This window comes from Corynebacterium sp. 239_CJEI (genome assembly GCF_001055995.1).
Classification (GTDB): Bacteria; Actinomycetota; Actinomycetes; order Mycobacteriales; family Mycobacteriaceae; genus Corynebacterium; species Corynebacterium jeikeium_D.
Genome location: NZ_JVOW01000006.1, coordinates 115,343 through 173,013 on the forward strand (window position 1 = coordinate 115,343; position 57,671 = coordinate 173,013).

The window sequence follows — 57,671 nt, forward strand, 5'->3', positions numbered from 1 at the left end:
TAGCTTTCCATGGCGCGGTGACGAGATCTCCTCAAAGGTTTCGTTCCACTTTTCGCCAAACGAAATCAGGTGATGCCGCTTCGGCCACGTCGCAGTCTCCGAAACCGGAATCAGCCCGTGCGCCACCACCGCCGATGGAGAAAATCGAACTGGGAACAACCGTCGCGCTCCCGTCCGCTTTACGACGCTCCGAAGGCCTCGCCGCTTCGATGAGCTACCGGCGGCAGAGGTAGCCGCGTCGTGAAGCCAGCTCTGCACCACAGGTAAATCGGTCGTAGCGATGACGGCATCGGTGGGACGCTCGCCAGTTGCCGTGGTGATGGCGGAGACAAAGCCTGCTTCGTCAACTTTCAGCCCAGTGACATCAACGCCGAAGTCGATGGTTCCGCCAGCTCGACGGACGGCCTCGGCGAGCAACTCGCTGACGGCGCCTATACCCGAACCAAATGCGGGGGAGTGCGGATAGTAAACCCCCATCGAGGTATCCATGTGGGAAATGCAGCCGTAGACCGCACGGGCCTTAGCGGGAGGCACACCTGCGTAAAGCGCCTGGAAGCTGAAAACGCGAGCGAGATCATTATCTCCGAGGAAGGCACGAATCTTAGGTTCGAGGGCGCCGAAGGCACCGAGTCGGAGGAGCGTAGTGAGGTCGCGAAGCGCGCCGGGCCCGGTGAATAGGTCCGTAACGCGGTCAAAGCTGCGGGACATGAAGTTGTCGAAGCAGGCATTGAAGAGAGTTTGCAGCCACGTGCGAAGTTTGCGGTAACCGGCGACGGTGGAGTCAGAGGCACCGAAGCGCGCGAGTTCATCGGCCATCATGTCTTCGTTGGAAAACACGTCGAGTCCGCCGCGGGTGGCAAATTCCGCACGGTAGGTGGGCGTGATTGGGGAGGCCGAAAAACCCGGGTCGATATCGCGCGCGTAGAGGCCGACGGCGGCGAGGGCATCGTCGACAAGCGAGGGCATGGTCCATACAGTTGCGCCAGTGTCGAAGACTGCGGTGAGCGATTGCTCGTCGATATCGACTGTGATGGGTTCACTGGCGCAGCGTCCGCCGACGAAACTTCCCCGCTCGACAACGGTGACATCGTAGCCATCGGCGATGGCGTAGAGCGCGGCGGTAAGTCCGGACAGGCCTGCGCCGATGATGGTCAGTCGTGGTTTGGAGCCCTTATGAGGACGAGTGACCGCACGTCGCAGACGCGGGGAATTAATGGGGGCACGAGTGGGGGAAGCAGCGGGCATGACTACGCAACACCTGGTCTAATGCTGACGAGCGGTGGCGCGAACGCCCATAGCAATGAGGTTCTCGCGCGACGTTGCAGGCAGGTCGGCATTCTCGATAGTGGAGAAAGCGCGGCTGGTCAGGCGGTCAATTTCACGTTCGACGGCATCGGCAGCGCCGGAATCAGCGATGAGATTTCGTAGCTCATCAATATCTGCAGCAGACGAGACCGCTCCCAGGCGTTCATCGATAAAGCGGGCCTTTTCAGGTGCGGAATCGAGGTAGAGGCTTAAAGCCTGGCCGACCAGTACGGTTCGCTTGCCCTCGCGGAGGTCATCGCCGGCAGGCTTGCCCGTGACTTCGGGATCGCCGAAAACACCCAGCTGATCGTCGCGGAGCTGGAATGCCACACCGATATCGCGGCCGAAGCTGCGGTAGGCCTCAACCAATTCCGCTGGGGCGCCGGCAATCGCAGCACCAATGTGGAGCGGCCGCTCGATGGTGTAGGCGGCGGTCTTGAACAGATTGATTTTCTCAGCGGTCTCGACGCGACTGTCCCGGCTGGCTTCGGCCGTGATATCGAGCAGTTGGCCGCCAAGTACTTCAGTGCGCATCGCCCGCCAGGGGACAAGTGCGCGGGTTAGCGCCTCCGAGCTGAGGCCTGAAGAGTGCATCATGTCATCAGCCCAGGTCAGGGCGACATCGCCAATGAGAATCGCGGCGGAAATACCGAAGCGGTCGGCGGCTCCATTCCAGCTATTGGCCTCGTGCTTGGCCTCGAATACCTTGTGGATAGTCGGTGCGCCACGGCGCGTATCAGCGTCATCGATGATGTCGTCATGAATGAGTGCGCAGGCTTGAATGAGTTCCAAGGCACTCACCGCGTTCATCACAGCCAGGGAATCCTCGGCTGGGGAGAAACGGCCTTCGAGGCCGCCTGCCCCCAACCACCCCTGCCAGGCGAAGGCTGGACGCACGCGCTTGCCCCCATTGAGGACGAAGGAGTGGAGCGAATCTATGGCCTCGGTGTACACCGCATCGACCGACGCGACATCGTCGCCACGGCTTTTGAGGTAATTCTCCAGCGTTTTGGTAACAGTAGCTGGTACTTCGCGGGGCTGTAGCGCGGCCAAATCCAGTTCTTCGCTCATGTGAGCCTCTCGTCGATGACGGGTAATGCTGACTCAAGAATAGGACACCGCTTAGTATGAGTGACTATGTCCTCAACAATGCCACTGTCGCCAGGCCGCCAAGTGACAATCCGCCAGGCGCTTTCAATGCCGAGCGCGGGCAGTATTCCCTTCTCGGTCGAGTTCATGCCCCCGCGTGACGACGCGGCCGAGGAACGTCTTCTCCGAGCAGCTGAGGCTTTCCATGATCTTGGTGCCTCCTTTGCATCCGTGACCTACGGCGCCGGTGGTTCTAGCCGCGACCGCACCCTGCGAATCGCCCAGCGCGTTTCGAGGCAGCCGCTTACAACGCTTGTGCACCTGACATTGGTAGAGCACACTGTCGACGAGCTGCGGGAAATCCTGCGCTCTTATCTCAGCGCGGGGCTGACGAATCTGCTCGTTCTGCGTGGTGACCCGCCGGGAGACCCGCTTGGCCCTTGGGTGGAGACCGAGGGCGGTCTGCACTACGCCAGCGAACTGATTGAGCTAATTAAGGCCGAGCCGGAGTTCGAGAAATTTGAAATCGGCATTGCGTCGTTCCCGGAGGGACATTACCGCTCGCCGGATTTGGACCATGACACGCAGTACACGCTGGCCAAGCTGCGCGCGGGAGCCGAATACTCGATTACGCAGATGTTCTTCGATATTGAGCACTACTTGCGCCTTCGAGACCGCCTGGTGGAAGCCGACCCAGTGCACGGTGCCAAGCCCATCATTCCGGGGCTGATGCCGATTACATCGCTGCGCTCAGTGCGCAGGCAGGTTGAGCTCTCCGGGGCACAGTTGCCATCCGATTTGGAGGAACGCCTGATTAAGGCAGCAGATGGTGACGAGCAGGCCAATAAAGATGAGATTCGCAAGATTGGTATCGAGTTTTCGACCAACATGGCAGAGCGGCTCATCGCCGAAGGCGTGCCGGGGCTGCACTTTATGACTATGAACTTCGCTCGCGCCTCCCAGGAAGTTTTGCACAACCTCGGCATGGCGCCCGAATGGGGCACCGGCCAGGATATGCTGCGCGGCGGTTTTTAATTGCTAAAAGTCCTGCATGTCGCGAACTCTTCGCGCCCACAGGACACCTAGCACTGAGGCTAGGACACCGGCGGCTGTGGTCACACCGGCAAATAATAGGAATTGATTCCGCTTGGTGGATCCAGCCGGCGACGAAGCCCATACATTATGGTTCTCGCCACTGGCGAGCTGCCATTCCACCTTGTTCGGTTCGGTCTGGCGGCCATTGGAGTCAGTAACCTGCTCCGGGAACGCGACGACGAAATCAACCTTCGCGCCGGGCAGGTGAGTCAAATCCATGTGGCCGTTCATCGAAATCTTGCCGCCACCGGTACGGTCTAGGTCGATGTCTACGCGATCGTCGGAAAGCTGTCGGAGCGTATCGGTGAGTTCAATGAAGTGCAGCTCGTTGAACGAGACTTCCATCTTTCCTGTGGAGGAGTCGATTACTCCCTGCGAGACGCGGTCGGAGAGATCTTCCGGTACTTGCCACTGCTCAAATTGGGAACGGACTTCCTCCGTGGGTGTTACGTGAATTGTGCCCGAGACTCTGTCGTCGCCGGAAATGGTAATGCCAGCCTGTGCGTCAAAGCAGCCGCTGAGCGGCAAGATGGCGGCAATTCCGGCCATTGCTGTGGCAATGCGCAGAGGCGAAAGTCGTTGACGTGGTGTGGAAGGTTCACTCGGTGATGATGTCACGGGGAAGATCTACTCCTAGAACTGCGAAGGGACGAGAGTCCCCTGTGAAATAAAAGTTCCTTAAAACATCTTTGAAACCAAATTGGCGGTAGAGCTGCCATGCCCTATTGGCCTCATTCGGGTATTCCGGGGTTGACAACAGAACTCGCGTCTCCGGGCGGGAATCGACCAACTCGTGGAGCAACCGTTTACCGAGTCCCCGCCCCTGAAAGCTGGGGTGAATGTGAATCTCAGACAGTTCGGCGTAGTTGCCCAAGAGCTTGACGACGTCCGGTAGCGAGCGCCCGTCCATGAGCAGTCCATCTCTTACCTGGCGATACCACCAGTGCGTGTCCAATCCTGTACGGCAGTAGCCGATGCCGACCAACCTGCAGCGCGGGTCGCGGAGAGCGTGGGCAGGGGAGAGCTCTTCGGGGTGAGCTATGGCTGCAGCAGCCATGAAGCCGGGTTGAGTGGTTTGCTTCTGCCATTCGTGGAGACGACCGGGCAAGATCGCGGGGTTGTACTGCATCGCGGTGATGTAGAGAGCCACTGCTTCTTGCAGGCGGAGATTGAAGTCTCCTGCTGTCATCGGAACCACGCTGTATTTCACAGTGACCAGATTAGCGACTTAGACGAACTTAGTTGTGAGATTACTGCAATAACATCGAGTCGAACAGTTGTGCGAAAGTATGCCTGGCGTAGTCCGGGGTTGGGGATAGATTGCAGTCAATCCCGCTAAGGGGAAGCGGAAAATCCGTGCTCATGTGAATGCTGTGTGAAAGGAGAAGCAGGGTGGTGGCAAGGTCGAACGTGGTGGAGTTTAGGGCGATTTCGCAGTCGGGTTTGGTCGCCCCGGTCGGTGTCTCAAGGCAATCGCTGGAGCTGCTGGGGCGGGCAGAGGCTCTGCTAGCGAATGCTTGGAATGCCAGCTCTGATGAGATGTTGGAGCTTTCCTACTGTGCGGCGCTGCGTTGCGCAGGCGCGCTGTTGAATCGCGACGATGTGTCGGTGGCTGGGGGTTCTGGCTCGGGCGCTCGTTCGGGCTCGGTAGTTAAGCGTCGTCGTTCGGCAACACAGAGTGCCTGGTTGCGTTTAAAGAAAGAGCAGCCCGAATTTGATAGCTGGGTCACCAAGTTTGAGCAGTTCACCGCGCTGCGTGAGGAAGTCCGGTTGGGTATTTCGCGTCGCATTGACTCTCGGCGGGCGCAGGAGTTGTGGGATTTAAGTTGTGCATTCTTGGGGGCTGTCCGGGCTGAGCTGGGTGTTCTGTCCGCGGCTGCGTAAGCCGGTGGGGGCGTGTTAGAGCGTTGCTTTCCTAAATAAATGGGGGATTGTTCGGATTCATGGAACAATAGAGGTGAGTCGCCCGTTGAAGGGGTAAGAATGAAGCTAACGGACGCCGCGTTAGCAGCACGTGGCCTGTAATTAACTTTGTTGTATCGGCATTGTTAGTTGAGGGGTCAAGGCTCGCCAGTATCGCGGTGGGCAATGCTCAAGTAGGCGATGGAGGAATTGTGGGACTATCTGAGCACGAACAGCGGATGCTCGACGAAATCGAGTCTGCACTCTACGCTGAGGATCCTAAATTTAGTTCGACGATGGCCGGAAATGCGTTCAGCTTTCCGGAGGAAAACAGCGCACCTCGTGGGTTTTCCATCCAGGTTTTTGCGCTCATGCTCCTCGGTCTGCTGATGTTGATTGGCGGCGTCGCTCTTTTCTCTGTGAGCAATTGGTTCATTGTGTTATCGGTTGCCGGCTTTGGCCTTATGTTCGGTTCCGGCGTTTGGGCTCTGACCGGCGCCGGTAAGCAGGAGAAGGCTAGTTCTGCTTCGGGGCTGAGCTTTGGAAAGTCTAAGTCCGGGGCGGCAAAGAGTCGTCGAGGGACCTCGGGTAGCCGTGGCTCCTCTGGTGATTCCACGTTGGAATCGCGTTTCCGTGGCCGCTTCGAGGGGCGTTAGGGGATAAGCCTCAAGAATTAACAAGTGAGGGCAAGCCAGCGATGGCTTGCCCTCACTTTTTTGTTTTTCTAGACGTGAATCGTCTCCACAAGATCTCACCCACTTTGCCCCACCCCGAGTCCCCACTTTCCTCCACTTAGCTATTGGGGTGAGGGAATTCTTATCTTCGGTCGTTGCTGGTATTTCCGAATGTTTGGCTCTGGCGACACAAAATTGCAGGTCAACGCGCTAATTCTGGCGATCAGGTTCAATCTGGATAGTTTCTAGCAGGTAGGTGGTGGGTAGTGGGGCGTAAACTGCTTTCTGTTAACAATGTGGTTGGTGTGGCGTCGTTGTCGGCGTGGTCGCGGGTGGGTGCCCCACTTTTTATTCGCACTTTAATTGTCGAGAGGATTCTTTAAAATCCCAGGTCAATTGGGTTAAAATGGATGTCCTGGCGGTGGGGTTGCGCTGATGCTGTGACTATTTTTCTCCTTCTTGTGTTGATAGTGGCAGATAGTGGGGTAAAGTGGGGCGTGATGTTGATTGAGGTTGGTCAACATTGCAGAAGTGAATATCCGATTTGCGCTTAAGGTTTGGCGAGATTTTGGCACTGCGGTAAAGCGCAGCCCTCTGGCTCTGCTTGAAGGCAACGCCTAAATCCCTGAATTCGGTAAGCGTTTGTGCGTTGACATTGAGGTTGACACGGGGATAGGAGGCCAGTGACGCATGTTTCTGGGCACCTATACGCCGAAGCTTGATGACAAAGGGCGCCTGACGTTGCCGGCGAAGTTCCGCGAGGATCTCGCAGGTGGCCTGATGGTCACTAAGGGACAGGATCATTCTCTGGCGGTGTATCCGAAAGAGGAGTTCGTCAAATTAGCTCAGCGGGCTACTAAGGCCTCTCGTACGAATGCCAAGGCGCGAGCTTTCATCCGAAATCTTGCGGCGAGCACCGATGAGCAGCGGCCCGATGGTTCGGGGCGAATCACGTTATCGATGGATCACCGTCGGTACGCGAATCTCTCCAAGGAGTGCGTGGTTATCGGCTCTATTGACTTTCTGGAGATCTGGGACAAAGAGTCCTGGGAGGCCTACCAGGCGGAGCATGAAGCTGATTTCTCCGAAGGTGAGGATGACTCGCTGTTCGGCGTTTTATAAACCGCATGGAATAACCGAAAAGAGGGAATGTCCGCATGGACTCTGCCTGATAGCCCCTGGTGTACTTCCCCGATACCAGGTTCTGTCAGGCGGGGCCCTGTGAACATCCCCGCTTTTTGTTTTAAGCACCGATAGCAGCATTCCCAGTAGTGCTCATGAGGTGCGGTCTGGTTGCTGGCGCGGCACTCGTCGTTAAGCAAACCGGGAATACACTCGATAGATTCTCTGACCAGTGCAAACATACCCGGTGAGGAGGGGGAAATGAACGGATCGGCACCTGCGGATGATCGCAAGTCCGGCGAGTTTGGTCATGTCCCCGTTTTGCTTCATCGAGTAACTGATTTGTTGCGCCCGGGCATCGAGGCACTGGGTGACGACGCAGTAGTTGTCGACGGCACTCTTGGTGCCGGTGGGCACACGGAATATCTGCTGGAGCAGTTCCCGAATCTCTGCGTCATTGGACTCGATCGCGATGACAATGCACTGCGAGGGGCAGAAGAGCGTCTCGCGCGCTTCGGTGATCGCTTTGTAGCCTTCCGTGTGCGTTTCGATTCGCTCGCCGAGGTGCTCAGTGGTGAGATTCCTGCAGCCGCTGGTGGAAGTGGCGCGGAGGATATTCTCGCCCGCGCCGCTGAGAAGGGCATTGCAGGTGCGCTTTTCGATCTCGGTGTTTCCTCGATGCAGCTTGACCAGGTCAATCGTGGATTCGCCTACCGAGTCGACGCCCCGCTGGACATGCGCATGGATGCAAGCCAGGGGATTACCGCAGCGGATGTGCTCAATACCTATTCGCACGGTGATATCGCGCGCATCCTATCGACCTACGGCGACGAGCGCTTCGCCGGCAAGATCGCCTCGGCAATCCTGCGTGAGCGGGAGAAGGAACCGTTTACGACCTCCGGCCGTCTGGTTGAGCTGCTCTACGAAACCATTCCGGCGGCATCTCGCCGCAAGGGCGGACACCCGGCCAAGCGTACGTTTCAGGCTCTTCGTATCGAGGTAAATCGTGAGCTTGAAGCTCTGGAAAATGTACTGCCACAGGTCTGCGATGCACTCGCAGTCGATGGGCGTGCAGTGTTCATGAGCTACCAGAGCCTGGAAGACCGCATCGTCAAGAAGGACTTTGCGGAGCGCGTGAAGTCGACAACCCCACCGGGGCTCCCGATGGAGCTTCCGGGGCATGAACCGCACTTTGCTCTCATCACGAGAGGTGCGGAAAAGGCGTCGGCAAGCGAGATCGAAGACAACCCCCGAGCCGCACCGGTGAGAGTTCGCTGTATCGAGCGAATTCGAGCCGATTGACCCAAACCTTTCAACCGCACCAAACGCACCCTTCACAATCTAAGTACTGGGAGAACTTTCGAGCATGGCAACGACAATCACGGAGCACGCCCCCACCCGGCGCACCTCCCGCGGCGCATCTGCAACCGTCGCCGGTGCCAAGACGAAGACTCGTCAGCGCGGCCGCAGCGCCCGCACGAAACAGGATCTTTATCAGCGCAGGCGGTTTGGGCGCACAGGTTCTCAGCAGGTCATCTCGGTGCGTGGGCGTCGCGTTACGACGTCCTCGAGGGATAACCACAAGTTTGCCGGTGCGGCCGTGATGATTATTCTCGTCGTTGCCGGAATCGTGGCGGCGATGTGGCTGTCGGGTATTTCGACCTCGACATCCTTGCAGCTGGATGCTGCGCAGACCAAGGAAAAGGAGCTGCGTAACCAGCTGGAGGTGCTCGAGCGGGATGTTGCTTACATGAAGTCAACCGGTGCTATCGCGCAGCGTGCTGTGGAAGAGGGCATGGTCAATCCGGAGCAGCCTGCCGTTTTGACGACTGATCCGGAAGGCAAGGTCGTGGAAGTGCGACCGGGCGATGAGAAGCAGCAGAAGATTATCGACCTCAACAGTGAGTCGCCGAATGTTCCGCATGCGCCGTCGTCGAACCCGAAGGACACCGAGAATGTTCCGGGGATGCAGGCACCGGCCATTGAGGAAGCGCACCCACGTCCGAACGGGTTGCCGGCAACCGCTCCGTATGCGCCGCAGAACCATGAGCCCGCACCAGCACCTGCGCCGGCTCCGGCACCCGCGCCTGAGGCTGAAGCGCCAGCGCCAGCCCCAGAAGCGCCCGAAGCGCCAGCCGCGGCGCCGGAAGCACCGGAAGCTCCGGCACCCGAGCCAGCTCCAGCACCGTAGGAACTTAGAAAACAAACTGGGCCAAACTGGCCAACTGTCCGATATTCTGGCGGTTCCACTGTTTCTGGTCAGTCGACTGTAGACTAATTAATTCAGTACTCGCGATGGCAGGGAATACCGCCTAACGTTATCGCGCGCGGGAGAATCGACTTAGTAGAAAGCACTAGCGCATGATTCGATCTGAAGACGACTACCCCAACCGTGGAGGGGGGTATGACTTCGGCGAACGTGCTTACCGAATTACATCCCGTGAGCGCAGAGGCCAAAGTCGCGTTCGGGATGGTCAGCGCAGCCGGGGGCTCGATGCTAAAACCAACCGAAGCGTGCCCCCGCGCGAAAAAATGCGCATTAGTAATAAGGACTTCATCCGACGTCGCAACTGGCTGCAGTTTATAGGCGCTATCGCAGTTGTAGTGCTGGTCTCCCGTTTGGCTTGGGTGCAGCTCGTCGCAGGTCCTGACCTGTCGGCGGCGGCGCAGAATCAGCGCACGGTGGAAGTTGTTGATGCAGCTCGGCGCGGTGCGATTCTCGATCGTAACGGAGCTCAGCTTGCCTTCACTATGGAGGCACGCAGTATTACCGTTCACCCGAACACTTTGCGCAAGTGGATTGGGGACGCCCATAAGCAGCGCCCGGATGATGTCGCTACCTACGATGAACGCCTCGAGCAGATCGCCAAGGATTTGCCGAAGCTACTCGACGTGGCCGACATCGACGCGGAGAAGTCGGGAAGCAGTCGCCGTCGTCAAGCGGAACCCGAAACCGAGGAGAACTCGGTGATGAGCGCGCCGTCCCGGGTGAGCTCGAAGGACATTCTGGAGAAGCTGCGCAATGAGGACAGCACCTATGAGGTGCTCGTGCGTAATGTCGACCCGGACAAGGCCGCTGCCATCGTGGAAAAGTATCCGGAACTGGTGGCGGAGCGTCAGGATATTCGCCAGTACCCGAATGGGGCGACGGCGGCTAACGTCATCGGCAAGATTGGCATGGATGGCGTCGGCCAGTTCGGCTTTGAAGCCTCTCGTGATGCCACTTTGCAGGGTATTAACGGTGGCAAGACCATTGATATCGCCTCTAACGGTGTGGCAATCCCGGGATCCACGCGCGATGTCCACGCAGCTGTGGACGGTACGACTTACGAGCTGACCCTGGACCTCGACATGCAGTACTTTGTCCAGCAGCAGGTCAACCAGGCGAAGGCCAACTCGGGAGCGAAGGATGCGTCGGCAGTCGTGCTCGACGCGAAGACCGGCGAAGTGCTTGCAATGGCGCAGGCGGACACGGCTAACCCGAATAAGGATATGGGGGCCGAGCTCGAAGAGGGGCGCACTATCGGAAACTCCGCTGTATCGAACCCATTTGAGCCGGGCTCTGTAGCAAAGATCATTACCGCCGCGGCCGCTATCGAAGATGGCAAGACCACACCGGATGAGGTTCTGCAGGTCCCGGGCACGATTGATATGGCGGGTGTCACCGTGCGCGATGCATGGGAGCACGGCACGGAAGCTTTCACGACGACCGGTGTATTCGGCAAGTCCTCCAATGTCGGCACCCTAATGCTGGCAGAGCGTTTGGGTCAGGACCGCTTCGCTGAGATGCTGCATCTCTTCGGGCTGGGGCAGTCCACGGGTATCGAGTTGCCCAGTGAATCGTCCGGCTTTGTGCCACAGCGTCCGCAGTGGTCCGGCGGTACATTTGCGAACCTGCCCATTGGTCAGGGTATGGCCATGACACTGCTGCAGATGACAGGAGTTTTCCAGGCAATCGCCAACGATGGCGAGCGCATCCCGCCGCGTATGATTCGTTCGACAATTTCCCCGGACGGCACGAAGACGGCAACAGAGCGCCCGGAAACAGTGCGTGTGGTTAGCCCGGAGACCGCCCAAACTGTGCGCGCTATGTTTGAAGGCGTTATGCAGTCTGATCCCACGGGGCAGCAGTCGGGTACCGCGGCCGGCAATAGTATTGAGGGATACTCGCTCACAGGCAAGACAGGTACGGCGCAGAAGTTTGACCCCGACACCGGCGCGTACTCGAATTCCAAGTACCACATCACGTTTGCAGGCATCGCGCCTGCCGACGATCCCCGTTTTGTCATTGGCATTATGCTTGACGAACCCCAGCGTGGTGTCCATGGTGACGGCGGTCAGTCAGCAGCCCCACTGTTTAAGGACATCGCCGCTTGGGCGCTTAACCGCTACAACGTACCGCCGTCGCCACCCCGCGAGGGCAAGTTGTTGCTGCAGCCGTAACGAGGTCACCACCACAATGAAGTTACCGCGACAGCACTAATACACAGACTTTTATTACTTTGGTTTCTGCAAAGTGAATCTCTTGAATTTTTCCAACCTGTTGTACACCAACGACTGACTTGAAAGAGGGAACAGCCAATGACCGCCACCCTTGCGAAATTGTGTAACCTCGCGCATGGCCGACTTGACGGCATTACCGAATCCGCGGCGGCAGGAGCGGATATCGCCGCAATCGAACTCAACGCTGCCGAAGTGCCTGAAGGCGGAATGTTTGCTGCCGTCCCAGGTACTCGCACGCATGGTGCGCGCTACGCGCAGCAGTCGGCTGCTACAGCGATCCTGACTGATGAGGAAGGTCTGAAAATCCTGCGGGAAGCAGGGGAGACTCGCCCAGTCCTGGTTGTCGACGATGTCCGGGCCGTCATGGGGCACGTTGCTGCAGAAATCTACGATCATCCCTCGGATTCACTGACCATCATTGGGGTTACCGGCACCTCTGGCAAGACCACCACGACCTACATGCTGGAGGGCGCGCTGCTGGCAGCTGGATGCTCGACAGGCATCATTGGTACTACCGGCACGCGCATCAATGGCCGTGCCGTTCCGTCGAGCCTGACTACCCCAGAGGCTCCAGCCCTCCAGCGCCTGTTCCACCAGATGCTCTCCGAGGGTGTGACGCACGTTGTCATGGAGGTTTCTTCCCACGCACTGTCGTTGGGACGTGTAGACGGAGTCAGTTTCGACGTCGGCTGTTTCCTCAACCTCTCGCAGGATCACCTGGACTTCCACAAGACCTTGGAAGAGTATTTCCAAGCCAAGGCCAAGCTCTTTGATCCTGAAGGTCCGACACATGCACCGAAGGCTGTCGTGTGCATCGACGACGACTGGGGTGTCCGCATGGCAGATATCGCTGCCGGCGACCCGGATGTCCAAGTCACCACTGTCCATACTCAGCATCGCGTAACCGACAAGACGCCAGCTGCCGAGGTCTTTGCAGAATGGCACGCCGCTGCAGCCACTGTCGCCACTAACGGTGTCCAGCATGTGGAGCTAACGCGAAACAACACTGACACAGTTGAGGTGGAAGTTCCTCTGCCGGGTGCTTTCAACGTTGCCAATGCCGCAGTCGCATGGGCTGTGCTCGATGCGATTGGGCATGCCAATGACGCGGCCAAGAGCGGTCTGGCACAGGTGCGTGTGCCAGGCCGCATGGAGCGCATCGATCGCGGACAGGACTTCCTGGCTGTGGTGGACTATGCCCACAAGCCAGCCGCAGTAGCTGAAGTGTTGGCCACCTTGCGTGCACAGACCGAAGGTCGCGTGCTGGTTGTCGTCGGCGCCGGTGGCGACCGCGATAGTGCCAAGCGTCCAATTATGGGAGCTGAGGCTGCATGCGGTGCCGATGTCGTCATCATCACCGATGACAATCCACGCTCCGAGGTGCCCTCTGAAATCCGTGCGGCCGTGGTCGCCGGTGCGAAGGAAGCGGTTGCCAGCAGCAAGGCCAGTTCTGACACGGTTGTTGAGGAAATCGGCGATCGCGGCCAGGCAATTCGCCGTGTCGTCGAACTTGCCCACAGCGGCGACAGCATCGTGGTGGCAGGCAAGGGACACGAAACCGGCCAGGATATCGGTGGCGTGATTCACCCGTTCGATGACCGTGAGCAGCTGGCCGAAGCACTCACACAGCGACTGGAGGGATCCGCTGATTGAGATTGCTGAAATCGCTGAGGAAGCGCACCACCTGACATGCCTACCGCGAACCATTCGCGGTAAGCGAATAGAATCAAGAAATCATCCTTTACTAGGCGCCTGGAACTCTAACCAACAAGGACTATAGACATCATGATTGCCCTGACCGCCGCGGAAATCGCTCACATCGTGGGAGGTGAACTCGCCCACGTCAATGATGACGCCACAGTGACTCAGCCCGCAGAATTCGATTCCCGAAAGATTCGCGAAGGCTCGCTCTTCCTCGCCCTACCGGGCGCGCGTGTCGACGGCCACGACTTCATCGATCAGGCTGTGGCAGCTGGAGCGACGATGGCACTGGCGGCACGAGATGTTGGGCAACCTGCGGTCGTCGTCAAGCCCCTTGGTAAGCAGGACTCCAATGCCGACGCATTTGCACACGATCCGGATGGTTCCGGGGCGGCGGTGCTGGAAGCGCTTGGTAAGTTGGCGCGTTACGTCGTCGACGAGCTGAAGAAGGATCAGCTGCATGTCGTCGGTGTGACGGGTTCGGCGGGAAAGACGTCGACGAAGGACATGATGGCGACGCTGCTGCGTACCGACGGTCCGACGGTGGCGCCGAAGGGGTCGTTTAACAACGAAATTGGACATCCGTACACGGTGCTGCAGTGCACTTCGGAGACGAAGTACCTGGTTGCGGAGATGAGCGCACGCGGAATTGGGCATGTGGCCCACCTGGCGCGCATTGCGCCACCGACTATTGGTGCGGTGCTCAATGTTGGCACGGCGCACCTTGGTGAGTTTGGCTCGCGCGAGGCAATCGCGCAGGCTAAGGGCGAGCTCGTGGAAGCGCTGCCGGCTGCGGAGCAGGGCGGTGTGGCCGTACTTAATGCCGACGATGACTACGTCACTGGCATGGCTCCGCGTACCCAGGCGAAGGTGGTGTTCTTCTCTGCAGATGAGAACTCCGAACGCCACGCAACCGCGGATTACCGCGCCACGAATGTGCAGCTCGACGATTTTGCTCGTGCATCTTTTGACCTGCATGTACCGGACGGGCGTACATTCCCGATCCAACTGCAGGTCTATGGTGCGCACCAAGTGGCCAATGCCCTGGCGGCGATTGCGGTGGCAGTGGAATCCGGTATTGATGCTGAGCAGGTCGCAAAGGCGATGGCCGCGCATGTGGCAGCGTCAGAGCGGCGCATGGATGTCCAGCAGCTCACTGGCAACATCGTCGTTATTAACGATTCCTACAATGCCAACCCTGATTCGATGCGTGCGGGGATTGATGCTCTGGCACGTACAGCAGCTGGCCCAACGCACCAGGACGCCTCATCGTGGGCCGTGCTGGGACAGATGGGTGAGCTTGGTGATTCCGCTGAAGATGAGCACTCGTCGCTTGGCGAGTACCTTGTGGGCCGCGGCATCGATCGACTAATTGCAGTCGGAGAGAGTTCTAATGTGCATGCCCTGGCCGACAAAGCGGAAGAGTTGGGGTTAAATACTTCTAGGGTGCCGGATACATCCACTGCCGCGGATTTGGTGGCGGCCGAGGTGCGTCCGGACGATGTGGTGTTAGTCAAGGCCTCCTATGCGGACGGTATGTGGCGGGTCGCGGACTCGCTGGCTGCCAAGGTTGGGACTACGCCCGAAGGTGAAAGCGGAGAGGAAAAGTAAGTGATTCAACTTATTCTCAGTGGTGCGATTGCATTTCTGGTGAGTGTCTTTTTAACACCAGTGCTTATTCGCAAATTCTCTGCTGAAGGTCTTGGCCAGGAGATCCGTGAAGAAGGGCCGAAGAGCCACCTGCGCAAGCGGGGAACTCCGACTATGGGCGGCATCGCCATCATCGCCGCAATCGTCGCTGGTTATTTCCTCTCACACCTCGTTACGTATATCCAGACTGGCGTGGGGCCGTCCGCCTCCGGTCTGTTGGTGATGTTCCTGGTTCTGGCGATGGGCGCATTGGGTTTTGCCGATGACTTCATCAAACTCTACAAAGGACGCAACCTGGGGCTGAACAAGACCGCGAAGCTGGTTGGGCAGCTGGCGGCAGCGCTGATTTTCGGCGTGCTGCTGCTGCAGTTCCCGGATGCGTCTGGCTTGACTCCCGGTTCGACGAGCTTGTCGCTGATTCGAGATATTCCGTTCCTGAATCTGGCACCGGGGCCTGTGTGGTTCGGCATGATTGTCTTCCTGGTATTTGTCTTCATCGTCATTGCCGCATGGACGAATGCCGTCAATCTCACTGATGGCCTTGACGGCCTGGCCGCTGGCGCCACCGCGCTGCTACTGGCCACCTACACGCTGATTTCCTTCTGGCAGTTCCGTAACTCTTGCGAGGCTTCGCTGGGCAGCGGTTGCTACAACGTCCGCGATCCGCTGGATATCGCCGTTATTTCCGTCGCGGGTCTGGGCGCCTGTTTGGGCTTCCTGTGGTGGAATGCAGCGCCGGCAAAGATCTTCATGGGAGATACCGGTTCGCTGGCTCTTGGCGGTTTGGTAGCGGGTCTGTCATTTGTCACCAAGACTGAGCTGCTGATGGTTATCATTGGCTTCATCTTCGTGATGGAAGTTGCTTCCGTGGCAATCCAGATCGCGGTTTTCCAGACGACTGGCAAGCGCGTATTCCGCATGGCTCCTCTCCATCACCACTTCGAAAACGGAGGTTGGGCGGAGACAACTGTTGTCGTTCGCTTCTGGCTACTCGCAGGCATTTTCAACATGATTGGCGCAGCCATCTTCTACAGTGACTGGCTCTCTCAGGTAGGCGTATTTCAATGATTAACTCACCAGACCCGACCAACCTCACCGATATCCGAAATCTCGACTTAGTCGCTACGGTGCGCTCTGGTCGAGTTCTGGTGGCAGGAGCCGGAGTTTCCGGTCGCGGTGCCATTGCGATGCTCAAGGACATCGGCTGTCCGGAAGTTGTCGTCGTGGACGATTCCGCTCTCGGCGCACTGGTTGCCGCTGACTTTTCGGTTCGGCATGTCACGACCGCAGACGCTCGCGACGAGCTTGCCGACGCGGTTGCGATCGTGACCTCCCCGGGGTGGCGTCCGACCAGTCCGCTGTTCGACGCCGCCGCTGAGGCCGGTGTCCCGGTATTCGGTGATGTGGCGCTGGCTTTCGCCGGCGACTGTGCCCAGCTGTGGGGTCCGAAACGGACCTGGCTGGTAGTCACCGGCACTAACGGCAAGACCACAACCACCTCCATGCTGGCCGCCATGCTCGGGGAGCAGGGCGCAGCTGTGGGCAACATTGGTGTGGCCCTGTACGACGCACTGACTGCTGAGCCTCGTATCGAGGTGTTGGCCGCAGAGCTGTCCAGCTTCCAGCTGCACTGGGCTCCAAACATTCGCCCAGATGCGGGAGTACTGCTGAACCTGGCGGAAGACCACATCGACTGGCACGGTTCTTACGAAAACTACGGTCTGGACAAGACCCGTGCGCTGCGCGGTACTGTCGCAATCTACGGTGCGGATGACGCAGATGTCGTCGAGCACGTGGAAAAGATGCTGAAAAACGACGAGCTCGGCAACTCCGTCGTGGGCTTTACCGATGGTCCCCCGGAGGCACACCAGGTCGGAGTTCGCGACGGCATGATTGTCGACCGTGCTTTTGGCGGCGGCGATGCCGCAGCTGACGACTCTGGTCCGGGCATTGTCATCGCACCGGTAGCGGGAATTTCTCCTCCCGGCCGGGCAGGTGTTCTCGACGCGGTGGCCGCCACTGCGATGGCGCGCAGTATCGGTACCTCACCGGAGCAAATTGCAGCGGCATTGGAGACTTTCGAAGTTCGGGCACACCGCGGTCAGATTGTCCATAAGGCAAATGATGTCGTGTGGATTGATGACTCCAAGGCCACCAACCCCCACGCTGCCGACGCTGCACTGTCCGGTCATGAGCGTGTCGTTTGGATCGTCGGTGGTCAGCTCAAGGGCGCGGAAATCTCGCCGCTAGTGGCGAAGCATGCTCACCGCCTGCAGGCCGCCGTGGTTCTGGGCGTCGATAGGCAACTAGTCAGCGATGCGCTCTCCCGCATCGCACCTGCTGTGCCGGTCGTTGTCATTGATGACACCGACAAGGTCGATGCCATGGCGAAGGTCTGTATGGCAGCTAGTGAATATGCCAACCCTGGGGATGTGGTGCTGTTGGCACCAGCTGCCGCCAGCTTGGACATGTACTCCGGTATGGCTGAACGTGGCGACTTGTTCGCGCAATGGGCGCAGAAGGTGACGTCAACTGATGGATAACTCCCGCAAGGCTCGTAATTTAAGCGCTAGCGCCGCGACGGCACAAAAGGGGACGAAGGCTACCAGTTCACAGCGGCCTTCGTCGTCAAGCTCTAGTGCTCGAGAACGGCCGGCGTGGGTGGAGCGTTTTAACGACTGGAAGTCGCGTCCGCTGTTCGACTACCACCTGCTGATGATTATCGTCGCGCTGCTGACGTCAATCGGACTGGTGATGGTGCTGTCGGCATCCATGGCCAGCGCGGGTAATGACTCGGGCAGCGTGTGGTCGGTGTTCATCCGTCAGCTGGTCATGGTGGTGGCGGGTCTTATCTCCATGTGGATTGTGCTGCGAATGCGGGTGGAATTGATTCGCTCGCTATCGACAGCAGCGCTGATTTTGTCCTTTGTGCTGCTGGTTTTGGTGATTATCCCTGGTATCGGCATCGGCCTGGAGGAAACCGGTGCGCGTTCGTGGCTGAGTATTGGTGGTATCACCATGCAGCCGTCAGAAATCGCGAAGATCGCGCTGGCACTGTGGGGTTCGAAGCTGCTGGCTGAAAAGGTCCGCACTGCTGTGTCCTATACCGATTTGTTCGGGCTGTTCGGTGCGGTCAGCTTCGTGGTATTGGCACTGGTGATGCTGCAGCGTGACCTCGGCATGGTTGCTTCCATGGCGTTCGTCGTGGTGGCGTTGGCGTGGTTCGCTGGCCTGCCGCGCGTATTCATCACCGGGCTGCTTGCCGCTGCGGCTTTCGCCCTGGTGATTTTTACCGTCACCGCGGGTTTCCGTTCGGCGCGAATCAGGGTCTACTTGGACTCGCTGGTTGGTAACTTCAACGACGTGCAGGGCGATGCCTACCAGTCCTACCAAGGCTTTCTTTCGCTTGCCGACGGCTCTCTCACCGGTGTCGGTCTCGGTCAGTCGAGCGCGAAGTGGGGATACCTACCGGAGGCGAAGAATGACTTCATTTTCGCCATTATCGGTGAGGAGACTGGTTTCCTCGGCGCGCTGATGGTTATTTTGCTCTACGCAGCGCTCGGCTGGGTGGGACTTCGTATCGCCGGTCGTCAGAACGATCCGTTTCTCCGTCTGCTCGCGGGCACGATTACTGCTGCAACCGTGGTGCAGGCTTTCATCAACATCGGCTACGTCGTTGGTGCGTTGCCAGTGACTGGTCTGCAGCTGCCGCTGATTTCCGCCGGTGGTACATCGGCGATGGTGACGTTGTTCTCGATGGGTCTGCTGGCCACATGTGCCCGCCACGAATCGGAGGCAGTCTCTGCAATGCAGACTTCGGGACGTCCGGGGCTGGACAGGTTCCTGGGTATTCCGGAACCAATCCCGTATGACGAATCGCGTCGCCACGCGCCGAAGGTGCGTGCCCATCGCGATCCGCAACGCTTCGGTCCTCCCGTGGTGACCAGTGGAGCGCGTACTCCACGCGGCGAGGGGGCGCAGGTGCGGGAAACCTACAGTGGCCGAGCTGACCGACCCAATCGGCCCGGCCGTAGTGGAGGCAGCCGCAGTGGTCGAGGTGCCGCCCCGCAGCGTGGCTCCCGAACCTCCGGCAGCTCCGGAAACTCGGGCAGCGTTCGTGGCCGCGAAGTGGATTATTCCCCTCGCAGTGACAACGGACGGACGCGGGGATTTACAGCGAGGTCGCCGCGGGCTGGACGGTCACAGGGCTCCTGGTCGTCGTCAAGCTCAGGCCGGGGCAGTAGGATTCGGGGCGAAGGCCGTGGCGGACAGTCGCGTTCGCGCCAGCGCCCGGGCCGAAACAATAGGAACGGCGGTTCAGCACCGCGGAGGAGGAATCGATAACACCATGGCAGACAAGAATCTGGGCGCAGCCGCTGGGGCGAAAGGCGCTTCGGAGTCTGAGCAGTTTCTCAAGGAAGATGGCTCTGCTCCGACCATTGTGGTGGCCGGCGGTGGTACGGCTGGCCATATCGAACCTGCACTGGCAGTAGCGGATGCGATTTTGAAACTGCAGCCGGATGCCCGCGTCATTGCACTCGGTACGAATCGGGGGTTGGAGTCGACCCTCGTACCGGCGCGAGGCTATGACCTGGAGCTGATTCCGCCAGTGCCGGTGCCGCGCAAGCCGACTGCGGATTTGTTCAAGCTGCCTCTCAACGTCGCTCGTGCGGTGCGTGAGACCCGCAAGGTTTTCAAGCGTATTGACGCTGATGCGGTCATCGGCTTTGGTGGCTACGTATCGGCACCGGCCTACATGGCGTGCCGTGCGGGGAAGAAGATTCCGTTCCTGGTTCACGAGGCCAACGCCCGTGCGGGCCTGGCCAATAAGCTCGGTGTCGCACTCGGGGGCGTCGGCTTGGCCGCCGTGACTGGCTCTGGCCTGAAGGCCGAGGTTGTTGGCAATCCCGTGCGTGCCAGTCTCGCGGCGTTGGACCGCGACGCCAAGCGTGCCGAAGCCCGCGAGTTCTTCGGTTTACCGCAGGAGGGTCCGGTGCTCTTTGTCACCGGTGGTTCGCAGGGGGCACGTTCCATCAACGAAGCTGTTACCGGTGCAGCCGCAGAGCTCGCCAACGCCGGTGTATCTGTACTGCATGCCTACGGCAAGAAGAATCACGTCGAGGTCGAGGCTATCCGCGAGGACGCCCCCTATGTCGCTGTGCCGTACATCGACCGGATGGATCTGGCGTACTCCGCCGCCGACCTGATTTTGTGCCGTTCCGGTGCGATGACGGTGGCTGAAGTCTCAGCTGTCGGCTTGCCTGCGGTGTATGTACCGCTGCCACACGGAAATGGGGAACAGGCGCTCAACGCCACCGATGTCATCGATGCTGGTGGCGGTATTCTCATCGCCGACGAGTCGCTGACTGCGGCATCAGTTTCGGATATCGTGATTCCGCTGGTCACGTCCCCAGAAAAGCTTGCCGACGGGCGCCGCGCCCTGGCCAACATTGGACATGGTAACGCTGCGGAGAACATCGCCCGTCGGGTGCTGTCTGCGGCTGTGAACTCTAAGAAGTAAAGCGAGCATAAACATGAACGTTAATTTCGATGACTTTCAGCCGGTAACGGGAGAGCTGCCCGCAAGTGTCCACATGATTGGCATTGGCGGTGCCGGTATGTCCGGTATCGCTCGCATCCTGTTGGCGCGTGGCATTCGTGTTACCGGTTCCGATGTCAAGGAGTCCCGCGCGGTGGTGGGACTGCGTGCGATGGGAGCCACCATCGCCATTGGGCATGACCGTGCGAATCTTGAGCTTGCTGGCGAGGGAGAGCTGCCGGACGCAGTGGTCATTTCCTTCGCAGCTATTCCGAAGACGAATCCGGAGCTGGCCGGTGCACATGAGCTGGACATTCCGGTGCTCAAGCGCTCCGATGTGTTAGCGCTGTTGATGCAGGACTCCAAGGCTCTCCTGATCGCCGGTACTCACGGCAAGACCTCGACTACGTCGATGACCGTCGCCGCTTTGCAGGCAGCTGGTTTGGATCCGTCTTTTGCCGTTGGCGGTCTGATGAGCAAGGCCGGTGTCAATGCTCACCAGGGCAGTGGCGATGTCTTTGTTGCTGAGGCCGATGAGTCGGATGCCTCGTTGTTGACCTACCAGCCGGAAGTGGCCGTAATTACCAACATCGAGCCCGATCACCTTGACTTTTTCGGTGACGACGAGACCTACTACGCCGTCTTTGACGCTTTTGCAGAGCGCATTAAGGATGGCGGTCATCTGGTCATCTGTGCTGAGGATCCGCATGCGGCCGCATTGGGCGAGCGCGCGGTGGAGCGCGGCATTAACGTGCTGGCTTATGGTGGGGAAGAAGCCTTGGCTCAACACCCGACGCTGCCGGTCGGTGCCGTTTTGCACGGCTGGACTCCGGTCGGTGGTGGTGCCCGCGTGGAGGCCACTGTTGGCTCGACATCGGTGAGGTTTGAACTTCATCAGCCCGGCCGTCACATGGCGCTCAACGCGCTGGCTGCAATGGTCGGTGGCGACTGCGTCGGGGCAGATTTGGGGCGTATGGCGCGCGGTCTCGGTGAATTCACCGGTGTTCGTCGCCGCTTTGACTACCACGGCAGTATCGGCGAGGGCCCATTTGTTGGCGCTCGTATCTACGACGACTACGCGCATCACCCGACCGAGGTCTCCGCAGTTCTCGGCGCAGCTCGGGAGTTGGTCACCGAGGCCGGTCGTGGCAAGGTCATCGCTGTGTTCCAGCCTCACTTGTACTCGCGTACTCGCAACTTTGCCGAAGAGTTCGCTGCCGCCCTGTCTCTGGCGGACAAGGCCGTATTGCTCGATGTCTTCGGCGCCCGCGAGGAGCCACTGCCGGGCGTCGACGGCGCGCTCATTGCCAACAAAATGACCATCCCTGTGACGTATGAGCCGCATTTCACCAGCGTCCCGGCTCGCGTTCGCGAAATCGCCGAACCGCACGATGTCATTCTGACCATCGGCGCTGGCTCTGTGACGATGCTTGCCGACGAAATCGTGCGCGAGCTCAGCGGCGACAACGACGAACAGGTGGAGTCGTAGCACTGTGAAAACCAGCCGAAAGCAATCTCAGCAGACCGACGGTGCAGGCCGGGGCACAACAGCGTCGCGGCGTCGGCGTTCAGCGCGCGCCCCGCGACGCGGCTGGCTCATCGGCGGTGGCCTGGTCGCGATTATCGCCATCGTTGCAGCGGTGGTGTGGTTTTCGCCGTGGCTGGTTGTGAAAAACATCGATGTTGAGGGCGTCGTCCACGGGGATAAAGACGCGATTGTCGAGGCCAGTGGTATCTCCGAGAATCAAAAGCTCATTCGCTTGGACACGGATGCCTCAGCGCGCTCCGTGGCGGGGCAGCCGTGGGTCGATAGCGTGACGGTCAGTCGTTCGTGGCCGCAGGGCGTGACTATTTCGGTACGGGAATTCACCCCGGTGGTGTTTGTCCGTGCCACTGACGGAGAGCATCTGTTTTCCGCAAATGGTCAGGAGTTCGTCACGGCAGCCCCGCCGGCGGGTGTCATCGAGGTTGTTGATGCACCTCGCGTGGATGAGCCAACAGACGGCAAAGTTGACCCCGAACCGCGCGTTATCAAGGCGGTTTTGAACGTCGTCAAGGCGTTGCCAGAGCCCGTTGCACACCGTGTGGAGCGGATTAGCGCTCCTTCCGAGGCAGAAATCAAGCTATTTCTGACCGATGGATACGAGGTGTACTTCGGGTCCTCGGATAATGCGGCAGAAAAGGCACGCGCGACGGAGATTGTGCTGAACCGTGGCGAGAAGATTTGGAATGTCTCCAACCCCCGACTACCCGCTGCTAAGGGAGAGTAGAGAATGGTGGTGTCTGGAGTGATTTCTGTGGCTAAACACTATCCCTCAAGTGCAGGTTTAAGGTAGCGACACGCGCTAAAAGGTCGCTGAATTATTTGCAGTTTTCGACCACAATGGGGTCAACAGCTTTTCGGCCATGATGCACTTCTTCCGTGCGGTGTCATGGAGAGCTGTACTGCCCGGCGGTGCCAATGCTGTCGTGCGGCCCATGTGCAACGTGGCTAGATGAAATTATTTAGGACCTATAGGAAAGGGCGAGAAACGCGCAATGACCTCCCCGAATAACTACCTCGCCGTTATCAAAGTCGTCGGTGTCGGCGGCGGTGGCGTCAATGCTGTCAACCGCATGATCGAGGAGGGGCTGAAGGGTGTCGAATTTATCGCAGTCAACACCGACTCGCAGGCCCTGATGTTCTCCGACGCTGATGTCAAGCTCGACATTGGGCGTGAGGCAACTCGTGGTCTGGGAGCTGGCGCTAACCCCGAGGTTGGCCGCACTTCCGCGGAAGACCACAAGGACGAGATTGAAGAGACCCTCAAGGGTGCCGACATGGTCTTCGTTACCGCAGGTGAGGGCGGTGGAACCGGTACCGGTGCAGCTCCGGTTGTCGCGAGCATCGCCAAGAAGTCCGGTGCCCTGACCGTCGGCGTGGTAACCAAGCCGTTCGACTTCGAGGGCAAGCGCCGTGCACGCCAGGCCGCTGAGGGCATTGAAACCCTCAAGGAGGTCTGTGACACCCTTATCACCATTCCGAACCAGCGTCTGCTGCAGATTGGTGAGCAGGATCTGTCCATGATGGACGCGTTCCGCTTCGCCGACGAGATTCTTTACAACGGTGTCCAGGGTATTACTGACCTGATTACCATTCCGGGCATGATTAACGTCGACTTCGCCGACGTCCGCTCGGTAATGGCTGAGGCTGGCTCGGCTCTGATGGGCGTTGGCTCCGCACGCGGCGACGACCGTGTGATGAATGCCGCGACTCAGGCCATTAACTCCCCGCTGCTGGAGTCCACCATGGATGGTGCACAGGGTGTGCTTATTTCCGTCGCCGGTGGCTCCGATCTCGGCCTGATGGAGGTCAACGCCGCCGCGTCCATCGTGGAGGAAAAGGCTGATCCGGATGCCAACATCATCTTCGGTACCATTATCGACGACAACCTCGGTGACGAAGTTCGCGTCACTGTGATTGCTACCGGTTTTGAGCAGGGTAACGGCAACCCGCTGGACAAGCCAGCCGCAGGTGCCGCTGCACGTCCGGCTGCACAGGATGCCGAGGCGCGTCCGGCCGCTGAGCAGGCACCGCGACAGGGCAGCGCACTGCCGGGCGGTGACAACCTCGGCGCTCCGGCCCCGCGTGCGGAGGAAGAGCGCCCGGTCGCACAGCCGCGCGAGCGTGAGGATCGCGACCGCTTTGTCCCGCGCACCAACCCGAACAGCGGTGGTCTGTTCACCGACAACCCGACACCGCGTACGCAGGAAAACCGCACCTACCGTGGTGCTCACCGTTCCGAGGGGCGCGATGACCGCGACGACCGTCGTGGCGGCTACCAGGCTTCCAGCGACCTGCCGGAGTGGGGCTTCTAAGAAATCATGACTGAATCCCGCCGCAGCCGAAAAATTCTGACGAATCGGCGCGGCGGGTTTTCGCTGCCACCATATGATTCCTTCAATCTTGGAGATCATGTCGGCGATGACCCGTCCGCAGTCGAACGCAACCGCCAGCGCTTGGCCGATTCTCTGGGAATCGACCGTGCCCGCTTCGTCTATATGGAGCAGCTTCACACCAACACGGTCACCGTCGTCAACGAACCACAAACTGAGCCTGTCCCGGCCACCGACGCCATCGTCACGACCACGCCGGGTCTCGCGCTGGTAGTACTCGTTGCCGATTGCGTTCCCGTCTTGCTTTCCGACGATCATGCGGGTGTCGCCGCTGCGGTACACGCGGGGAGGACCGGCGCCCGCAACGGAATCGTTCGTAAATCTGTCGAGAAGATGATTGAGCTCGGTGCCACGCCCGAGAATATCCATGCGCTTCTCGGTGCGGCGGCTTCTGGCCACAATTACGAGGTGCCTGAGTCGATGGCCGATGACGTCGATAAGCATTTACCCGGAGCGAAGACGCGAACGAAGCAGGGGACTGCCGGTGTCGACGTGCGCGCCGGCCTGATACGTCAGCTCTATGACCTCGGTGTGCGGCATGTCAACGTCGAGCCCAGCTGCACTATTGACAATGAGCAGTACTTTTCCTACCGGCGGGAGGGGAAGACTGGCCGTCAGGCGGGCATCGTAATCCTGCCTGAGCAGGGCTAAGTTTCAAAGTTGTAATTTTGGCGCGCCAAATTTGCGCGTGTCTATGCGATATTGCCAACCCAGCCGGTAGGTTGTGGGTAGCACAGACTTAAATTCGCACACTAAGAAGGACGTAGCAGAAGATGGCTGATTTCTTCCGTGGGGTTTCAAATTTTTTCGGTCTTACCCCGACTGATGACGCGGCTTACGACGAGCACTACGACGAGTTTGACCGCCGTGACGAGGAGCGTTTTGATGACTCCTATGCCGACTCGCGTCGTGCGGAGCGCCACCGCTACGAGCTGCGCGAAGAGGCTCCACGTGAGACTGCAAGTGTGAACTCCCGCGAGGAGGACTACCGCTACGGCAACCTGCACTCCGTTGCTGAGACCAAGGAACCGGAGCAGGTCTTCATCAAGCCGGAAAGTGGTTTCCAGGACAAGTACTCCAAGGCTCCGGACATCGGTTCGCACTTCCGCGACGGTGACATTGTCACCTTCGATCTGAGTGAGCTTGACCCATCTGAGGCTAAGCGCTATGTCGACTTCGTTGCTGGACTGGTTTTCGGTCTGCGCGGTCGAATCAAGGCTGACGGCTCCGTGTTCACCCTGTACCCGCATGGCTGCGATGTCAACGAGGGCCAGTTCGACCGGATGTCTGGCTAGTCAGCCGGCTCGCATGGCCTGTTAGTGTTTCGTATTTCGATTAATTAGCTAGACTGTTTATTCGTGTCTTCACTACTGCTAGTTCTGCTAATCCTGCTGAAGCTTTTCACCTATCTGCTGTTGGCTCGCATTGTGATTGAAATGATTCAGTCATTTTCTCGCTCTTGGCGACCAGGCAGGGTGTTTTCGTCGATTGGCGAAGTTGTTTTTGTCATTACCGACCCGCCGGTGAAGCTGTTGCGCCGACTCATCCCGCCTATGCCGATGGGCAACGTGATGGTGGACATGTCTGTGCTTGTTTTGTTCTTCATCCTTATGATTCTGCGAATGGTGCTGCAGGTAGCTCTCGGCGCGGTGGCGTAAATATCGCTAACTGTTTGCTTGGGATCCACAATGTGGATTTCGGTGGAGCTGTGTTGTTTTGACTGTCCCGAATGCGATGTTCTCGGGCATTGAATTGCCGCCGGGGGTGTTAATCGGGGGCAACAATAGGAACCCGTTGGGGATTGTAATCCCCAATGGGTTTTTATTGTGTCGGGGGTAAAGTTCTGTGGCTAAAGGTGCAGGGTAAGGGCGAGGTTTAACGTTTTACTAGAACTTTGCCATTGGTTAGAACGTGGGGGATAGAGTCCTGCCCAAAATAAATGGGGTGAGGACTGTGACTAGAGCAGGTAGGATTGGCCGGGTAAACAGTACTACTGGAAATAATTCTCTTAAGATTTCTTAAGAACTGTCCGCTCAAAGTGTTAGGGGAACTCACCATGCCGTTGACTCCGGCTGATGTGCATAATGTGGCTTTCAGCAAGCCTCCGATTGGCAAGCGTGGTTACAACGAGGACGAGGTCGATCAGTTCCTCGACCTCGTGGAGGACGCACTGGGTGAGCTCCAGGATGAAAACGCTGAGCTGCGCCAGCGGGTTGAGGACCTTGAGGGTCAGCTAGAGCAGGGTGGCGGCGCAGACTACGCTGCTTCCGGTGCTGCCGCTGCGGCGCCGGCTGTCGATGAGGACAAGCTGCGCAAGGAAATTGAGCAGGAGCTGCGCGCTGAGTACAACGAGCGCCTGAGCGCTCAGCAGCAGGAGATTGAGGCTCACTACCAGGATCGTCTGGATGCTCTTGAGAAGCGTGCTTCTGAGGCAGAGGCTTCTGCACAGCAGGCTTCCTCCGCAGCTGCGGAGCAGCCGCAGGCAGTTGCAGCAAGCACCGGCACCGAGTCGCAGGAAGTTAGCCTCCGCGCTGCTCGTATCCTGCAGGCTGCTCAGGACACCGCTGATCGCGTCACCACTGACGCCGACGCTGAGGCCAACAAGCTTGTCACCGAGGCTCGTGAAAACGCTGACCGCACCGTGGCAGAGGCCAATGAAGAGGCCGAGCGCACTATCACCAACGCTCGCAATGAGGCAGAAGCAACTTTGGCTGATGCCAAGAAGCGCAGTGAGCAGCTGTTGGCTGATGCCCGTAACGAGTCTGAGTCGACCCTCACTGACGCTCGCCAGCGCAGCGAGCAGATGATCAGCGACGCAGACGCTCGCTCTAACGCCACCATCACCGCAGCGCAGCAGAAGGCAACCGCGCTGCAGGACGATGCAGAGCGCAAGCACCACGAGATCATGACCACCGTCAAGGAGCAGCAGACCGCTCTGGAGGGGCGCATCGAGGAGCTGCACATCTTCGAGCGCGAGTACCGCACTCGCCTGAAGACCTTCCTGGAGTCCCAGCTCGACGACCTGAACTCTCGCGAGTCGGCTGCCCCGGCCGACGGCTACAACAACTAATTACGTAGCCAACACGTAGAAAACCACCACGCTCGGCTCCCCAGGGAGGGGAGGCAGAGCGCGGTGGTTTTTGCTATCTTTCCCTGTGAACCAATCGCATTCTTTGTTCCGGTCAGGGTTGTAGTAGTTGCCTGAGACACTGCTATACTGACACCCATACGCGCAATGAGCCGGCCATCACCGGGGAGCGTTTCGGAAGAACAGTCCAGTAGAAAATGGGCCCAGTAGAACCGAACGGTTTGGCACCGTTACAAAGCCTTATTAAATAAGCGGGCTATCGCGTGAAGCCGCATGGTTCTTGTTCGCAAGAACCGTCGTAAAGCGTGATGCCAAGCGGGGTGGTACCGCGCGAGACTCCTTTTCAGCGTCACCAGTAACAACGCTGAAGGGGCTAGGCATGCGTCCCCGTGGTGAGTATTAATGATGTTCGACCACGGAAGTGACGTAGAAACGGTGTCTAATTCGAACGATGTAAATGCCTCTGCTGAGGCCACTCCGGCAGGTGGCGCGTATCCGCGCACTGCTGACTTTGGTAAGTACACCTCCAGCCCGAAGTTTCCGGAACTGGAGGAAAAGGTTCTGGAGTACTGGGGCAAGGACAGCACTTTCCAGGCCTCTATCGATCAGCGTAATGGTGCTGACGAATACGTCTTTTATGATGGCCCGCCGTTCGCCAACGGTCTACCGCACTACGGTCACCTGCTGACCGGTTACGTCAAGGACATTGTTCCGCGTTACAAGACCATGCGTGGCTACCAGGTTGGTCGCGTCTTTGGCTGGGACTGCCATGGTCTGCCGGCTGAGCTGGAGGCAGAGAAGCAGCTCGGTATTAAGGACAAGGGCCAGATCGAGGAAATGGGTCTGGCTAACTTCAACAAGTACTGCGCTGAGTCGGTGCTGCGGTACGCGGGCGAGTGGAAGGAATATGTCACTCGTCAAGCGCGTTGGGTTGATTTCGACGGCGGATACAAGACCATGGACATGAGTTACATGGAGTCCGTGATCTGGGCCTTCAAGGAGCTCTACAACAAGGGCCTGGTCTACCAGGGATTCCGCGTGCTGCCGTACTCCTGGGCAGAGCACACCCCGCTGTCCAACCAGGAGACCCGCCTGGATGACTCCTACAAGATGCGGCAGGACCCGACGCTGACCGTGACCTTCCCGTTCACCGGCGCCAAGGCAGGCTCGGCAGCGGAGAAGACGCTGGCGGATAACCCGGTGCTCGCTGACACTGCGGCTATCGCATGGACCACCACGCCGTGGACGCTGCCGTCCAACCTTGGTCTGGCCGTGAACCCGAAGGTCACCTACGCCGTAGTTAAGGTCGGCGAGGATTCCTCCGTGCCGGAGTTTGCAGGTAAGAACTTCCTGCTGGCAGAAGCACTGATTGGTGCCTACGCCAAGGAATTGGGCAAGGAACACGAGGTCGTGGCTACCTTCGCTGGTGCTGACCTGGAAGGTCTGACCTACCAGCCGATCTTCGACTACTTCGCAGATCACCCGAACGCTTTCCAGATCATGGTGGCCGACTATGTCACCACCGAGGACGGTACTGGTGTGGTCCACCAGGCGCCGGCCTTCGGTGAAGACGATATGAACACCTGTAATGAATACGGCATTGATGTCATCATTCCGGTGGACATGGACGGTAAGTTCACTTCGCAGGTGCCGGAGCACCAGGGCAAGTTGGTCTTTGACGCCAACAAGGACATCATCCGTGACCTGAAGGCCGCTGGCCGCGTCGTCCAGCACCGCACCATCGAGCACTCCTACCCGCACTCCTGGCGTTCGGGCGAGCCGCTGATCTACATGGCACTGCCGAGCTGGTTTGTGTCCGTTACCAAGATCCGCGAGCGCATGGTGGAGCTCAACCACAACGAGATTGAGTGGATGCCGGAGCACGTCCGCGACGGTCAGTTCGGCAAGTGGCTCGAGGGCGCACGTGACTGGAACATCTCCCGTACCCGCTACTGGGGATCGCCTATTCCGGTGTGGGTTTCCGACAACGACGAGTACCCGCGTGTCGACGTCTACGGTTCCCTCGATGAGCTGGAGGCGGACTTCGGCGTTCGCCCGACCACACTGCACCGCCCGGAGATTGACGAGCTGGTTCGCCCGAACCCGGACGACCCGACCGGTAAGTCCATGATGCGCCGCGTCCCGGATGTCTTGGATGTCTGGTTCGACTCCGGTTCCATGCCGTTTGCGCAGTTCCACTACCCGTTCGAGAACAAGGAGTGGTTCGAGTCCCACGCACCGGCCGACTTCATTGTGGAGTACATCGGCCAGTCCCGCGGCTGGTTCTACCTGCTTCACGTCCTGTCGGTTGCACTGTTCGACCGCCCGGCGTTCAAGAAGGTTGTCGCTCACGGCATCGTGCTGGGCGATGACGGCAACAAGATGAGTAAGTCCAAGCGCAACTACCCGGACGTCAACGAGGTCTTCGACCGCGACGGCTCCGACGCCATGCGCTGGTTCCTCATGTCCAGCCCGATTCTGCGCGGCGGCAACCTGATTGTCACCGAGCAGGGCATTCGCGAGGGCGTGCGCCAGGCGCTGCTGCCGATCTGGAACGCATACTCGTTCCTGCAGCTCTACGCTTCCAAACCGGCCGAGTGGTCGGTAGACTCCGACATCATCCTGGACAAGTACATCCTGGCCAAGCTTGCAGCAACCGTCCGTGCTGTTACTGAGTGCCTGGACAACACTGACATTGCTTCTGCCACCGATGAGGTCCGTCAGTTCTGTGACGCACTGACCAACTGGTACGTGCGCCGCTCCCGCGACCGCTTCTGGGCCGGCGATGTCAAGCACCCAGAGGCCTTCAATACCTTGTACACGGTGCTGGAGGTTCTCACCCGCGTGGCTGCTCCGCTGCTGCCGATGTCCACCGAGGTCATCTGGCGCTCGCTCACTGGCGGCCGCTCGGTGCACTTGGAGGATTGGCCGGACGTCGACAAGCTGCCGACCGATGACGAACTCGTTGAGTCCATGGACATTGTCCGCAATGTCTGCTCGGCAACATCGCGCATCCGCAAGGCCAACCAGCTGCGTAACCGCCTGCCGCTGAAGAATCTGACCCTGGCATTCCCGGATGCCGAGCGTCTGCGTGAGTACACCGACATCGTTTCCTCCGAGGTCAACGTCGACAAGGTGGAGTTCACCTCCGACGTGGACTCGGTGGGACGATTCGAGGTCTCCGTCAACGCTCGCGTGGCCGGTCCGCGCCTGGGTAAGGACGTCCAGAAGGTCATTAAGGCTGTGAAGTCTGGCAACTACGAGGTTGTCGACGGCACGGTTGTCGCCGATGGTATTCCGCTGCAGGAGGGTGAGTACACCCGCAACCTGGTCGCGATCTCGCCAGATTCCACCGCTGAGGTCGACGGCGTCAATGGCCTGGTTGTGCTCGACACTGAGCTCGACGAGGACCTGGAGTCCCGCGGTTGGGCCGCTGACCGCATCCGTGGTCTGCAGGATGCCCGCAAGAACGCTGGCCTTGAGGTCACCGACCGCATTTCGGTGAAGTTGCAGGTGCCGGCCGAGCGTGAGGAGTGGGCCAACCGCCACGCTGACCTCATCGCCCGGGAAGTTCTCGCAACCGCTTTCGAGGTCGTCGCTGGCGGAGAGTCCCTGAGCTACGATGTGGCGGACGGCTGCTCGGCGGATATTGCCAAGCAGTAGGGGAGAGTAATCTCTATGCCGACTTCCGGGCGGTGGGTTCTGCACATCGACATGGACGCGTTCTTCGCGTCCGTCGAGCAGCTCACTCGCCCGACTCTGCGCGGGCGGCCAGTTCTCGTCGGCGGGCTGGGTGGTCGAGGTGTGGTCGCCGGTGCCTCCTATGAGGCCCGCGCGTACGGCGCGCACTCGGCTATGCCGATGGCTCGCGCACGTCGTCTCATGCCACCGACCGCAGTGACGGTCAGCGCGCGCAAGGGCATCTACGGGCCGGTGTCGCGCCGCGTGTTCTCTGTAATCCGCGAGCGCGTGCCCGTGGTCGAGCAGCTCAGCGTTGACGAGGCTTTCATGGAACCCGAAGAGCTGCAAGGCGCCTCGAAGGAGCAGGTCATTGCCTGGGCGGAGCAGCTGCGGGCAGATATTCGGCGGGAGACCGGCTTGGCCTCGTCGATAGGCGCGGGCGCGGGCAAGCAGTTCGCGAAAATTGCGTCAGGCCTGGCGAAACCCGATGGCGTGTACGTGCTGGACCCCGCACGCAATCACGAGCTTCTACACCCATTACCGGTAGAGAAGCTCTGGGGCATCGGCCCTGTCACCGCTGCAAAATTGCACACGCTGGGCGTGGAGACGATCGGTGATTTTGCCGCCATGTCCCAGCGCGATGTCGAGGTTTCGCTGACATCCAAAACCGGTGTGATGCTGTGGCAGCTGGCGCAGGGGACGGACGATCGGCCGGTTAAGGAGCGAGATGTCGCCAAGTCTGTATCGGCGGAGTACACCTATCCTGAGGATCTGGAGTCGCAGGCCCAGCTCCACGCCGCCATCGATCGCGCGGGTGAGTCCGCTTTTCGACGGCTCAAAAAAGATGGCCGTGGTGCTCGCACCATCACTTGCAAGGTGCGTCTGTCTGACCTGAGCATCCATACCCGATCTGAGACGCTCGCCTACGCCACACAGGATTTCGACACCCTCATGGCAGTGGCGCACCGAATCGCGTTCACGCCCGCGGAGGTCGGCCCAGTGCGACTGGTGGGCGTCGGTTTCTCCGGGCTGGATTCGCACATACAAGAAGTCCTGTTTCCTGAGCTCGACCGCGCTATCACCGTCGAAGATCGAGTGCCAGCACCTGCGCTTTCCGACGCTCCCGCCGGCCTGGTCGAGCTATCCGGAACCGGTGCGTTGCCGACCGTTCGGCTTTCCGATTCCAAGTGGGCACCTACCTCGGATGTGCACCACAGCGAGTATGGACATGGTTGGGTACAGGGTTCGGGGCACGGGATTGTGACCGTCCGCTTTGAAAGCCGCACCAGTGGCCCCGGGCGCATGATTACGCTGAAGGAAGACGACCCGGAGCTGCGCCCGTGCTCCGCGGTGTGCAGTTTGGACTGGCCGGAGTGGCTGGCATCCGACGAAGCAGCAGCTCTCGACTTGCCGCAACCTGAACGGGAAAGCGAAGACGAACTCGGCCCCGACGCGGATGCTTGATATGGCTGACTGCCTCGATGCCGTTCGCGGCGCTCTGTTTATGCGCTGTCCGTAAACTGGGGCACTATGACTACCGAATCCCGCATTGCAGAGCTTGAGACAGCTCGCCGCGCCTCGTTGCGCAACACCGATCGAGATCCGAATCCGTCGACCACACTTCCCGACGACGGTCTGGATAACCGCCAGCGCATGCTGAACGGTCAGTGGTATATCGCCGATCATCCGGAATCCCAGGCTCTGAACGTGCGAATTGGCCAGGTGGCCGCTGAATTTGAGGTCGCATTCCGCGAAGACCAGCAGGCAGCACAGCAAGTGCTAGCACCGGCACTGGGGTCTTTCGGAGAGAGCAGCACCGTTCGCCCGCCGATCTACCTGGACTACGGCGATAACATCCACATCGGCGACAACGTTTTCATCAACTTTGGGCTCACCGCACTTGACGTGGTGAAGGTGACAATCTGCGACTATGCGCAGCTCGGGCCCAACGTACAGCTGCTTCCACCAGTACACCCACTGGGAGCTGAGGCCCGCGCCGCTTATCTAGAGTCTGGAGATGAAATCATCATCGGACGCAATGCCTGGATCGGTGGCGGAGCCATCATCCTGGGCGGTGTTCACGTCGGCGACAATTCTGTGGTCGCCGCGGGTGCCGTGGTGACTAAGGACGTTCCCGCGGGCGTAGTCGTGGCTGGAAACCCGGCGAAAATCATCCGCATCATCGAGGCGTGAATTAGAACAGCGTCTGCGGATGCACATTCGCAGCCAGCGCGGCGGCGAGAATGATGCGCGCCTGCGGTGCATGCACGCAACCAGCGCTAATCACACCGTGCCGAGCCAGCGTCGCACCGCCACCGGCACCGCCGTAGGCGGCGTGGACATCACCGCGCGGAACGCGCGTTGCCATCACGACGGTCACATCAGCCGCAATGGCCCGGTCAATGGCAGCGGCAAACTCATCGGAGACATTGCCCGACCCCAGGCCCTCTACGACAATGCCGCGTGCACCGGCGGCGACTGCCGAATCCAGCAGTGATCCATCTGCACCCAAGTAGGCGGGGATAATCTCTACCTTCGAGCCCGCCAAAGCCGCCAGAGGCAGCGGATCTGGACGAACCGGCTCCTCCGGTGCATTAGTGGCAAAAGCCAAAGGATCGGTTGTGTGCCACTTCGTCGCACCTCGTACCGGCAAGACTGCGTGGCCAAAGACAATAAGAACGCCAATTCCCTGCGCAGAGGCATCGGAAGCAATGGTCACGGCCTCAAAGAGGTTCCCCGGTCCGTCGGTTTCCGGATGATCATAGGGAAGTTGTGCACCAGTAAAGACAACCGGACGCGAGTCAGCATGGAAAATATCGGCAGCCATGGCCGTTTCCTCCATCGTGTCCGTGCCATGAGTTACGACGACACCGTCCACGGAGTCGTCGTCAAGCACTTCGTGAATAGTGGCGAGAATACGGTCAACGTCGGTGAACGCGAGATTCGACGAGTCCAGCATCCCGAGCTCACGAACCTCCAGCTCTAACATGCCCTCGGGATAACGCTGCGCGACCGCGGCGACGAGCTCTGTGCCCGAGATGGTCGGGGTTAGCGCACCGCTGCGATCCGTGGTGCAGGCGATGGTGCCGCCGGTGGTGATGACAACGATTCGGCGAGGGGAGGCCGTGCTAGACGAGGTCGAGCTAGCCGGGGAATGATCCTGAGTCGACATGTCCACCATCTTACCCAGGCGATGTTTTGGCCTTGTGTAGGATTATGGAAGGCGTGAAGCCAGCGAATCTTCATGCAGATTTTATTGGAGTAGTGCACATATGAGAGTCCCCTGCAACCAGCGCGTTAGCGGAATGCGTTGGCGCACAGCGCGTGGTGTGACAGTAGCGGCGATGGTCTCGGTCAGCGCACTTGGGCTAGCTGCCTGCGGTGGTGGCAATACTGCAGCGCCGACGACTGAATCGAAGACATCCAGCTCGGCGGAACCCGTCATCATGCTGCCGACGCGCGCAGAGCTTAACGACGTCCTCGCACGCCTTATCAACCCCGATTTACCTATCGAGGAAAAGGCGCTGACCATTGAGGACGGCGATACTGCCGGCGATTTCTTCGACATTGTCACCAATAGTGCCAATGAGCAGGAAATCAGCTTTGATGTCATTGATCCGATCACGCCCGGCTTCACGACGAAGCAGGCCGTAGCCGGTGTCAATATCCTCCGCCCGGAGGAAGATCCGATGCTCGTGGATCAGGTGGACTTCATTTACAGGGATGGCCGTTGGATGCTGAGCAAGGAATGGGCCTGCAACCTGGCGTCGACGCTTGATCCGGAGCACAAGCCGGGGTTCTGTCTCGCGCCGGGCGAAACCCCTCCGCCGCCGCCTGAGCCGGAGGAAGAAGCCCCAGTTGAAGAGGCTCCGGTTGAGGAGGCCCCAGCACCGGTCGAGGAGCCAGCCCCGGCTCCGGCGCCCGAACCACCCGCTGAGGAAGTTCCGCCACCCGCGCCTGAACCGCCGGCTGAGGAGGTCCCGCCTCCTGCGCCGGCTCCGGCTCCGGCGGAGGACGCGCCTCCTCCGCCTCCACCGGCTTAGGTGCCGTTGGCCCAGGCATCACAGCCTAGCCCGGTCGGGTGCACTGGGCAGACAAAAGAAAGTGTCTAGGTTTATGACAGTTCCGCCCATTTTTTGGGAAGAAAAGTGACATAAACCTAGACACTTTCTCGTCTTCTAACCTTGCGCTGGCCAGAGCTATTTCTTCTGGGCTACTTCTTCGACCCGCTGCCGTCCTTAAACTCCAGCCCGCGGTGCGTCTGCTGAGTGATGCGCACATCGGAGTTGCCGTCGCCGTAGGTCACGGAGGTCACAAAGTCGATGTTGCCCTTCATCGGAAGCGGCTTAGTCAGGTCGATGGTGACGCGGTCGGCAAGCATGTCAGTCGTGGCCTCGACAACCTTCAGTGCACCCTCGCCGCCAGTGTCCAACTCGGTGACGGTCGGCACCTGCTTGACATCGACCTTCAAATTAACAATGTCGCCCGCACGGCTGAGCAGGGTATAGGTCACCTTCTGCGTCATCGTGGTCTGGCCTTCGACCTCGCTTTCGACCGTCCAGGTTGCATCCTTTCCGATGTCCTCGGAGGGGAAGACGATAGGTACGGAATGCAGCTGTTGCAGCGCCATCTCCACACCAGCGCGAGCGGTGTCGGTCGCCTTCTCCGGCGCTCCCAGCTTGAGTTCCTTGACCTCACCAGTGGCTGTTGTTGACCAATCAGAGATAAAGCCCTGTGCGGTAGCGATATCCTCATTCAGCTCATCGTTGGAGCCGTGGGGTTTACCCACCTCTGACGTCACCACACGAGTATCGTTATCGCTGGTAACAGTGCTGGTCAGGGGGATTTCCAGGCGGGTGTCCGGGAACGTCTGGTCGCTATCGGCGTTTCCGCCACGCTGCGCGAAGCCCTGCGTCACCGCCACGGTCGACTCCTGCTCTGCACCGTCGTCCTTCCAGCGCACGCTCGCCAGCTCACCGCTACCAGCACTGGTCAATTCGACCTTGGGTTGTGCAACGTCCACGGGTTGCGTTTCCACCGAGCTTTCCGACGAGCACGCGGCCAGTGACACCACAGTGGTAGCGGCAACAACAGCGGTGCCGACCCTCGCCAGCAGGCCACGCTTGGTGTGGCCAGGCTGGTCGCTGCGGCTAGGTCGACGGAACCACGAGGAGGTGGTGCCTCCTGCACGTCGTAAAGCAGAGGAGGCCGGAACAAACTGAGATTGGAAACGTCGAGTCACACCGGTTAGCGTACCGGTTTCGCGGTGGATAGGAACCACCCGGGCGGTGTCAGTTGGCTGAATATGGGTTTGTTAGGCCATTATGGGACAGTGACTAAGAAGGAAACGAGGACATATTTCCCGCGGCGGGGGATTCTCGCTGCGGTTATTGTGTCAGTTGCGATTATCGATCAGCTGACCAAGATTATCGCTTTGAAGACTCTCGATGGCCGTCCTGCGGTGCAGGTCATTGGCGATCTCTTCGAGTTGCGGCTCGTTTTTAACCCCGGTGCAGCCTTTTCCTTTGGCACGAACGCCACCTGGGTTTTTACTACGTTGCAGCTGGTTTACATCCTGGCTGTGATGTGCTTTTCCCATTGGTTGCGCAGTCCTATATCGGCGACTGCGGCGGGGCTTATTGCTGGTGGTGCGCTGGGCAACCTCATCGATAGGCTGTTTCGGGAACCCGGTTTCTACGTCGGCCACGTCGTCGATTTCCTGTCGGTTAAGGGTTTTGCCGTATTTAATATCGCGGACTCCGCGATTACTGTGGGCGTTATTATCCTCGTTATCTGGATGGTTTTTTCCAAGGAGCCGGATCTCTTCGCTGATCAGATTGCAGCGGAGAAGAAATCTTCCCAGACGGATCAGAAGCAGTCGGCGGAGGGAGGACAGCAGTGAACGACAATGCAGTAAATGGTGGTGCAGCACTCGGGGGAGCGCACCAGCCCGACCGAGAAACCCGGCAGATGCCCGTTCCACCGGGCTTGGCTGGTATGCGGGTAGACGCCGGTGTGGCTAAGTTGTTGGGGCTCTCGCGCACAGCGGTGGCTGATTTGGCAGCGGCTGGGGACATCACGGTCGATGGCGTGAGCGTTGGTAAGTCCGACCGATTGGAAGAAAACGCTTTCCTCTCTGTGTTGTTGCCGCCGGTGGAAAAGCCATTGGTTCCCAAAGAGGAACTCGTCGAGGGCATGGACGTGCTCTACCACGACTCCGATTTGGTGGCTGTTCACAAGCCTGTCGGTGTGGCCGCACATCCGTCGGTCGGTTGGGAAGGCCCAACGGTTATCGGTGGACTGGCGGCTGCTGGTTTCCGCATTTCTACCTCCGGTCCGCCCGAGCGAAAAGGCATCGTGCATCGCCTCGATGTTGGCACCTCTGGCGTGATGGTTGTCGCCTGCTCCGAACGGGGATACTCCGTGCTCAAGCGGGCGTTCAAAAACCGTGAGGTGTCCAAGACCTATCACGCTCTGGTTCAGGGGCATCCGGATCCGCTGTCGGGGACAATTGATGCGCCGATTGGCCGTCATCCTTCGGCGGGTTGGCGCTTTGCCGTCCGCCAGGATGGCAAGCATGCTGTGACGCACTACGAAACGCTTGAGGCCTTCGCCCCAGCAACGCTGCTGAAGGTGAATCTAGAGACTGGGCGCACGCACCAGATTCGCGTGCACTTCTCTGCGCTGAATCACCCATGCTGCGGCGATCCCATGTACGGTTCCGATCCGGCATTGGCCAAGCGGCTGGGGCTCAACCGCCAGTGGCTTCACGCGGTCTCGCTTGGTTTCCACCATCCGGCAGATGGGCGCTGGATGGAAATCGAATGTCCATACCCAGATGATTTGAACCACGCATTGGAAGTTTTGAGGCAGAGCGCATGACGCAGACCCCATCGGGATCCAAGAACCCACCACGCCGTGAAACTCGTGCGAAAAGCACTGGTGACGGCAGTATTTCGCCAGTGATGGCACTGATCTCTGGTTTCTGTGTTGTCGTATTGGTGATTGTTTTAGCAGTCGCTTCGACCTCCGATCGGGTAAGCAAGCCGCAAAATCTCAACGGCGATGCGCTCGGCCCGGACCCGTGGGAAGCAACCGAGCAGTACGTAGAGCGTGCCGACGAGTCCCTCGCGAATATGAAGAAAGAGGACTACCGGCTAAAGACCGGCCAGCCAGTCGTGGAGGACCCGAAGTTCTGGGCGATGGTGACTTTTGACCGGCTGCTCGATGCGCAAGAAGCGGCACAGGTCTATGAAAAAGAGCCCTCTCTGCGAGTGTCGACTGCAATCATCGGCGGTGTGAGCACCCGGTATTTGCCGCAGCCGAGTAAAACAGCGAGCGAAGAAAAGCTGCTGCAAGATCAGCTGGAGTTAGCAGCTGCTTACGCAGACGTCGCGATTGACGACGAACGGCTCGGCTTCAACGGGTTACTGGTCTATGGTGACGCTGAATCGTTGATGGATGTCAAGAAAATGCCCGATGTGAAAGCTGTCGAGGCGCTGCCATCAGATGCGGCGCGTGGCCGTTTTGGTATTCGCCCGGTGCTGAGTTCCGGCTTCACGGATAAAGATCCGCTCTTTGCGCCGGGGCTGAGCCAGAACTAAGCGGTCAGAACTAATAGAAGCCAGAACTGAGTGCCCAAATCCAAACGACTAGGATGAAGCGGCTAGAACTCTGCCGCCAGTACGCAGTCAGTTTCAACGAGAACGAAAAGGAGTCAGTCAACAGTGATTCAGGCATTCGGTGCGTACCTTTTGTGGGCGCTGTTTCCGCTCTATTTCCCCTTGCTGGAACCAGCAGGGGCCGTAGAGATTTTGGCGCACCGATTCGTCTGGACCCTTGTCTTTATGGTCATTGCCCTCAGCTTCATGCGCGCATGGCCAGAGCTGAAGGCCGCGAGTGCCAAGACCTGGGGCACTATTTTTATTGCCGCACTGTTGATCTCCGTCAACTGGGGTGTGTACGTCTACCTGGTCAACAATGGGCAGGTGGCGGAGGCCGCGCTCGGCTACTTCATCAACCCGCTGGTCAGCGTTTTGTTGGCGATGATTTTCTTCCGTGAAAGCATCTCGCGGTTGCAGCTCGGCAGTGTCATCCTGGCAACCATTGCGGTCATTGTTCTCACAATCGGTGTGGGACATCCGCCGTTGGGTGCGCTGGCGCTGGCGTTCAGTTTCGGTTTTTACGGACTAATGAAGAAGCGGGTATCGCTTTCCTCTGCAGCTTCGCTGACGGCCGAGTCCGCCGTAATCACACCGATTGCGCTGGCCTACATCCTCTGGTTGACCTACAACGGGCAGAGCACCTTTACCTCCGAAGGAACTGGTCACGTGCTGCTCATGATGAGCGCCGGTGTTGCTACCGCCATTCCGTTGCTTCTCTTCGGCGAAGGTGCCAAGCGCCTGCCGTTGGCCACATTGGGCCTGATGCAGTACCTGACTCCAGTTCTCCAAATCACCCTGGCAGTCACTGTGCTGGGCGAGCAGCTCGAACCGGAGCGCTGGATCGGGTTCTTCATCATCTGGGGTGCCGTCGCGCTGTTCATCTGCGATCTCATCCTGAAGATGCGGCGCCAGAGGCGGGTTCGCCGGGAACTCCGCAAGGCCGGTGTTGAACCGGCCGCGGTTTCCGACGATGCCGCCGACCAGACGGATGGGGCGGTTACCCGGGACGTCGTAAAGCCGGCAGATAATTAGCAGAAAAGTTCGCGCAGGTGCTCGTTGAGGAAGATTCCCTGCGGGTCGACCTTTTCCCGTAGTGCCTGGACCTCGCCGAACAGCGGATAACGTTCCGCGAAATCCTCCGCGCGGAGCGTGTGCAATTTGCCCCAGTGCGGGCGACCTTCGTGGGCCTTGAAAATCGGCTCGATGAGGTTGAAGTACTCTCGATAATTTTCCTTCCAGTAGCGGTGGATGGCGATGTAGGCACTGTCGCGACCGTACGCAGTGGATAGGGCCACATCATCGGCTTTCGCGGAGCGCACCTCGATGGGGAAGGAGACTTTCATCCTCTTGCGGGCAATCGCGTCGCGGATTTCCCCGAGGACATCGGAAGCGGCCTCGAGCGGGACGGAGTACTCCATCTCGGAAAAACGCACTCGGCGCGGCGAGACAAAGACCTTGTGCGCCTCATTGGAGTAGCTGCGCTCTGGCACGGTGTTGGTGGCAATCCGGTTGATGGTATCGGTCGTAGCGGGAATGGCCTTAGCAATCTCGCAGCACGCCAAGAGTCCCATGTTGTTGACGACTTCGTCGTTAAGATACGTACGCGCGCTGCCCAGGCGCTGCTTCAGGCTATTGCGGCTCGGGCGGCGGTGGCGCTGCGGTTCAATGCGAGTATTGTGCTTGACCAGCGTCTCGCGCTGTCCCGGGAACCAGAAAAACTCCAGGTGGTCAGCTTCTTTGCAGCGCTCGGCGAAACTCTTGCGCAGGGAATCAAACTCTTCGCGGTGCTCGTCGGCGTGCAGATCAAACGCTGGCACGACGGACATCGTGACCTCCGTAAGCACGCCGAAGACACCCAGTCCCAGCCGTCCGAGGCGGTAGAGCTCGCCGTCGATTCCCTCAGCGTCCGGATGGCAGTGCCTGACGACGCCATCCGCGGTGACAATCTTGAATCCTTTCACGGTGCCTGCGAAGCCGGTGAATCCAAGCCCGGTGCCGTGTGTGCCAGTAGAGATAGCACCGGCCAGCGACTGCGGATCGACATCGCCCTGGTTGGGAAGTGCCCAACCGAGCGGGCGCAGAATACCTGGAGTGTCGCGCAGGCGAGTGCCGGCACGCAGCGTGGCGGTCTGGTTGGCGGCGTCGAGTTCGACCAGACCAGAGCAGCGGTCGAGTTGAATGCGGTGCCCATCGGTGGTGGCCACGGAAGTAAAAGAATGACCGGCCCCTAGCGGGCGCACCGTAGTTCCTTCGGTCTTCGCCGCTTTAATTACCGAGATAACGCCCTCATCATCGTGCGGCTGATGAGTGTAGGACGGGGTGCACGATTGCGTGTGCGCCCAATTGCTCCAATGAGAGTTGGCGACGGCTTTTGCCTGCGCACGCCGACGTACGCGTGGTACGCGGGACTCAACTGTAGAGACTGTGAAGCGGGCGTTGTTGCGTGAATTGCTCATGTGAAGATCAATCCCTTTCCTCGGTACGTGGGCCAGTGGGCGATGATGGCGCCATCTCGAACTGCAATGACTTCTTGTGTGTGCTCGGCTATTTCGCCGGCCTTGGCGTGGCGGAACCACACGGGATCTCCCAGCGAAATTGCGTCGGCGGTCTTGCCGAGCAGCGGAGTCTGCACCTCACCTGGTCCTTCCTCTGCCGCGTAGCGCAGGCCAGTGGGGTACCAGGGGGTTGGCAGCCGGTCAGCTCCCGCCGGTCCAGAGGCAATTCGACCACCGCCGGACACCGTGACCACGCCCTTCTTAGGGCGTCGCGTCGCCGGCAACACAAACCAGGACGCCGGGCGCAGATTGAATGCGCGATAGTTATCGAAGAGGGTTGGTGCCAGGAACCCCGACCCCGCCGCTGCCTCGGTGACTGCGGCCTCGGCGCACGTCGACTCCAGCGACCCCGTGCCACCACCGTTGACAAACTCCAGCGGCCCCGCCACTTTCTCGACTGCAGCGACAACCTTCGCGCGGCGCTTTGCCAATTCCTTCTTTGAGACGGCCTGCATCACTCGAATTGCGCGCGCACGCAGGGAGTTTCCGGCATCGCCCACTCCGGCAATGTGTCCCTCATACATCATGATTCCCGCCAGCTGCAGCTCCGGACGGGCAATAATCTGCTTGGCAAACGCCGCTGCCTGCTTCGGCGAGAACAGGCTTGAGCGCAGCGTACCGATATGCACGCCGGGGAGGGGACGAAAGGATGCGTCGACGTCCATACACACGCGGATTGGCGCATTTTCGCTTGCCGACGACGCCAGCGCCTCTAGATGCTCGGGACGGTCAACCATGACGCAGATGGCGGCACGCGCTGCATCATCGTCGGCAAGCTCTGAGATAGCGCGGGCGTCAAGAGTTGGGTAGGCGACGACGATGTCGTCACTAATGCCTTCTCGGAATAGGTACAGCGCCTCTGCCAGTGAATATGCCAGCACGCCCTGGAAACCGGGGAAGGCCAGGACGTGCGAAATAAGCTGTGGAATGCGAATCGATTTCGAGGCCACGCGGATAGGCATCCCGTTTGCACGGCGGAGCATATCGCGGGCATTGGCTTCGACCGCCGCGAGGTCGACGACGACTGCAGGAAGGGAAGTGCAGTTAAGCAGCGTGTCGGTAGCTAGTGGCGGGCGGGCTGTCTGGGGCGTCTGTGGCGGCAGCGCTTCAGGCAGGTGAGACATCGATGTCGGAGCCGGGCGGGATGTGTCCGAGGACTCCGGGGCAGAAGCTCGAGAAAGTTTCATGCCCTAAAACGTAATCATTGAAAACCTGTACTGTCTTTGATTTTGAAAAGAAAGTCAGAATTTTCCAGGTCTGCGCCCTTTTAGACCAGCCAGCTGTAGCGGGCGGCATCCATGTTGGAGGTGATGACATCGCCATCGATGAGGTAGCCGGCAGCGACAGGGCGGCGGTCGATGGTTGCAAGAACCTCGTCAAGCTCGGGCTTGGGGAAGTAGGTGAAGTGGCCATCGGAAAGTGGTGCGAACACTGTATTGCTCCTTTGGTTCTTTGCTCGAGGGCGGTGCGTTTCTTTGTGGCCGCGAGGAAATATGAGGACTTCCTCACGAACCGTGGTGTTGAGTATTGTCAACTGGTTTTGAAAAGTAAAGGAAAAGTAAGAGTGATGTTGCACACGTCTTTAGCTATAACTGTGCAGGCATAAGGGGCTGCTTCATTTTGGGTGTTCGAAGGAATCTTGTTCAGTCCGGGGGATTGTCTACAATCTGGACTCATGGCTAACTCCTCCTTCGTGCACCTCCACAATCACACCGAGTACTCCATGCTCGACGGTATGGCGAAGATTGATTTGCTCGCCGACGAGGTTGCGCGACAGGGAATGCCTGCGGTCGGTGTCACCGACCACGGCAATATGTTTGGCTCGAATGCGTTCTATCGGCAGATGAAGTCCAAGGGCATCAAGCCAATCATCGGCATTGAGGCATATATGGCGCCGGAGAGCCGTTTTAATAAAAAGCGCATTCAGTGGGGTGAACCGCATCAGCGTCGAGACGACGTCTCGGGTCGCGGTTCCTACTTGCACCAGACCATGTTGGCTGCGAATGCGCAGGGTCTGCGGAACCTGTTCTACCTGTCGTCGATGGCATCGTATGAGGGACAAATTAGTAAGTACCCGCGTATGGATGCCGAGTTGGTGGCAGAACGCGCCGAGGGCATTATCGCGACCACTGGTTGCCCGTCGGGTGATGTGCAGACGCGTCTGCGTCTGGGGCAGTTCGACGAGGCTCTGCAGGCCGCCGGGATGTGGCAGGACATCTACGGCAAGGAAAACTACTTCCTTGAGCTGATGGATCACGGGCTGGATATTGAGACCCGTGTGCGCAGTGAGCTACTGGAGATTGGCCGGAAGCTGAACCTGCCGCCGCTGGTTACGAATGACTGCCACTATGTCACCCGTGACCAGGCCAAGGCTCACGAGGCTATGCTCTGTGTGCAGACGGGTAAGACGCTCAATGACCCGGACCGTTTTAAGTTCGACGGTGACGGCTACTTTATTAAGTCCGCCGAAGAAATGCGCGCGACCTGGGATCACCTAGTCCCGGGTGCCTGCGATAACACGCTGCTCATCGCAGAGCGCGTCGAGGACTACGACGAGCTGTGGGAGGAGCACCCGCACGATCGCATGCCGAAGGCGGACGTTCCGGAAGGGGAGACGCCGACGACATGGCTGCATCACAACGTGATGGAGGGGCTGCGCAAGCGCTTTGAAGGGCGCGAGGTACCGGAGGAGTACATCCGGCGCGCGGAGTACGAAATTGAGGTGATTGACGGTAAGGGCTACCCGTCGTACTTCCTTATCGTGGCGGAGTTGATCCGCCATGCCCGTGAGGTGGGCATCAAGGTCGGTCCGGGGCGTGGTTCCGCTGCCGGTTCTTTGGTTGCATACGCGACGTGGATCACCAATATCGACCCGATTGAGCACGGTCTTCTCTTCGAGCGATTCCTGAACCCAGAGCGCCCGTCCGCGCCGGATATCGATATCGACTTCGATGACCGCCGCCGCGATGAAATGATTCGCTACGCCGCCGATCGCTGGGGCGAAGACAAGGTGGCGCAGGTGGTCACCTTCGGTACGGTGAAGACCAAGCAGGCTCTGAAGGACTCGGCGCGTGTGCAGTTCGGTCAGCCGGGTTACCAGATTGCAGACCGCATTACTAAGGCGCTGCCACCTGCGATTATGGCTAAGGACATTCCGCTGAGCGGCATCGTCGACCCGGAGCACCCACGCTACGGCGAGGCCGCCGAGGTTCGTCAGCTTATTGAAACCGACCCGGATGTGGCTCGAATTTACGAGACGGCTCGTGGTCTCGAGGGCGTCGTTAGGCAGACCGGCGTGCACGCCTGTGCCGTGGTGATGGCGTCGGTGCCACTCTTGGATCACATCCCGATGTGGAAGCGACAGGCTGACGGCGCGATTATCACTGGCTGGGACTATCCGGCGTGTGAGGCCATCGGTCTGTTGAAGATGGACTTCCTGGGTCTTCGAAACCTGACGGTTATCGGTGACTGTATTGAGCACATCAAGTCCAACCGAGGCGAGACAGTTCTGCTCGATGACCTTCAGACCGATGATCCGAAGGTCTATGAGCTGCTGTCGCGCGGTGACACCCTCGGTGTGTTCCAGCTCGATGGTGGCGGAATGCGTGAGCTGCTCAAACGCATGCAGCCAACGGGCTTCGACGACATCGTGGCATCGCTGGCGCTGTACCGTCCGGGGCCGATGGGTGTGAACGCGCACTTTGACTACGCGGATATTAAGAATGGTCGCAAGCCTTATAACGCCATCCACGCGGAACTGGATGAGCAGCTGAAAGAAATCCTGGAAGAAACACACGGCCTGATCGTGTACCAGGAGCAGATCATGAAGATCTCGCAGAAGCTGGCGAATTACACCGCGGGCCAAGCAGATGGTTTCCGTAAGGCCATGGGTAAGAAGAAGCCCGAGGTGCTGGCCAAGGAGTTCGTGAACTTCGAAGGCGGCATGTTGGAGAATGGTTTCTCCAAGGATGCTGTCCAGAAGCTGTGGGATATTATTCTGCCCTTCGCCTCGTACGCGTTTAACAAGTCTCACGCGGCGGGCTACGGCCTGGTGTCCTACTGGACCGCGTATCTGAAGGCCAACTACACCGCTGAGTACATGGCGGCGCTGTTGACCTCGGTGGCGGATGATAAGAACAAGCTGGCTATTTATCTGTCGGACTGTCGCCACCTTGGCATTAAGGTGCTGCCGCCGGATGTCAATGAGTCGGGTATGGACTTCGAGCCGGTCGGTGAGGATATTCGCTTCGGCCTTGGCGCTATCCGCAACGTCGGCCATGATGTGGTCGCGTCGATTGTGAAGACGCGCGAGGAGAAGGGCAAGTTCACGTCGTTCTCGGACTACCTGGACAAGATTGAGACGCTGCCGTGTAACAAGCGCATCACCGAGTCGCTGATTAAGGCCGGCGCTTTCGACTCGCTGGGGCACCCACGAAAGGGCCTTGCGCTCATTCACGAAGAAGCCATTGACTCGGTGCTGTCGACCAAGAAGGCTGCAGACAAGGGACAGTTCGACCTGTTTGCGGGCTTCGGTGGGGAAGAGGACACCGGATCGGAGAGCATCTTTGAAATCCGTGTGCCGGATGAAAAGTGGGATCGCAAGCACGAGCTGACCCTGGAACGAGAAATGCTGGGCCTCTATGTCTCCGGTCATCCACTCGATGGGTTCGAAGAATCGCTGGCCGCGCAGACCGATACCGCTTTGACCACGGTCGTCGGTGGGGAAGTCGCCAACAACACCGAAATCACTATTGGTGGCATTGTCTCCAGTGTTGACCGTCGCGTGAATAAGAACGGTCAGCCCTGGGCGATTATTGGCATTGAGGACCACAACGGCGCGCGCGTGGAAGTCATGGCTTTTGCGAGGACCTACGCAATGATTGCCACCAGCATTGCTGAAGACGCCATTGTGCTTATTCGTGCTCGCGTTCAGTACCGCGATGACCGCATGAGTGTGGTCTGTGATGACCTGAAGCTGCCGGATCTTGGCCGTAATGGCTCCACTTCGGCGCCGCTGCGTCTGACCATGCGCACTGATCAGTGCACTCCGGAGATGATTGCCAAGCTGAAGTCAGTACTGCTGGACAACCCAGGCGACTCCGACGTTTACCTCAAGCTTGTCGACGGCGATTCCCACACCACTTTGGTTCTCGGCGAGCACTTGCGGGTCGACCGGGACGCCAGCTTGATTGGTGATCTGAAGGCGACGATTGGGGCCAGCATTTTGGGGTAGCTTATCGCGGCCCTGATTGTCGCAACCGGTTGTATGACCGAGTAGAGTCATAGCTCATGAGTGAGAATTCTGTGCCTGCTTCCCAGACCGAACGCCGACTTGTTCACGCGGCCGATATTCAGATTGCGCAGGCACGAATTTCTTCGGTTATTGCGGCCACTCCGCTGCAGTTCAGCCCACGTCTTTCCGAAATCACCGGTGCAAAGGTATTCCTCAAGCGGGAAGACCTCCAGGACGTGCGCTCGTACAAGATTCGCGGTGCCTACAACGCCATGGTTCAGGTTACCGACGAAGAGCGAGCAGCAGGCGTCGTTGCGGCATCTGCAGGAAACCACGCTCAAGGCGTGGCATATGCCTGCCGCCAGCTGGGTATTAAGGGGCGCATCTATGTGCCCAATGCCACGCCGAAGCAGAAGCGCGACCGTATCGCTTACCACGGCCGCGATGCCGTTGAGATTGTCGTTGTCGGGGACTCCTTCGATGAGGCCGCCGCTGCGGCGCGTGCTGACGCACAGCGCACTGGTGCCACCATGGTGGAGCCATTCGACTCCTTCAACACCATTGTCGGACAAGGCACTGTCGCAGCTGAAATTATTGCGCAGCTCTCCGGCCAGGGGTTGACTCTGGATACCATCTGCGCACCGGTCGGTGGCGGTGGTCTGCTCAGCGGTGTCACCTCTTACCTGTCGGATATGTCGCCGAACACCCAGGTCATGGGTGTGGAACCTGCGGGTGCGGCCTGCATGCGCGCAGCCCTGGAGAACAACGGCCCGATTACGCTGGGGCACACCGATCCGTTCGTCGATGGCGCCGCGGTGGCCCGTTTCGGTGACCTGCCATGGCACATCCTGGAGGCCAACCGCAACCGCGTTCATCCGATGATTGCGCCGGAGGGCGCGGTCTGTGAGGCGCAGCTGGATCTCTATCAGAACGAAGGGATCATCGCTGAGCCGGCCGGTGCGCTGTCTGTGGCAGCTCTGGAGCAGATGCAGTTTGAACCGGACGAGGTTGTTGTCTGCATCATCTCGGGCGGTAATAACGACGTGCTGCGCTATGCCGAGATCATGGAGCGCTCGCTGGTCTACCGCGGCCTCAAGCACTACTTCCTGGTCAACTTCCCGCAGAAGCCCGGCCAGCTGCGTATGTTCCTCAGCGATGTTCTCGGCCCGGATGACGACATCTCGCAGTTCGAGTACCTCAAGCGCAACAACCGCGAAACTGGCGCGGCTCTTGTCGGTATTGAGCTACGTCGTGCCTCTGACCTCGAGGAATTGCTGGCACGCATGGATGCCTCGCCGCTGAAGTGCCGCCGACTGGTACCCGGCACACCAGAGTATGACTTTTTGACCTAGACTTGCTGGGTCCAGCTGGGAAACCTCCGAGGAAGTCCTCCCAGCTCCGTTAATTAAATGAATCTTTTCGAGCAAGCTTTGTAGCGAAGGGGAGCGTCCACCCACTATGACTGGGGCAAGCAGTGTCGACCAGGGTGTCCGAGTGGAAAATACCGTGACTGTCGAAATGTGGCTGGCTGCCGCAGAGCAGGACCTGGCCACCCGGATTCCAGGGCTGTTGGAATCTGCCACACAGGCCAAAGTTGAGCCACTGTTTGTCTGGTCAGGGCTGGCGATGGACGAGGTTGAGCGTATCGACCGCTTCCTGGGAACGCTCCTGGCCCATCATCTGGCGGGCGGTACTGCCGCCGATATCGAAGCTGCGAAGAGTGTCGTTGACAATCACCCGCTGGTCACCCTTGCCTCGCTGGTAGGACGCGCCGCGCGTGTTGCGTCGGCAAGCGAAATGTGGCTGGACTGGCCAGCCGCTCTGCAGCTGGATCCAGACGCTGACACTACCGGCGCGCTCATCGAGCACCTCGCCGCCGCAGTGCCGACAATGCTGGCCAACGCTGGTTTGCCTAACGACGTCGACAGCAACCAAGCCGACGCGGATCCGCTGCAGCGGGCAGCGCAGGTGCTTCTGCTGCACGCGGGAGTGCAGCTGTCAGTGATGCCACTGATTATCGAGCGCTGCGAGGAACTTGCCGGGGTAGCGGAGCTATCCGACCCTTCATCAAATGACCTGGTACAGGCGCTTTCGAAGGTTCATCCGCTGCTCGAGGAGCTGCTGACCGAAATCGCAGAGGCGGAAGATGGTGTCTACCCGCTGGCGCTGCGTCAGCTGGCCAGGACGGCACCTCGTCAGGCACACAAGTTGTTTAAGGCAACCCTCGGCTACGCCATTGCCACCGCTGCCGATCCGGCCAACTGGGAGGCCCGGGAAGAACTCGGCCAGCTCGATGCGGGGCTGCCGCCTATTCTGGTGGCCGCTGCGCGTGAAGAGCTGCGTATGCGTCCGGCGGGTACTGCGAATCGTCGTGAAGCGGTGGGCGTGGTGGCAACGACCGGGCGCCCGCAGCTGTACTTCGATGAGCTGACGCAGACCGTTGGCGTACAGCTACCGACGCCGCTGGATCCGGCGGGACGGACCTGGCGTGTCACCTTCGGCGGCACGGTAGCAACGACGCCGGTGGTGGGCCTGCAGGATTCGCTGCCGCGTCCAGTGGTGACCATCGATGAGCCGGTGCGCGATGTGCTGGTGGAAATCGGCGATGAGAAGCACTGGCGAGTCCCCGCGATTAGCACTGAGGACCCAATTCTCATTTTCGGTGCCGACGGTCAGTCAGTCACAGACAAGGTCTCGCTACACTCGACGTCCGCTACGGTGGTCTACCCGGTTGATGCCACACTCGTTGACCCCGTTACGGGTGCTGAGGTGCCATTGCTATCGGACCCGCGCCCATTTAACTGGGAGTTGTGGCAAGTCGCTGAGATCGATCTTCGCGATGTTCATGCAGTTCAGGTTCGTCGGTCTGGGGCGGCTGGCGAGGTTCGCTCGGCATCACCGCAGCGTCAACCGCGAATGACCATGCCCCACGCGCGTCTCGACGGCACGGTGTCTGCCTACGGCACCCCGGTTTACGCCGGTGGTCCGGTCGCTGTGTTCCCGCCGACGCTGTCCGGTAAGGACGAGTCCTGGCGCGCCATCGTCACCGATTTTGGTGGCTATGGTGCGTTTACCACGGATTCCGTCATGGTCTATGACCTCGAGGTGCCCGCCGCGGGTGGCGAGGTTGAGATCCTTACCGATGATGATTACCCGTGGGTCGGCGAGTTCGTGGTTCGCCTGGTCAATCCGCGTGGCCGCAGCTTCCAGAAGCACTTCGCCATTGCGGAGCAGGCAGACCTCACGATCACTTACAGCGGTGGTGGTGACGGATTCCGCATCCCAACCATCGACGGTCTGAGCCCCGCCGACATCCGCGTTGTCTCCGGCGACAAGCCGCTTGACGCCGAGCCCGCTATCGTGCGCCTCGGGGCGGACGAAGTCACAGGTACCGTCGAGCTTTCCACCGACGAGGGCGCATGGCTGCAGTTGCAGGTCACGCCAGGCACGCTGCAGTTTGAGGTTCCGCTTGCCGACGAATCCGTCGCCCGCCGCACCACTACATTGGTCACCCGCCCGAAGCGTGTCGATGCCTTCGGCAAGATTGTCGTCAATGCCCCGGGCGAGTTGCGCCATGCGCATGTTGCAGTTTCCAGCGGTGAGCGCGACATCTGTCGTGTCCCCATCAAGCGTTTCGGCGATACTGGCTACGCGGAGTTCGGCAAGTTTGCAGACCGTATCTCCCTGCTGAAGGCTCTGCGCATCAGTTTGGACTGGACACGTGTGACGGGACGGAAGCGCCTGTCTGTACCACTGGTGGAGGCTTCCTCCCGCGATGCCATCCGCCAGATTGCCTTCAACGATGAAGCCACTGACATCATCGAGGTTGATGTCGCTGACGACGTTTCGCACTTGCCGATGACCCTGTGGCTCTGGGCCGCCGGTCAGCCGTGGCGCGAACCCGTCGCCCTCGAAGTCGTGGAGGGCGAATGCGAGCTTCCCGACGAGCTCCGCGGCCTCGGCCCATTTGTCGCGCAGGTGACTCTCGGTGTGGAAAAGGAACGCCACCCGCAGTGGCCGGCGGCCGGGTCGACCATTCTGAATCATGTCGATGATGCAGAGGCTATCGACCTCGATGGCGAGGACACCGATCCCGTTGCTCGCGCGCAGGAACTGTGGGGCGAGCTAAATCAGGATCAGCTCGCACGTTTGTGGACACTACTGGCGACCTTGCGGGCTGGTCGTGCAACCGACATGGCGCAGGCGAATCCGCTGCTGGCCGCACCTAGGTTGGGTGCGATCTTGTGTGCCGAACCACGCGCCGGTCTGGCAGCGTTGAACCGTTCAGTCATCGCGCTCGACGATCAGCCGGGTATGTTTATCGCCTCCGGACTCGTGCTGGGAGACTTCAGCGCTACTAAGCCAGTGCCGGGGCGTCGCCGTGTGCCGTGGCTCGGTGCATTGGCAGCATTGGCGGATCTCACTGATGAGAGCGTGGACCGTTCTCGTCAGCTGGATTACCTGCGCACAACTGGTGGCCAGGGACTGCTGGACATTGCTGCCAGCGGCCAGGACACCACCCTGGAGTCCGCTACTATCGACCAGAGCTCGGTGCAGATTACCTCGCTGCCGGAAGCACAGGCCAGCGCTATTCTGTCGCAGGTCTTTGATCCTTACCGCATGGTCCCGGGTCCGCTGACCGACGATGACGCTCGCTTCACCGCAATCTACGAAGTGGTACGCAATCGTGCTGAGATTGTGGAATCCGGTGTCATGACCCAGCTTGCCGCCGCCTCTCGGGTGTTGTTTAAGACGGTATCGAAGGCGTCTCCACGACTGCGCAAGGCGGTCAATGTGCGCTTCCACAAGCTCGACGGCATCGATGCGGATGATCCTTCGCTGCACTGGACTCTGGTGCCGGGAACGTCACTGCTTATTGCAGTGGCTGCCCGCGTATTGGCTCGTACTCAGGCTGAGAACTCTGATGCCAGTGTCGCCGCTGTCCGTGAGCTGATTCCGATGTGGGCTCAGCTGGCGGACCTGGTTCCGACGTTGGTGATGAGCGATATTCTCATCGCAGACGCGTTGGTGGCTCACGTCCTCCACGGTGATGTCACCGAGTTGCCGTGGCCAGCACCCGAGTCGGGTGCGGCGGATGAGGAAGAGTCCGACACCGAGGCTGAAAATCCGGCTGACTAGCTGAGCGAGACGACAGCGTAGCCCCACGCTGGAAGCGAGATTTCGGGACCAGCAGCTTCGTCATTGACGATGCTGGCTGCTGCGTCCTCAAAAGTGTGTAGCAGGTGGGCGGAACCGAACTCGGAATCCAGGCTGACGCTGGTTTCGGCGTCGGAGAAATTCGCAACCAAAGCGACAGTTTCAAAGGCATCCGAGTTTCGGGCACCCATTTCGCGCTCATCCTGGCTGCGCACAACGACGAGGCAACGATTGTCCTCGTCATACTCAGTCACTACAGATGCCGACCACGGAGTGCGAAGCGACGGGTGTGACTTCCGCAGCGCGAAGAGATCGCGGTAGGCCGCCAGAATAGTGGCGTGCGAGCCCTCCGAGACCTCCTGCCAATTGAGCTTCGAGCGGTTAAAGGTCTCTGGATCGGATGGGTCGGATACCTCCTTCGGATCCCACCCGGCACGGGCAAACTCACGTAGGCGTCCCTCGCGCGTGAGCCGCTGCAGCTCCGTATCTTCATGGGAACAGAAGAAAGCAAACGGGGTAGAGGCGCCCCATTCCTCACCTTGGAAAAGCATCGGGGTGAAAGGACTGCAGGCGATAACTGCTGCCTTTAAAACCTGCTGCGCCGGAGTGAGGTTCATCGACGGACGGTCACCGACAGCGCGGTTTCCCGTTTGATCATGTGTGGTCGTGTACGTTACGAAAGCATGCATGGGCTGTACAGACAGGTCGAAGAGACGACCATGAGTGCGACCACGGAACGTCGACATTGTGCCCGTATGCCAGAAGCCAGTTTCCAAAGCACTAGCTAGCGCTTCCACCGACCCAAAGTCTGAGTAGTAGGCGTGGTCCTCGCCAGATACTAGCGTGTGCAGTGCATGGTGGACGTCATCATCCCACTGAGCGTTGAGGCCAAAGCCACCAGCGGCGCGCGGACGGACCAAACGCGGATCATTCTGGTCGGACTCTGCAATCAAAGAACGCGGAATACCAGTCTCGGCTGCGACAGTGTCTGCGACAACCTGCATCTGCTCCAGAATGTGGAATGCGCCCTCGTCATGCAGGGCATGGACTGCGTCCAGACGAAGACCGTCGACGTGGTAATCCACCAGCCATTGGCGCACTGCATCCAAAATATACGCACGCACCTCATCAGAGTTGTCGCCAGTGAGATTGACAACCTCACCCCAACCCGTCGAACCACCAGCGGTGTAGGGACCGAAAAACCCCACATAGTTGCCGTCTGGGCCAAAGTGGTTAAAGACCACATCCAAGATGACAGCCAAACCCTTTCGGTGGCACGTATCAACTAGCTTCTGTAGACCCCGCGGGCCACCGTAGCCCTCGTGCACGCTGTGCCAGGACACACCGTCATAGCCCCAATTGCGGTCACCGCCGAAAGGCTGCACTGGCATCAGCTCAATGTGTGTTACCCCCAGCTCAATCAGATGGTCTAGATGTTCCACCAAACCTTCGAAATCACCAGAATCGCTGAAGGTGCCCACATGCAGCTCATAAATCAGACCTCCTGGCAGAATCCGGCCCGACCAGGCCGAGTCCTTCCACTTATAGGCACCCAGGTCAACGACCTCGGAGAAACCATGCGGACCATCCGGCTGCGACTGGGAACGCGGATCTGGCAGCGGTATTGTCCAGTCACCGACAGCAGGGGAGGAGCCGTCCCCCGATTCGTCGTCAGGCGCGCCGAATCCCGCATGTGCCCGCAGCGAAAATGCGTAGCGATCCCCCGGTGTACGAGCCACATCAGCTTCAAACCAACCAGAGTTGGCGCCGTAGCCATCGGTGGCGTCAGCGATTGGATGCATATCAAAAATCGCTGGCGCGTCAGGATTGCCCAACAGCAGACGGACTTCGGAAGCGTACGGGGCCCAGACTCGGTAGTTGCTCATGGGCACCATGGTAGGTCAGTCAGCGGATTGGCACAGGGGAACCGTTTTCGAACACCGCGTATTTGAGGTGAGTCCAAGGTGAAGTCGAGATAGTAGCGAGCGACGGTGATTGGGTGTGCACGAAGCCCATACGCAACAATGGACACTATGACCACCGAGCCATCCACTTCGACCGAAGCGACGCAGAAGCAGCGCGACATCGAGCTGATTGTCCCCGCCGGCGGTGACATCGTCACGAATGAAATCGAGATTAAGAAATCTCGCTTCATCACGTGGATCGCGCGTGCTGACGACGAAGACAGCGCCCGAGAGGTCATCAATTTGGCCAAGGCGGAGTACCCGGATGCTCGCCACCACTGCAGCGCATACATTCATGAGGTCGTCGGAGGGAATCGGGTGGAGCGATCCTCAGATGACGGTGAACCTGGCGGCACGGCAGGGCGCCCAATGCTCGATGTGCTCCAGGGCTCTGGAATGACGAATGTCACCGCCGTAGTGATCCGCTATTTTGGCGGCATCAAATTAGGCACGGGTGGGCTTGTGAGGGCCTATTCGGATTCGGTCTCAGAGTGTCTAGAAAAAGTCACGCGCATGCGGCGCGTGCAAAGAGCCTTGAGAGTAGTGAGTGTCTCCGCCGCAGATGCCGGTCGCATCGAAGCGGAATTGCGTGCTCGTGGTTATGAGATCGTGGAAACGCGGTGGGGCCAGAACGTGGAGTTTTCCATCGCGGTGACTGCCGATGGGATTGCCCAGCTTGACGGCGAAATGCAGGCGCTGACTAAGGGAGCTAGCGAGCCGTCTACGGACGGTGGCGAAATCTGGTGGGAGCTGCGCGCCTAACAGCCACTAACCCTGGTTCGGGGACTCCTCGCCGTTGTGTGCGCCGCGATGACGCTTGAGAATTTCCACCAGTTCGTCCTTGTTTTCCGCAATCTTTTCCGGCCGACCGAAGACACAGACCGCAGCCACAGTAGCGCCGTCTTCCTCCACTGCGATAGAGACACCATCGACGCCACCGCCTTCGGCAATACCCGGGGCAGCACAGACGCCGGTCTCTGCGATTTCCCCGGCCTGGCGGAGGAAATCATCCACATAAACCTGGTCTTCCGGTCGCGCGGAGTTCAGGTAGGACCACAGTTCGCGCTTTTCAAACCGACTCATCAAAACCCAACCTGCAGAGGTGCGCAGCAGCGAGCGTGGCAGGAAGTTCTCCGTCAGGTACTGGTAGCGCATGGATTCACCGACGGTTTTGAGGTAGAAAAGCTTGCCACCAACCGGCAGTGCCAGCACGGTAATCAAGCCAGTTTCGTTGTGAATCGCCTCAAGCTCGGCCGTCGGAACATGGACCATGCGACGACCGGCCATGACATTGAGCAGAAACGGTGCCATGCCGAGCGTGTAACGCTTGTTGGACTCGTCAAGGTAACCTGTCACAGTCAGACCGTTGACAAGGCCCTGCGTGGTACTGAGCGGATAGTTCAACGTGTGGGCGATGTCAGTGAGGGTTAGACCTTCGTTAGAGCGCGCAACGAGTTCGAGGATCGCCGCAACGCGGTCGACCATGCGGTGGCGGGGGCGGACAGTTTCTGTCATAGGACTAACACTAGCAATCAACCTACGCCATTGTGTTAATTACCTACCCAAATAGGAATATCTAGCAGGTTTGCTATAGCTGTAGAAATTTTTCCCGAATTGTACGCCCTATCGACCTATGCGATGCGTCAGGGCGACCAGAACGCTCTAATATGTACTCCATGAGCTATCTTCAGCCCCAACCTCAGAACCCCATTGAGCTCCGTAAGAACGCGGTGCGAAAGTACTCCCGCAATGCCGTTGTATGGGCAGGCAGCGGTGTCGTCGGCGGTGCAGTGCTCGGACTTCTAGCCGGAAGCATGTCCCTATTCCTCATCCTGGCAGTAGTCGGCCTGGTCGGTGGTTTTCTCAATTGGCAAAAGGTTCAGCGGATTGTGAACTACAAGGATCCGCAGTAAATGCCTGCTCAGCAGCAATTGTCTACCGAACCAGTGCGTATCGATGCCTGGATTTGGGCGGTCAGGTTGCTGAAAACTCGCTCATTGGCCGCAGATGCGTGCCGTGGCGGCCACGTCAAAGTCAACGGCGAAGCCGTGAAACCCTCAGTTCTGGTCGTCCCAGGGGACAGAGTGCGACTGTGGGCAAACCACCGCGAACACATTGTTGAGGTCACCAAGACGGTGAAGAAGCGGGTCGGAGCTCCGGTGGCCAGGCAGTGCTATATCGACCACTCTCCGCCACCGCCTCCGAGGGAGATTCTCGCATCGATGCCGATGCGCGATCGCGGTGCCGGGCGGCCTACGAAGCGCGATCGCCGTCAGCTCGATCGTCTTCGGGGACGTCGCTCATAGGCATCCCGGCCTCCGCTAGTTGCTGCAACCGTGCGCGCAAACGGGCTGGTCGACGCTTCGGGTTATGGCTGGTATCTGCAGTGGCCTTGATGTGCTTTTCACCGCGAGCCGCTAGTAGTAGGTCATCGATAACACGCACATGGCCTGGGTTAAAGCGGTACTTCATGGCCTTGCTTACCGCACTGAGGCGCTGTGGATTAAGTAGCTCTCGCAGCTGCCCGACAGTGCGAATGCCATTGCGCTCCAGCAGTTCTTCTGCCCAGCCGTAATGTTCTGATTTCGATCGGGGCGCATCTGGAAGCAGCATCGTCAGCACGCCGGGTAGGGTTTCCTCAGTCACCACAATGTCATCGGCTGTGGTCTTTGCCGGAGCTGAGGGCTGTTTGCCCTCTCCCTGCGCGGAATCGTCCGGCGTGGATTCCTCCAGCACGGCAACGACTTGGTCGAACTGCTGATCCGCGAGCTCAATAAGGCCAGCGGCCAGCGCAAAAGCTCGATCAATCCGCGGGTCTGTCGCTCCCTCAGGGGCCTTATAGCGAATATCGTGCTCAAATTCCGCCCACGCATGCTGCAGCACAGTGCGCAGTTGCACCTCAAACTGCATATCCGCATATGGAGCTAGCTCTGACGGCGCCGCCGTCGACACCTTGCAGATCAAGTGCTGGGAGCCGTATCCCAACCGGCCGCTGATTCGTGTCTCCGCGGTTTTGTCAATCCTACGCAGCACAGTCAGCGAATCTCCCAGCGCATCCATGATCGCGGGAATCTCCGTCGAATGGTACGTGGTTACACGCACACCGATGATGTCGTGGATACCGTGCCACGGGTCAGGGTAGACGTAGTTGCCGTCCGCTTCACGACGCAGGGCCTTCTGCCGCAATGAGCGGAAAGACTTCACCCGCGCCGTGACATTGTCAAAGGCCAAACCGGCATCGGAGAGAATCTCTTTAATCGCATCGACAAAGTCCTGCGCGGCGGTGGGGTGCCGAGTTGCCCACGAGTCGTACTTCGACTGCAGCGCACGTGTAACCTCTCGATCCTCCGCCAACTGAGCCTTGCGGGTCTGATCGCGGGAACCGTCGGCAAGCGAATCCTTCATTCGATTAGTCGTCATCGTCCTCGCGTACCAGCAGTGCTACTGGGAAGGAGCTGAACAGAGAAGCCACGGCGATGGTGCCGGACCAAGTATGGCCAGTGAAACGGTCGGTCCAGAATCCCTTGGGAAGTGTCACTGTAGTGTCGCCCCAACCGCCTTCGCGTTGCAGCCCCAGCGGACGGCGCGTCACCAGCGCGATAACATCTTCCGGCTCGCCCTTCGGTCCACGTGCTGCACCGACCAAATGACGCTCGCCGACACCCACGGCGAATACTGGCTGGTAGGCGCCGCCGACGAAGGACTCCGGGCGTTCCGCACGCAGCTTCACTCCGTGGTGAGTCACCATCAGCTTTGCGACGTCCGCATCGGCATCCGTAAAGTCCTCCGGCAGCTCAGCTGGGTGCTCTGGAC

47 protein-coding genes (2 of these 47 running past the window's edge) are annotated in these 57,671 nt (G+C 59.4%); 34 read left to right on the forward strand and 13 right to left on the reverse strand.

From position 1 onward, the window contains the following. Together crtI and ADB08_RS01590 are read right to left on the reverse strand one after the other, a co-directional pair. Positions 1-1,245 carry the 5' portion of a phytoene desaturase family protein gene (gene crtI, locus ADB08_RS01585; RefSeq protein WP_048731199.1) on the reverse strand. It extends 456 nt beyond the left edge of the window, so 1,245 of the gene's 1,701 nt are visible here — the first part of the coding sequence; its start codon is at positions 1,243-1,245; its stop codon lies beyond the left edge, outside the window. A gap of 18 nt (positions 1,246-1,263) precedes the next feature. Continuing rightward, positions 1,264-2,376, reverse strand: coding sequence for a polyprenyl synthetase family protein (locus tag ADB08_RS01590; RefSeq protein WP_049170256.1), 1,113 nt, complete (start codon positions 2,374-2,376; stop codon positions 1,264-1,266). A gap of 66 nt (positions 2,377-2,442) precedes the next feature. Between ADB08_RS01590 and metF the strand changes: the two genes are divergently transcribed. Beyond that, positions 2,443-3,429 carry a methylenetetrahydrofolate reductase [NAD(P)H] gene (metF, locus tag ADB08_RS01595; RefSeq protein ID WP_016423012.1) on the forward strand — a complete coding sequence of 329 codons (987 nt, stop codon included), beginning with the start codon at positions 2,443-2,445 and terminating at the stop codon, positions 3,427-3,429. 3 nt (positions 3,430-3,432) lie between these two features. Here metF and ADB08_RS01600 read toward each other — a convergent pair whose 3' ends face one another. Beyond that, a complete protein-coding gene (locus tag ADB08_RS01600) occupies positions 3,433-4,107 on the reverse strand; it encodes an LppM family (lipo)protein (RefSeq protein WP_049170257.1) in 675 nt (224 codons plus the stop codon). Then, a complete protein-coding gene (locus tag ADB08_RS01605) occupies positions 4,088-4,678 on the reverse strand; it encodes a GNAT family N-acetyltransferase (protein WP_049170258.1) in 591 nt (196 codons plus the stop codon). Before ADB08_RS01605 ends, ADB08_RS01600 begins: the two co-directional genes overlap by 20 nt. Positions 4,679-4,884: 206 nt before the next feature. Between ADB08_RS01605 and ADB08_RS01610 the strand changes: the two genes are divergently transcribed. The 22 genes from ADB08_RS01610 to ADB08_RS01715 all read left to right on the forward strand — a co-directional run bounded on the left by ADB08_RS01610 (position 4,885) and on the right by ADB08_RS01715 (position 33,478). After that, positions 4,885-5,373, forward strand: a complete 489-nt coding sequence (locus ADB08_RS01610; RefSeq protein WP_049170259.1) for an SAV_6107 family HEPN domain-containing protein — start codon at positions 4,885-4,887, stop codon at positions 5,371-5,373. A gap of 230 nt (positions 5,374-5,603) precedes the next feature. Beyond that, positions 5,604-6,047 (forward strand): DUF3040 domain-containing protein, encoded by a 444-nt coding sequence (locus tag ADB08_RS01615; protein ID WP_016423008.1) that lies wholly within the window; start codon positions 5,604-5,606, stop codon positions 6,045-6,047. A 708-nt stretch (positions 6,048-6,755) separates the two neighbouring features. After that, entirely contained in the window at positions 6,756-7,187 is a 432-nt protein-coding gene (gene mraZ / locus ADB08_RS01620) for a division/cell wall cluster transcriptional repressor MraZ (protein ID WP_005510286.1), read from the forward strand. A 261-nt stretch (positions 7,188-7,448) separates the two neighbouring features. After that, positions 7,449-8,489, forward strand: a complete 1,041-nt coding sequence (rsmH, locus tag ADB08_RS01625; RefSeq protein ID WP_049170260.1) for a 16S rRNA (cytosine(1402)-N(4))-methyltransferase RsmH — start codon at positions 7,449-7,451, stop codon at positions 8,487-8,489. A 64-nt stretch (positions 8,490-8,553) separates the two neighbouring features. Then, positions 8,554-9,378 (forward strand): hypothetical protein, encoded by an 825-nt coding sequence (locus ADB08_RS11555; protein WP_049170261.1) that lies wholly within the window; start codon positions 8,554-8,556, stop codon positions 9,376-9,378. A 341-nt stretch (positions 9,379-9,719) separates the two neighbouring features. Beyond that, complete coding sequence (locus ADB08_RS01635; protein WP_048731186.1) at positions 9,720-11,630, forward strand: peptidoglycan D,D-transpeptidase FtsI family protein; 1,911 nt, start codon at positions 9,720-9,722, stop codon at positions 11,628-11,630. Between the two features lie 138 nt (positions 11,631-11,768). Then, complete coding sequence (locus tag ADB08_RS01640; RefSeq protein WP_016423004.1) at positions 11,769-13,343, forward strand: UDP-N-acetylmuramoyl-L-alanyl-D-glutamate--2,6-diaminopimelate ligase; 1,575 nt, start codon at positions 11,769-11,771, stop codon at positions 13,341-13,343. Positions 13,344-13,475: 132 nt separating this feature from the next. Then, positions 13,476-15,002, forward strand: coding sequence for a UDP-N-acetylmuramoyl-tripeptide--D-alanyl-D-alanine ligase (locus tag ADB08_RS01645; protein WP_049170262.1), 1,527 nt, complete (start codon positions 13,476-13,478; stop codon positions 15,000-15,002). Further along, positions 15,003-16,109, forward strand: a complete 1,107-nt coding sequence (gene mraY, locus ADB08_RS01650; protein ID WP_016423002.1) for a phospho-N-acetylmuramoyl-pentapeptide-transferase — start codon at positions 15,003-15,005, stop codon at positions 16,107-16,109. Continuing rightward, the gene (murD, locus tag ADB08_RS01655; RefSeq protein WP_049170263.1) at positions 16,106-17,584 is read left to right on the forward strand and encodes a UDP-N-acetylmuramoyl-L-alanine--D-glutamate ligase; all 1,479 of its coding nucleotides are present in this window, start codon (positions 16,106-16,108) and stop codon (positions 17,582-17,584) included. The genes mraY and murD overlap by 4 nt, the downstream gene beginning before the upstream one ends. Next, complete coding sequence (gene ftsW / locus ADB08_RS01660; RefSeq protein WP_049170264.1) at positions 17,577-19,385, forward strand: putative lipid II flippase FtsW; 1,809 nt, start codon at positions 17,577-17,579, stop codon at positions 19,383-19,385. Before murD ends, ftsW begins: the two co-directional genes overlap by 8 nt. Positions 19,386-19,389: 4 nt before the next feature. After that, positions 19,390-20,562, forward strand: coding sequence for an undecaprenyldiphospho-muramoylpentapeptide beta-N-acetylglucosaminyltransferase (murG, locus tag ADB08_RS01665; RefSeq protein WP_016422999.1), 1,173 nt, complete (start codon positions 19,390-19,392; stop codon positions 20,560-20,562). A 13-nt stretch (positions 20,563-20,575) separates the two neighbouring features. Then, positions 20,576-22,069, forward strand: a complete 1,494-nt coding sequence (gene murC, locus ADB08_RS01670; protein ID WP_049170265.1) for a UDP-N-acetylmuramate--L-alanine ligase — start codon at positions 20,576-20,578, stop codon at positions 22,067-22,069. 4 nt (positions 22,070-22,073) lie between these two features. Beyond that, positions 22,074-22,850: a cell division protein FtsQ/DivIB gene (locus ADB08_RS01675; protein WP_049170266.1), complete on the forward strand. Its 777-nt coding sequence runs from the start codon at positions 22,074-22,076 to the stop codon at positions 22,848-22,850. 268 nt (positions 22,851-23,118) lie between these two features. Next, positions 23,119-24,438 (forward strand): cell division protein FtsZ, encoded by a 1,320-nt coding sequence (gene ftsZ, locus ADB08_RS01680; RefSeq protein ID WP_049170267.1) that lies wholly within the window; start codon positions 23,119-23,121, stop codon positions 24,436-24,438. Positions 24,439-24,444: 6 nt separating this feature from the next. Next, positions 24,445-25,167 (forward strand): peptidoglycan editing factor PgeF, encoded by a 723-nt coding sequence (pgeF, locus tag ADB08_RS01685; RefSeq protein WP_049170269.1) that lies wholly within the window; start codon positions 24,445-24,447, stop codon positions 25,165-25,167. Positions 25,168-25,289: 122 nt separating this feature from the next. After that, positions 25,290-25,811 (forward strand): cell division protein SepF, encoded by a 522-nt coding sequence (gene sepF / locus ADB08_RS01690; RefSeq protein WP_048731168.1) that lies wholly within the window; start codon positions 25,290-25,292, stop codon positions 25,809-25,811. A gap of 63 nt (positions 25,812-25,874) precedes the next feature. Then, positions 25,875-26,174 carry a YggT family protein gene (locus ADB08_RS01695; RefSeq protein ID WP_048731166.1) on the forward strand — a complete coding sequence of 100 codons (300 nt, stop codon included), beginning with the start codon at positions 25,875-25,877 and terminating at the stop codon, positions 26,172-26,174. Positions 26,175-26,572: 398 nt separating this feature from the next. Next, positions 26,573-27,586, forward strand: coding sequence for a DivIVA domain-containing protein (locus ADB08_RS01700; protein ID WP_049170271.1), 1,014 nt, complete (start codon positions 26,573-26,575; stop codon positions 27,584-27,586). A gap of 420 nt (positions 27,587-28,006) precedes the next feature. After that, positions 28,007-31,267, forward strand: a complete 3,261-nt coding sequence (gene ileS / locus ADB08_RS01705; RefSeq protein ID WP_080971460.1) for an isoleucine--tRNA ligase — start codon at positions 28,007-28,009, stop codon at positions 31,265-31,267. A 15-nt stretch (positions 31,268-31,282) separates the two neighbouring features. Further along, positions 31,283-32,749 carry a DNA polymerase IV gene (locus ADB08_RS01710; protein ID WP_049170273.1) on the forward strand — a complete coding sequence of 489 codons (1,467 nt, stop codon included), beginning with the start codon at positions 31,283-31,285 and terminating at the stop codon, positions 32,747-32,749. Positions 32,750-32,815: 66 nt separating this feature from the next. Further along, complete coding sequence (locus tag ADB08_RS01715) at positions 32,816-33,478, forward strand: sugar O-acetyltransferase (protein WP_080971461.1); 663 nt, start codon at positions 32,816-32,818, stop codon at positions 33,476-33,478. A gap of 1 nt (position 33,479) precedes the next feature. Here ADB08_RS01715 and ADB08_RS01720 read toward each other — a convergent pair whose 3' ends face one another. Further along, positions 33,480-34,457: an asparaginase gene (locus ADB08_RS01720; RefSeq protein ID WP_049170275.1), complete on the reverse strand. Its 978-nt coding sequence runs from the start codon at positions 34,455-34,457 to the stop codon at positions 33,480-33,482. Between the two features lie 133 nt (positions 34,458-34,590). On the opposite strand from ADB08_RS01720, the gene ADB08_RS01725 reads away from it, so the two are divergent. After that, entirely contained in the window at positions 34,591-35,328 is a 738-nt protein-coding gene (locus tag ADB08_RS01725) for a hypothetical protein (RefSeq protein ID WP_239659999.1), read from the forward strand. Positions 35,329-35,498: 170 nt separating this feature from the next. Here ADB08_RS01725 and ADB08_RS01730 read toward each other — a convergent pair whose 3' ends face one another. Beyond that, positions 35,499-36,527, reverse strand: a complete 1,029-nt coding sequence (locus ADB08_RS01730; protein WP_239660000.1) for a hypothetical protein — start codon at positions 36,525-36,527, stop codon at positions 35,499-35,501. Between the two features lie 90 nt (positions 36,528-36,617). Between ADB08_RS01730 and lspA the strand changes: the two genes are divergently transcribed. From lspA to rarD, 4 genes are all read left to right on the forward strand, one after another. Then, on the forward strand, positions 36,618-37,187 hold the full coding sequence (lspA, locus tag ADB08_RS01735; protein WP_016422985.1) for a signal peptidase II: 570 nt from the start codon (positions 36,618-36,620) through the stop codon (positions 37,185-37,187). Between the two features lie 68 nt (positions 37,188-37,255). Beyond that, positions 37,256-38,167 carry an RluA family pseudouridine synthase gene (locus ADB08_RS01740; RefSeq protein WP_042389388.1) on the forward strand — a complete coding sequence of 304 codons (912 nt, stop codon included), beginning with the start codon at positions 37,256-37,258 and terminating at the stop codon, positions 38,165-38,167. Continuing rightward, positions 38,164-38,889 carry a hypothetical protein gene (locus tag ADB08_RS01745; protein WP_049170281.1) on the forward strand — a complete coding sequence of 242 codons (726 nt, stop codon included), beginning with the start codon at positions 38,164-38,166 and terminating at the stop codon, positions 38,887-38,889. Before ADB08_RS01740 ends, ADB08_RS01745 begins: the two co-directional genes overlap by 4 nt. A gap of 123 nt (positions 38,890-39,012) precedes the next feature. Further along, positions 39,013-39,981 carry an EamA family transporter RarD gene (gene rarD, locus ADB08_RS01750; protein WP_048734788.1) on the forward strand — a complete coding sequence of 323 codons (969 nt, stop codon included), beginning with the start codon at positions 39,013-39,015 and terminating at the stop codon, positions 39,979-39,981. On the opposite strand, the gene ADB08_RS01755 is transcribed toward rarD, so the two are convergent. The 3 genes from ADB08_RS01755 to ADB08_RS11635 form a co-directional block, all read right to left on the reverse strand. Beyond that, positions 39,978-41,405 carry a D-arabinono-1,4-lactone oxidase gene (locus ADB08_RS01755; protein WP_048734784.1) on the reverse strand — a complete coding sequence of 476 codons (1,428 nt, stop codon included), beginning with the start codon at positions 41,403-41,405 and terminating at the stop codon, positions 39,978-39,980. The genes rarD and ADB08_RS01755 overlap by 4 nt on opposite strands. Continuing rightward, positions 41,402-42,691, reverse strand: coding sequence for an alanine racemase (locus tag ADB08_RS01760; RefSeq protein WP_049170283.1), 1,290 nt, complete (start codon positions 42,689-42,691; stop codon positions 41,402-41,404). The genes ADB08_RS01755 and ADB08_RS01760 overlap by 4 nt, the downstream gene beginning before the upstream one ends. 80 nt (positions 42,692-42,771) lie before the next feature. Beyond that, complete coding sequence (locus ADB08_RS11635; protein ID WP_016422979.1) at positions 42,772-42,936, reverse strand: hypothetical protein; 165 nt, start codon at positions 42,934-42,936, stop codon at positions 42,772-42,774. 243 nt (positions 42,937-43,179) lie between these two features. Between ADB08_RS11635 and dnaE the strand changes: the two genes are divergently transcribed. From dnaE to ADB08_RS01775, 3 genes are all read left to right on the forward strand, one after another. Further along, positions 43,180-46,737 carry a DNA polymerase III subunit alpha gene (gene dnaE, locus ADB08_RS01765; protein ID WP_016422978.1) on the forward strand — a complete coding sequence of 1,186 codons (3,558 nt, stop codon included), beginning with the start codon at positions 43,180-43,182 and terminating at the stop codon, positions 46,735-46,737. Positions 46,738-46,793: 56 nt separating this feature from the next. Continuing rightward, positions 46,794-48,089 (forward strand): threonine ammonia-lyase IlvA, encoded by a 1,296-nt coding sequence (gene ilvA / locus ADB08_RS01770; RefSeq protein WP_016422977.1) that lies wholly within the window; start codon positions 46,794-46,796, stop codon positions 48,087-48,089. A 106-nt stretch (positions 48,090-48,195) separates the two neighbouring features. Continuing rightward, positions 48,196-51,876, forward strand: a complete 3,681-nt coding sequence (locus ADB08_RS01775) for a hypothetical protein (protein ID WP_049170286.1) — start codon at positions 48,196-48,198, stop codon at positions 51,874-51,876. Here ADB08_RS01775 and treZ read toward each other — a convergent pair. Continuing rightward, complete coding sequence (gene treZ, locus ADB08_RS01780; protein ID WP_049170287.1) at positions 51,873-53,789, reverse strand: malto-oligosyltrehalose trehalohydrolase; 1,917 nt, start codon at positions 53,787-53,789, stop codon at positions 51,873-51,875. The genes ADB08_RS01775 and treZ overlap by 4 nt on opposite strands. Before the next feature lie 129 nt (positions 53,790-53,918). Between treZ and ADB08_RS01785 the strand changes: the two genes are divergently transcribed. Next, positions 53,919-54,620 carry a YigZ family protein gene (locus ADB08_RS01785; protein WP_370449640.1) on the forward strand — a complete coding sequence of 234 codons (702 nt, stop codon included), beginning with the start codon at positions 53,919-53,921 and terminating at the stop codon, positions 54,618-54,620. 6 nt (positions 54,621-54,626) lie between these two features. Here the strand turns inward: ADB08_RS01785 and ADB08_RS01790 are convergent, their stop codons facing one another. Then, positions 54,627-55,373: a helix-turn-helix domain-containing protein gene (locus tag ADB08_RS01790; protein WP_048734728.1), complete on the reverse strand. Its 747-nt coding sequence runs from the start codon at positions 55,371-55,373 to the stop codon at positions 54,627-54,629. A 152-nt stretch (positions 55,374-55,525) separates the two neighbouring features. On the opposite strand from ADB08_RS01790, the gene ADB08_RS01795 reads away from it, so the two are divergent. Together ADB08_RS01795 and ADB08_RS11265 are read left to right on the forward strand one after the other, a co-directional pair. Beyond that, positions 55,526-55,771 (forward strand): hypothetical protein, encoded by a 246-nt coding sequence (locus tag ADB08_RS01795; RefSeq protein WP_005510313.1) that lies wholly within the window; start codon positions 55,526-55,528, stop codon positions 55,769-55,771. Next, positions 55,772-56,164 (forward strand): RNA-binding S4 domain-containing protein, encoded by a 393-nt coding sequence (locus tag ADB08_RS11265; protein ID WP_016422972.1) that lies wholly within the window; start codon positions 55,772-55,774, stop codon positions 56,162-56,164. Here ADB08_RS11265 and ADB08_RS01800 read toward each other — a convergent pair. Both ADB08_RS01800 and treY read right to left on the reverse strand, forming a co-directional pair. Beyond that, entirely contained in the window at positions 56,112-57,278 is a 1,167-nt protein-coding gene (locus ADB08_RS01800; RefSeq protein WP_065421638.1) for a GTP pyrophosphokinase, read from the reverse strand. The two genes, ADB08_RS11265 and ADB08_RS01800, sit on opposite strands and share 53 nt — an antisense overlap. Then, a protein-coding gene (gene treY / locus ADB08_RS01805; RefSeq protein WP_048734725.1) for a malto-oligosyltrehalose synthase crosses the window boundary here: on the reverse strand, positions 57,268-57,671 show its final stretch. The gene runs 2,059 nt beyond the window's last position; the window shows 404 of its 2,463 coding nt (coding positions 2,060-2,463); the start codon falls outside the window, past its right edge — the gene reads right to left on this strand; the stop codon is at positions 57,268-57,270. The genes ADB08_RS01800 and treY overlap by 11 nt, the downstream gene beginning before the upstream one ends.

Coding starts and splice junctions, on each gene's coding strand:
- ADB08_RS01605 (WP_049170258.1), bottom strand. CDS start 4,678: ATGACAGCAGGAGACTTCAATCTCCGCCTGCAAGAAGCAGTGGCTCTC.
- sepF (WP_048731168.1), top strand. CDS start 25,290: ATGGCTGATTTCTTCCGTGGGGTTTCAAATTTTTTCGGTCTTACCCCG.
- ADB08_RS01795 (WP_005510313.1), top strand. CDS start 55,526: ATGTACTCCATGAGCTATCTTCAGCCCCAACCTCAGAACCCCATTGAG.
- metF (WP_016423012.1), top strand. CDS start 2,443: ATGTCCTCAACAATGCCACTGTCGCCAGGCCGCCAAGTGACAATCCGC.
- ADB08_RS01740 (WP_042389388.1), top strand. CDS start 37,256: ATGCCCGTTCCACCGGGCTTGGCTGGTATGCGGGTAGACGCCGGTGTG.
- rsmH (WP_049170260.1), top strand. CDS start 7,449: ATGAACGGATCGGCACCTGCGGATGATCGCAAGTCCGGCGAGTTTGGT.
- ADB08_RS11555 (WP_049170261.1), top strand. CDS start 8,554: ATGGCAACGACAATCACGGAGCACGCCCCCACCCGGCGCACCTCCCGC.
- ADB08_RS01760 (WP_049170283.1), bottom strand. CDS start 42,691: ATGAAACTTTCTCGAGCTTCTGCCCCGGAGTCCTCGGACACATCCCGC.
- ftsZ (WP_049170267.1), top strand. CDS start 23,119: ATGACCTCCCCGAATAACTACCTCGCCGTTATCAAAGTCGTCGGTGTC.
- murD (WP_049170263.1), top strand. CDS start 16,106: ATGATTAACTCACCAGACCCGACCAACCTCACCGATATCCGAAATCTC.
- ADB08_RS01590 (WP_049170256.1), bottom strand. CDS start 2,376: ATGAGCGAAGAACTGGATTTGGCCGCGCTACAGCCCCGCGAAGTACCA.
- ilvA (WP_016422977.1), top strand. CDS start 46,794: ATGAGTGAGAATTCTGTGCCTGCTTCCCAGACCGAACGCCGACTTGTT.
- ADB08_RS01725 (WP_239659999.1), top strand. CDS start 34,591: ATGCGTTGGCGCACAGCGCGTGGTGTGACAGTAGCGGCGATGGTCTCG.
- ADB08_RS01645 (WP_049170262.1), top strand. CDS start 13,476: ATGATTGCCCTGACCGCCGCGGAAATCGCTCACATCGTGGGAGGTGAA.
- pgeF (WP_049170269.1), top strand. CDS start 24,445: ATGACTGAATCCCGCCGCAGCCGAAAAATTCTGACGAATCGGCGCGGC.
- mraZ (WP_005510286.1), top strand. CDS start 6,756: ATGTTTCTGGGCACCTATACGCCGAAGCTTGATGACAAAGGGCGCCTG.
- murG (WP_016422999.1), top strand. CDS start 19,390: ATGGCAGACAAGAATCTGGGCGCAGCCGCTGGGGCGAAAGGCGCTTCG.
- ADB08_RS11265 (WP_016422972.1), top strand. CDS start 55,772: ATGCCTGCTCAGCAGCAATTGTCTACCGAACCAGTGCGTATCGATGCC.
- treZ (WP_049170287.1), bottom strand. CDS start 53,789: ATGGTGCCCATGAGCAACTACCGAGTCTGGGCCCCGTACGCTTCCGAA.
- dnaE (WP_016422978.1), top strand. CDS start 43,180: ATGGCTAACTCCTCCTTCGTGCACCTCCACAATCACACCGAGTACTCC.
- ADB08_RS01710 (WP_049170273.1), top strand. CDS start 31,283: ATGCCGACTTCCGGGCGGTGGGTTCTGCACATCGACATGGACGCGTTC.
- ADB08_RS01800 (WP_065421638.1), bottom strand. CDS start 57,278: ATGACGACTAATCGAATGAAGGATTCGCTTGCCGACGGTTCCCGCGAT.
- ftsW (WP_049170264.1), top strand. CDS start 17,577: ATGGATAACTCCCGCAAGGCTCGTAATTTAAGCGCTAGCGCCGCGACG.
- ileS (WP_080971460.1), top strand. CDS start 28,007: ATGATGTTCGACCACGGAAGTGACGTAGAAACGGTGTCTAATTCGAAC.
- ADB08_RS01700 (WP_049170271.1), top strand. CDS start 26,573: ATGCCGTTGACTCCGGCTGATGTGCATAATGTGGCTTTCAGCAAGCCT.
- ADB08_RS01640 (WP_016423004.1), top strand. CDS start 11,769: ATGACCGCCACCCTTGCGAAATTGTGTAACCTCGCGCATGGCCGACTT.
- murC (WP_049170265.1), top strand. CDS start 20,576: ATGAACGTTAATTTCGATGACTTTCAGCCGGTAACGGGAGAGCTGCCC.
- ADB08_RS01745 (WP_049170281.1), top strand. CDS start 38,164: ATGACGCAGACCCCATCGGGATCCAAGAACCCACCACGCCGTGAAACT.
- ADB08_RS01715 (WP_080971461.1), top strand. CDS start 32,816: ATGACTACCGAATCCCGCATTGCAGAGCTTGAGACAGCTCGCCGCGCC.
- ADB08_RS01720 (WP_049170275.1), bottom strand. CDS start 34,457: ATGTCGACTCAGGATCATTCCCCGGCTAGCTCGACCTCGTCTAGCACG.
- ADB08_RS01790 (WP_048734728.1), bottom strand. CDS start 55,373: ATGACAGAAACTGTCCGCCCCCGCCACCGCATGGTCGACCGCGTTGCG.
- ADB08_RS01775 (WP_049170286.1), top strand. CDS start 48,196: ATGACTGGGGCAAGCAGTGTCGACCAGGGTGTCCGAGTGGAAAATACC.
- ADB08_RS01755 (WP_048734784.1), bottom strand. CDS start 41,405: ATGAGCAATTCACGCAACAACGCCCGCTTCACAGTCTCTACAGTTGAG.
- ADB08_RS01785 (WP_370449640.1), top strand. CDS start 53,919: ATGGACACTATGACCACCGAGCCATCCACTTCGACCGAAGCGACGCAG.
- ADB08_RS01635 (WP_048731186.1), top strand. CDS start 9,720: ATGCGCATTAGTAATAAGGACTTCATCCGACGTCGCAACTGGCTGCAG.